The sequence below is a fragment of the Rheinheimera soli genome (assembly GCF_031457405.1).
Classification (GTDB): Bacteria; Pseudomonadota; Gammaproteobacteria; order Enterobacterales; family Alteromonadaceae; genus Pararheinheimera; species Pararheinheimera soli_A.
The window spans coordinates 1-57,671 of sequence record NZ_JAVDWR010000018.1 but is presented as its reverse complement, the minus strand read 5'-3'; the positions used below and the strand labels follow the sequence as shown (position 1 = coordinate 57,671).

Annotated in this window: 50 protein-coding genes and 2 pseudogenes (1 of these 52 running past the window's edge); 19 read left to right on the top strand and 33 right to left on the bottom strand. The window is 46.1% G+C overall.

Features of this window, described 5'->3' with window-relative positions:
• The 4 genes from J2W69_RS17650 to J2W69_RS17635 all read right to left on the bottom strand — a co-directional run.
• On the bottom strand, positions 1 to 175 hold the beginning of the coding sequence (locus J2W69_RS17650) for a 3-keto-disaccharide hydrolase (protein ID WP_310280949.1). 698 nt of this gene lie to the left of the window's left edge; 175 of the gene's 873 nt are visible here — the first part of the coding sequence; it begins with the start codon at positions 173 to 175; its stop codon lies off the left edge, out of view.
• Between the two features lie 161 nt (positions 176 to 336).
• Positions 337 to 3,576, bottom strand: a complete 3,240-nt coding sequence (locus tag J2W69_RS17645; protein ID WP_310280947.1) for a S41 family peptidase — start codon at positions 3,574 to 3,576, stop codon at positions 337 to 339.
• 113 nt (positions 3,577 to 3,689) lie between these two features.
• Positions 3,690 to 4,766 (bottom strand): low-specificity L-threonine aldolase, encoded by a 1,077-nt coding sequence (gene ltaE, locus J2W69_RS17640; RefSeq protein ID WP_310280945.1) that lies wholly within the window; start codon positions 4,764 to 4,766, stop codon positions 3,690 to 3,692.
• Positions 4,767 to 4,877: 111 nt separating this feature from the next.
• Positions 4,878 to 7,043, bottom strand: a complete 2,166-nt coding sequence (locus J2W69_RS17635) for a prolyl oligopeptidase family serine peptidase (RefSeq protein ID WP_310280943.1) — start codon at positions 7,041 to 7,043, stop codon at positions 4,878 to 4,880.
• Positions 7,044 to 7,293: 250 nt separating this feature from the next.
• Between J2W69_RS17635 and J2W69_RS17630 the strand changes: the two genes are divergently transcribed.
• Together J2W69_RS17630 and J2W69_RS17625 are read left to right on the top strand one after the other, a co-directional pair.
• A complete protein-coding gene (locus J2W69_RS17630) occupies positions 7,294 to 8,391 on the top strand; it encodes a dienelactone hydrolase family protein (protein WP_310280941.1) in 1,098 nt (365 codons plus the stop codon).
• Positions 8,392 to 8,653: 262 nt separating this feature from the next.
• A complete protein-coding gene (locus J2W69_RS17625; RefSeq protein ID WP_310280939.1) occupies positions 8,654 to 10,051 on the top strand; it encodes an alpha-amylase family protein in 1,398 nt (465 codons plus the stop codon).
• Between the two features lie 61 nt (positions 10,052 to 10,112).
• Here the strand turns inward: J2W69_RS17625 and J2W69_RS17620 are convergent, their stop codons facing one another.
• A complete protein-coding gene (locus tag J2W69_RS17620; RefSeq protein ID WP_310280937.1) occupies positions 10,113 to 11,015 on the bottom strand; it encodes an AraC family transcriptional regulator in 903 nt (300 codons plus the stop codon).
• A gap of 224 nt (positions 11,016 to 11,239) precedes the next feature.
• Here J2W69_RS17620 and J2W69_RS17615 point away from each other — a divergent pair, with 224 nt between their 5' ends.
• Positions 11,240 to 12,778: a S10 family peptidase gene (locus J2W69_RS17615; protein ID WP_310280935.1), complete on the top strand. Its 1,539-nt coding sequence runs from the start codon at positions 11,240 to 11,242 to the stop codon at positions 12,776 to 12,778.
• A gap of 69 nt (positions 12,779 to 12,847) precedes the next feature.
• Here the strand turns inward: J2W69_RS17615 and J2W69_RS17610 are convergent, their stop codons facing one another.
• The 5 genes from J2W69_RS17610 to J2W69_RS17590 form a co-directional block, all read right to left on the bottom strand.
• A complete protein-coding gene (locus J2W69_RS17610) occupies positions 12,848 to 13,264 on the bottom strand; it encodes a DUF4174 domain-containing protein (RefSeq protein WP_310280933.1) in 417 nt (138 codons plus the stop codon).
• A 43-nt stretch (positions 13,265 to 13,307) separates the two neighbouring features.
• Entirely contained in the window at positions 13,308 to 13,628 is a 321-nt protein-coding gene (locus tag J2W69_RS17605) for a DUF1801 domain-containing protein (protein ID WP_310280931.1), read from the bottom strand.
• A gap of 125 nt (positions 13,629 to 13,753) precedes the next feature.
• Entirely contained in the window at positions 13,754 to 14,359 is a 606-nt protein-coding gene (locus J2W69_RS17600) for an HNH endonuclease (protein ID WP_310280929.1), read from the bottom strand.
• Between the two features lie 10 nt (positions 14,360 to 14,369).
• Complete coding sequence (locus J2W69_RS17595) at positions 14,370 to 15,695, bottom strand: AAA family ATPase (RefSeq protein WP_310280927.1); 1,326 nt, start codon at positions 15,693 to 15,695, stop codon at positions 14,370 to 14,372.
• A 69-nt stretch (positions 15,696 to 15,764) separates the two neighbouring features.
• A complete protein-coding gene (locus J2W69_RS17590) occupies positions 15,765 to 16,493 on the bottom strand; it encodes a substrate-binding periplasmic protein (protein WP_310280925.1) in 729 nt (242 codons plus the stop codon).
• 214 nt (positions 16,494 to 16,707) lie between these two features.
• Here J2W69_RS17590 and J2W69_RS17585 point away from each other — a divergent pair, with 214 nt between their 5' ends.
• From J2W69_RS17585 to J2W69_RS17565, 5 genes are all read left to right on the top strand, one after another.
• On the top strand, positions 16,708 to 19,047 hold the full coding sequence (locus J2W69_RS17585) for a TonB-dependent receptor (protein ID WP_310280923.1): 2,340 nt from the start codon (positions 16,708 to 16,710) through the stop codon (positions 19,045 to 19,047).
• Positions 19,048 to 19,182: 135 nt separating this feature from the next.
• Positions 19,183 to 19,971, top strand: a complete 789-nt coding sequence (locus J2W69_RS17580) for an alpha/beta fold hydrolase (protein ID WP_310280921.1) — start codon at positions 19,183 to 19,185, stop codon at positions 19,969 to 19,971.
• A 222-nt stretch (positions 19,972 to 20,193) separates the two neighbouring features.
• The gene (locus J2W69_RS17575; RefSeq protein ID WP_310280919.1) at positions 20,194 to 20,517 is read left to right on the top strand and encodes a DUF883 domain-containing protein; all 324 of its coding nucleotides are present in this window, start codon (positions 20,194 to 20,196) and stop codon (positions 20,515 to 20,517) included.
• Positions 20,518 to 20,553: 36 nt separating this feature from the next.
• Positions 20,554 to 21,051, top strand: coding sequence for a hypothetical protein (locus J2W69_RS17570; RefSeq protein WP_310280917.1), 498 nt, complete (start codon positions 20,554 to 20,556; stop codon positions 21,049 to 21,051).
• A complete protein-coding gene (locus J2W69_RS17565; RefSeq protein WP_310280915.1) occupies positions 21,026 to 21,280 on the top strand; it encodes a hypothetical protein in 255 nt (84 codons plus the stop codon). Before J2W69_RS17570 ends, J2W69_RS17565 begins: the two co-directional genes overlap by 26 nt.
• A gap of 69 nt (positions 21,281 to 21,349) precedes the next feature.
• Here J2W69_RS17565 and J2W69_RS17560 read toward each other — a convergent pair whose 3' ends face one another.
• Both J2W69_RS17560 and J2W69_RS17555 read right to left on the bottom strand, forming a co-directional pair.
• On the bottom strand, positions 21,350 to 22,567 hold the full coding sequence (locus tag J2W69_RS17560) for a glycerophosphodiester phosphodiesterase family protein (RefSeq protein WP_310280913.1): 1,218 nt from the start codon (positions 22,565 to 22,567) through the stop codon (positions 21,350 to 21,352).
• 123 nt (positions 22,568 to 22,690) lie between these two features.
• Positions 22,691 to 23,566: a DMT family transporter gene (locus J2W69_RS17555; protein WP_310280911.1), complete on the bottom strand. Its 876-nt coding sequence runs from the start codon at positions 23,564 to 23,566 to the stop codon at positions 22,691 to 22,693.
• Positions 23,567 to 23,836: 270 nt separating this feature from the next.
• On the opposite strand from J2W69_RS17555, the gene J2W69_RS17550 reads away from it, so the two are divergent.
• Positions 23,837 to 24,802, top strand: coding sequence for a glycosyltransferase family 2 protein (locus tag J2W69_RS17550; protein ID WP_310280909.1), 966 nt, complete (start codon positions 23,837 to 23,839; stop codon positions 24,800 to 24,802).
• 167 nt (positions 24,803 to 24,969) lie between these two features.
• On the opposite strand, the gene J2W69_RS17545 is transcribed toward J2W69_RS17550, so the two are convergent.
• The 12 genes and pseudogenes from J2W69_RS17545 to J2W69_RS17495 form a co-directional block, all read right to left on the bottom strand.
• Positions 24,970 to 25,461 (bottom strand): glutathione peroxidase, encoded by a 492-nt coding sequence (locus J2W69_RS17545; protein ID WP_310280906.1) that lies wholly within the window; start codon positions 25,459 to 25,461, stop codon positions 24,970 to 24,972.
• A 147-nt stretch (positions 25,462 to 25,608) separates the two neighbouring features.
• The gene (locus J2W69_RS17540; protein WP_310280904.1) at positions 25,609 to 26,022 is read right to left on the bottom strand and encodes an ExbD/TolR family protein; all 414 of its coding nucleotides are present in this window, start codon (positions 26,020 to 26,022) and stop codon (positions 25,609 to 25,611) included.
• Entirely contained in the window at positions 26,023 to 26,751 is a 729-nt protein-coding gene (locus J2W69_RS17535) for a MotA/TolQ/ExbB proton channel family protein (protein ID WP_310280902.1), read from the bottom strand.
• 10 nt (positions 26,752 to 26,761) lie between these two features.
• Entirely contained in the window at positions 26,762 to 27,436 is a 675-nt protein-coding gene (locus J2W69_RS17530; RefSeq protein WP_310280901.1) for an energy transducer TonB, read from the bottom strand.
• A complete protein-coding gene (locus J2W69_RS17525; protein ID WP_310280899.1) occupies positions 27,433 to 28,113 on the bottom strand; it encodes a Fe2+-dependent dioxygenase in 681 nt (226 codons plus the stop codon). The genes J2W69_RS17530 and J2W69_RS17525 overlap by 4 nt, the downstream gene beginning before the upstream one ends.
• 45 nt (positions 28,114 to 28,158) lie before the next feature.
• Complete coding sequence (locus J2W69_RS17520) at positions 28,159 to 30,513, bottom strand: catecholate siderophore receptor Fiu (protein ID WP_310280897.1); 2,355 nt, start codon at positions 30,511 to 30,513, stop codon at positions 28,159 to 28,161.
• A gap of 163 nt (positions 30,514 to 30,676) precedes the next feature.
• Positions 30,677 to 31,276 (bottom strand): PepSY domain-containing protein, encoded by a 600-nt coding sequence (locus tag J2W69_RS17515; RefSeq protein WP_310280896.1) that lies wholly within the window; start codon positions 31,274 to 31,276, stop codon positions 30,677 to 30,679.
• A gap of 58 nt (positions 31,277 to 31,334) precedes the next feature.
• Entirely contained in the window at positions 31,335 to 32,240 is a 906-nt protein-coding gene (locus J2W69_RS17510; protein ID WP_310280894.1) for a sensor domain-containing protein, read from the bottom strand.
• Positions 32,241 to 32,387: 147 nt separating this feature from the next.
• The gene (locus J2W69_RS20675) at positions 32,388 to 32,804 is read right to left on the bottom strand and encodes a methyl-accepting chemotaxis protein (protein WP_405047901.1); all 417 of its coding nucleotides are present in this window, start codon (positions 32,802 to 32,804) and stop codon (positions 32,388 to 32,390) included.
• A gap of 117 nt (positions 32,805 to 32,921) precedes the next feature.
• Positions 32,922 to 33,695: pseudogene (locus J2W69_RS20670) on the bottom strand (PAS domain-containing protein); the annotation flags it as partial.
• Positions 33,696 to 33,797: 102 nt separating this feature from the next.
• A complete protein-coding gene (locus J2W69_RS17500) occupies positions 33,798 to 33,947 on the bottom strand; it encodes a hypothetical protein (RefSeq protein ID WP_310280891.1) in 150 nt (49 codons plus the stop codon).
• A 376-nt stretch (positions 33,948 to 34,323) separates the two neighbouring features.
• A complete protein-coding gene (locus tag J2W69_RS17495; protein WP_310280889.1) occupies positions 34,324 to 34,722 on the bottom strand; it encodes an aldo/keto reductase in 399 nt (132 codons plus the stop codon).
• A 108-nt stretch (positions 34,723 to 34,830) separates the two neighbouring features.
• Here J2W69_RS17495 and cobB point away from each other — a divergent pair.
• The 3 genes and pseudogenes from cobB (at position 34,831) to J2W69_RS17475 (ending at position 40,060) form a co-directional block, all read left to right on the top strand.
• Positions 34,831 to 35,525, top strand: a pseudogene (gene cobB, locus J2W69_RS20665) (Sir2 family NAD+-dependent deacetylase).
• 400 nt (positions 35,526 to 35,925) lie between these two features.
• Positions 35,926 to 37,884, top strand: a complete 1,959-nt coding sequence (locus J2W69_RS17480) for a multicopper oxidase family protein (protein WP_310280883.1) — start codon at positions 35,926 to 35,928, stop codon at positions 37,882 to 37,884.
• Positions 37,885 to 38,056: 172 nt separating this feature from the next.
• A complete protein-coding gene (locus J2W69_RS17475; RefSeq protein ID WP_310280881.1) occupies positions 38,057 to 40,060 on the top strand; it encodes a PhoX family protein in 2,004 nt (667 codons plus the stop codon).
• Between the two features lie 68 nt (positions 40,061 to 40,128).
• Here the strand turns inward: J2W69_RS17475 and J2W69_RS17470 are convergent, their stop codons facing one another.
• Positions 40,129 to 40,422: a DUF2798 domain-containing protein gene (locus J2W69_RS17470; protein WP_310280879.1), complete on the bottom strand. Its 294-nt coding sequence runs from the start codon at positions 40,420 to 40,422 to the stop codon at positions 40,129 to 40,131.
• A gap of 256 nt (positions 40,423 to 40,678) precedes the next feature.
• Between J2W69_RS17470 and J2W69_RS17465 the strand changes: the two genes are divergently transcribed.
• Positions 40,679 to 41,791 carry a serine hydrolase domain-containing protein gene (locus J2W69_RS17465; RefSeq protein ID WP_310280877.1) on the top strand — a complete coding sequence of 371 codons (1,113 nt, stop codon included), beginning with the start codon at positions 40,679 to 40,681 and terminating at the stop codon, positions 41,789 to 41,791.
• Here J2W69_RS17465 and J2W69_RS17460 read toward each other — a convergent pair.
• The 3 genes from J2W69_RS17460 to J2W69_RS17450 form a co-directional block, all read right to left on the bottom strand.
• On the bottom strand, positions 41,786 to 42,145 hold the full coding sequence (locus tag J2W69_RS17460) for a putative quinol monooxygenase (protein ID WP_310280875.1): 360 nt from the start codon (positions 42,143 to 42,145) through the stop codon (positions 41,786 to 41,788). The genes J2W69_RS17465 and J2W69_RS17460 overlap by 6 nt on opposite strands.
• Positions 42,145 to 43,068, bottom strand: a complete 924-nt coding sequence (locus tag J2W69_RS17455; RefSeq protein WP_310280873.1) for a pseudouridine synthase — start codon at positions 43,066 to 43,068, stop codon at positions 42,145 to 42,147. The genes J2W69_RS17460 and J2W69_RS17455 overlap by 1 nt, the downstream gene beginning before the upstream one ends.
• A 198-nt stretch (positions 43,069 to 43,266) precedes the next feature.
• Positions 43,267 to 44,547, bottom strand: coding sequence for an MgtC/SapB family protein (locus J2W69_RS17450; protein ID WP_310280871.1), 1,281 nt, complete (start codon positions 44,545 to 44,547; stop codon positions 43,267 to 43,269).
• Positions 44,548 to 44,779: 232 nt separating this feature from the next.
• Between J2W69_RS17450 and J2W69_RS17445 the strand changes: the two genes are divergently transcribed.
• Positions 44,780 to 45,766 (top strand): LLM class flavin-dependent oxidoreductase, encoded by a 987-nt coding sequence (locus J2W69_RS17445; RefSeq protein ID WP_310280869.1) that lies wholly within the window; start codon positions 44,780 to 44,782, stop codon positions 45,764 to 45,766.
• 287 nt (positions 45,767 to 46,053) lie between these two features.
• Positions 46,054 to 47,862 (top strand): S8 family serine peptidase, encoded by a 1,809-nt coding sequence (locus J2W69_RS17440; RefSeq protein WP_310280867.1) that lies wholly within the window; start codon positions 46,054 to 46,056, stop codon positions 47,860 to 47,862.
• Between the two features lie 39 nt (positions 47,863 to 47,901).
• Here J2W69_RS17440 and J2W69_RS17435 read toward each other — a convergent pair whose 3' ends face one another.
• The 3 genes from J2W69_RS17435 to J2W69_RS17425 all read right to left on the bottom strand — a co-directional run bounded on the left by J2W69_RS17435 (position 47,902) and on the right by J2W69_RS17425 (position 50,152).
• A complete protein-coding gene (locus J2W69_RS17435) occupies positions 47,902 to 48,891 on the bottom strand; it encodes a DUF481 domain-containing protein (protein ID WP_310280864.1) in 990 nt (329 codons plus the stop codon).
• 143 nt (positions 48,892 to 49,034) lie between these two features.
• On the bottom strand, positions 49,035 to 49,517 hold the full coding sequence (locus tag J2W69_RS17430; protein ID WP_310280862.1) for a fasciclin domain-containing protein: 483 nt from the start codon (positions 49,515 to 49,517) through the stop codon (positions 49,035 to 49,037).
• Between the two features lie 161 nt (positions 49,518 to 49,678).
• Complete coding sequence (locus J2W69_RS17425; protein ID WP_310280860.1) at positions 49,679 to 50,152, bottom strand: hypothetical protein; 474 nt, start codon at positions 50,150 to 50,152, stop codon at positions 49,679 to 49,681.
• 136 nt (positions 50,153 to 50,288) lie between these two features.
• Between J2W69_RS17425 and J2W69_RS17420 the strand changes: the two genes are divergently transcribed.
• Positions 50,289 to 50,594, top strand: coding sequence for an ArsR/SmtB family transcription factor (locus J2W69_RS17420; protein WP_310280858.1), 306 nt, complete (start codon positions 50,289 to 50,291; stop codon positions 50,592 to 50,594).
• Positions 50,595 to 50,604: 10 nt separating this feature from the next.
• The gene (locus J2W69_RS17415; RefSeq protein WP_310280856.1) at positions 50,605 to 51,657 is read left to right on the top strand and encodes an alkene reductase; all 1,053 of its coding nucleotides are present in this window, start codon (positions 50,605 to 50,607) and stop codon (positions 51,655 to 51,657) included.
• Between the two features lie 83 nt (positions 51,658 to 51,740).
• Here the strand turns inward: J2W69_RS17415 and J2W69_RS17410 are convergent, their stop codons facing one another.
• Positions 51,741 to 52,769 carry a hypothetical protein gene (locus tag J2W69_RS17410; RefSeq protein ID WP_310280854.1) on the bottom strand — a complete coding sequence of 343 codons (1,029 nt, stop codon included), beginning with the start codon at positions 52,767 to 52,769 and terminating at the stop codon, positions 51,741 to 51,743.
• A gap of 327 nt (positions 52,770 to 53,096) precedes the next feature.
• Here J2W69_RS17410 and J2W69_RS17405 point away from each other — a divergent pair, with 327 nt between their 5' ends.
• Both J2W69_RS17405 and fusA read left to right on the top strand, forming a co-directional pair.
• Positions 53,097 to 53,282, top strand: a complete 186-nt coding sequence (locus J2W69_RS17405; protein WP_310280851.1) for a hypothetical protein — start codon at positions 53,097 to 53,099, stop codon at positions 53,280 to 53,282.
• Between the two features lie 389 nt (positions 53,283 to 53,671).
• Positions 53,672 to 55,771 (top strand): elongation factor G, encoded by a 2,100-nt coding sequence (fusA, locus tag J2W69_RS17400; RefSeq protein ID WP_310280849.1) that lies wholly within the window; start codon positions 53,672 to 53,674, stop codon positions 55,769 to 55,771.
• A gap of 85 nt (positions 55,772 to 55,856) precedes the next feature.
• Here the strand turns inward: fusA and J2W69_RS17395 are convergent, their stop codons facing one another.
• A complete protein-coding gene (locus J2W69_RS17395; RefSeq protein WP_310280847.1) occupies positions 55,857 to 57,194 on the bottom strand; it encodes a hypothetical protein in 1,338 nt (445 codons plus the stop codon).
• Positions 57,195 to 57,671: the final 477 nt, after the last annotated feature.

The window sequence follows — 57,671 nt, the reverse complement described above, 5'->3', positions numbered from 1 at the left end:
CTATAGGATTTCCCTGCTCATCTTTAGGCACAGAACCATCATAAGACTCTTTATGCTTATAGCTTAAGTAGGTATCCCACTGGCTCAAATCTTTATCCAGTAAGGGTTGCCAGTCAGCAGCGACAGCTGAATAACTACACAAGACGATAGACAAACACAGGAATTTAAGTTTCATAGCTTTTATCCAATAGTGAACGATTTCAATTGGATACCAGTTTAAGCGCGAAATGTAAAGGCTTACATTTTACAATTAGAGCAAAGCCTGTTACGTTTTTTCGTAATTGGGGTCAGAACACATTGTTAACAGTTAACATTGTGTTCTGACCCCAATTTCAGTTACCAGTTCAGCTTTTGTGCGTCTTTGGCCATACCTGGTTTTAACGGTTCTGCTTTTAGTTCAGGCACAGCCTTTTCCTGCAGTTGCTTTTGCAGCAAGCTGATGGCATAGGACAACTGCGCGTCCTGACCACTGAAGCTGGCATAAGGTAAGTTGTCGACCAGCACGTCAGGGCTAACACCTCGGCCTTCGATAATCCAGCGGCCATCTTTATCAAACTGTGCTGTTTCAGCCACACGGGCCACGCCCATATCTGCTAATAAATTACGGCCCGACAACCACACCCCAGCTCCTGCGGTTTGTTGTCCAACCACAGGGCCTAAACCTAAACTTTTAATACCGGCGGCAAAAGTTTCACCATCTGAGTAAGTCAGTGGATCGGTCAGCACCACCAACTGACCACGAAAGCTTTGCTGCATATTGGTGTAAGCTTTGCCCTGAGTTGGTTGCCAGAAGGCCCAAACCCGGCGTAATAACTTTTCTATCACCCAACTGTCGATATTGCCGCCTCTGTTGCGGCGCACATCGATAATCAGGCCGGGTTTATCCACATTGGCATAAAAGTCACGGGCAAAATTACTGATGTCGTTGGCTGTCATAGCGTACAGATGCAGATAACCCAGTTGCTGTTTGCCTTGCTGATCCACCTGCTGCTTTTTCTGCTGCACCCAATGCTGATAACGCAACATCTGCTCTTGTTGCGGACTGACAGGCACTACAACTTTTTTCAGGGTTTTCCCATTTCGCTCCAGCTGCAACAGCACTTGCTGACCTTGTTGTTGCTGTAAAACCTGATGTAAATCCAATACTGAAGCTACAGCTTTCCCATTCACTGCAAGCAGTTGATCGCCAGTTTTCAATTCAACTCCGGCTTTGTTCAGCGGACTGGCAATAGAAGGTAAATCAGGATCGGTCTGATAAATAGTCTGCAGTATTAATTTGCCATCGCGGCTGACAAATTCGCCCCCCAGACTGGCAGCTTTGCTGCTTTCGCTGGCTTTGGCATAATCACCGCCCCGTACCTGAGAGTGCAATACAGACAACTCGCCAATCAGCTGTGCCAGTAAATCATCCAGTTCAAATCTGTCGGTTACCCGTTCCAGTAAAGGCTGATAGCGTCTTTTGGTGGTGCCCCAGTCGACACCACGCATTGCCGGATCAAATAAAAACTCCCTGTGCATCAGCCAGGCATCATGGAACATTTGTTGCCATTCGGCTTTTGGGGTGACGTTCAGGCTGATTTTATCAATAGCCCAGGGTTCTGCTTCTTCGCCTTCTGGCGCTTTAGCTGCGGCTGAACCTAAAAAAAATCTGTATTTACCAGGTTCAGTTTCATACTGCAAAAACAACGATTTACCATCTGCACTACTTTGTATGGCTCTAACCTTAGCGGCAAAACTTAAAAGTTTTTTGTTTTCAGGCTCTATTTTTAAGGCCCGCACAGCACCTGCATCTCCACTGTGCTCAAATTCATGCAGGTATAAATAGTCAGAACTGACCTGCAGTTTCTGGTAATTCCCCGCTGCTGCCGGTACTTGCCATAACTGCTCTGGTAAGTCTTTCACTGAAACCGCTTTACCCTGGCCTTCAAGCCCGGCGGTTAATTCAGTTTCCGCATCAAAGGGAAACTGCGCTGAGCTGGTTAAGGCATAAGCAAATACCTGGGCTCTTTTATCAAAAGCAGGCCCCATATTTCTGTCCCCCCAAGGTGAACCCGGGGTAGCTTTTAACTCGCGTTCGGATAAAAAGTACAACCAGTCACCATCAGGGTGAAAAGCCGGGCTGTAGGAATTGTATTTATCTGTAGTCAGTAGTTTTGCCTGTTGCTCTTTGATGGAATACAGGCCAATTTGCTGACGGCCTGTGCCATCTTGCTCTGCAGTAAAGGCCAATATACTGCTGGATGTGTTCCAGACCATATCGCTGTACGGGCCTAACCCAAAACCAGTGTTGTGGACCAGTTGATTACTTTGGGTTTTCAAATCGAAAACCCAAAGCTGGCCTTGTTTATCATCATGGGCCAGATAACGGCCATCCGGCGACAAGGCTAAATTCCAGCGAAAACCTCGGCCGTCTTTGGTCAGTTGTTTGCCTTTGTCCGAACCATCGGCAGCATATTGCCAAATTTCCGGTTCACCGGACTGATCAGAAATCAGATACACCCGGTTGCCATCCTGACTGATCACAGCACTTCGGGCCCTGGCCGTTTCAGGCACAGCCAGCTCCACAATACGTTGTGGGGAGCGTGACAAGACCTGCACTTTGCTGCGAAGCGTCAGTACCAGTTTTTCTTTGGCAAAACCAACAGAGCTGGAGGTTAAATACTTCAGAGGTTCAGTTAATAAACGCTGGCGTTGCTGCGGTGAGTCTGTCACCAAAGCAGGAGCTACAGTGCGGCTTTGGCCTGAAGCTAAATCCAGTAGCTTCAGATCCGCTCCCAACTGATAAGCCACTTTGCCCTGATCCAGACGGGCAGAACGTACTGCAAAATCCTGATGTGTGGTCAGCTCTTTCAGTTGGGCAGAGACGGGATCGTAGGACCATAAATTAGCATTGCCGCCCGCGTCACTAACCAGTACCAATTGGCCTTGCCAAAGCATAGGGTTACGTAACGAGCCCTGATGATCTGTTAATAGCCGTTCAGCTTCGAGCACTGAACCCAGTTTCCAGCGCCACAGCTGGCCTTTGGCTCCGCCCTGATACTGACGGGCGTTGTCGCCTGTCAGCTGCAAACCATAACGGATAAAATACACATAACCATTTTGTTGATCCAACACAGCTTCTAACGCATCGAGCAGCGGCAAAGTTTCTGTTTGCTGGGTGTCTATATCCATCAGTTTCAGCACCCAGCTGTTTACAGGGCCCGTCATCGCATCAGTGCTGTAAAGCAATTTGCCATCCAGGCTCCAGCCTTGCAGTTTTACTTTGGCATTGTGGGCTGTTAAACGTTTAGGCGAACCACCTGTTAAAGATAAATAATAAATATCCGGGGTATCGTCATAAGCGGCCACATAAACCACAGCTTTGCCGTCTGGGGTAAATAGCGCCTGTGTTTCTTCGGCTGGATGTGTGGTTAAACGTTTGGCATCGCCACCGCTAAGTTGGCTTAGCCATAAATCGCCTTCTGCAGTAAATACCAGTTGATCATTTTGCAAAGCAGGTGAGCGGTAATACGCAGCATCGGCATAACTGCTGGCAAAAAGAGCGGCGGTCAGACAAGCGACTAAACTGAGTTTCATAGATGGCCCCGGAGTTTTTGTTTTTACTGTACTTTTAATTTGGCTTTACCTTATCAGCTTCAACCAAAAAAAAGCAGAGGGGGCCGCCTCAGAAATCAGTCAGTTAATCCCAGTCAGCCGCTGAATTTTTTTACCGCAGCCAAGGTCTGTTCAATATCGATTGTTTTGATATCCAGATGAGTCACCCAACGTACTCTTTTGTAGTGTTGATCTGCTTTGTTGTAATTACTGCTGGTTAGTTTTATGTTTTGTGCCGACAGATAAGCCAATAAAGGCTCTGCCACTTCGACAGCTATATCGGTAAATAAAATATTGGTATGAACAGACACCAGCTCCAGTTTTCCTTTCAGTAACGGATTCTCAGCGGCAATATGCTGTAAACCTTCTGCCAGTTGTTGTGCATGCAGATGATCCTCTGCCAGACGCTGAATATTATGCTGTAATGCATACAAACCGGCTGCCGCCAGCACACCAGCCTGACGCATGCCGCCGCCCAGCATTTTCCGCAGCCGTCTTGCCTGCTGAATAAATGCATGATTGCCCAGCAGCAAAGAGCCAACAGGTGCGCCTAAACCTTTGGATAAACATAGAGAGACGGAATCAAAACCAGCACAAAGTTGCCGCGCTTTTTGGATTGGATCCGAATCATCTTCCGTCGCTAAAGCCACTGCAGCGTTCATCAGCCGGGCGCCATCTATATGGCAGTTTAATCCCAGCTCTTTGGCCAAAGCCGCGACTGAATTCATATAGGCCAGTGACAACACCTTACCGCCTGTAGTGTTTTCCATCACAATCAATTTGGTGCGGGCAAAATGTGGGTCGTCTGGTTTTACCGCTACTCGTATATGCTCCAGCGCTAAAGTGCCATCGGGTTGATGCTCGATAGGTTGTGGCTGAATAGAACCTAACACCGCCATACCACCCCCTTCCCAGCGATAGGTATGCCACTGCTGCCCTACTATGGCCTCATCACCACGTTGGCAATGCGCCATTAAGGCTATTAAATTGGTTTGAGTGCCACTTGGCGCAAATAAAGCAGCTTCAAAACCCAGCAGGTCGGCCGCATAACGCTGCAGCTCATTGACTGTCGGGTCGTCCTGAAATACATCATCGCCCAAAGGCGCGACCAGCATAGCGGCTTTCATTGCTTCGCCGGGTTGGGTGACTGTGTCGCTACGAAAGTCTGTCATGCATTTCCTCTGCTCATTCAGGTTTTAAATATTAAAAAAACCAGAGTTTTAAAAGCTCTGGTTTTTTTATCAGTGTTAAGGTGCTACCTAAAGTAAAAGTACTAAAGGTAATTACTGCTTAGGCAGCTCTTTCACACCCATATTAAACAAAGTAAAACCAAAGATATCCGCAGCTAACTCGATTTGCTTGGATACCGGCACACCAGCGCCGTGACCTGCATTGGTTTCAATGCGGATCATCTGTGGGTTCGGGCCTGTCGCTTTAGCTTGTAACTCAGCGGCAAACTTAAAGGAGTGTGCTGGTACTACACGGTCATCGTGATCGCCAGTTGTCACCAGCGTTGCCGGATAGGACACGCCCTCTTTAACGTTATGCACTGGTGAGTAGCCTTTGATGTAGTCGTACATCTCTTTGCTTTGCTCAGAAGTACCGTAATCGTAAGCCCAACCAGCACCAGCAGTGAAAGTGTGGTAACGCAGCATATCCAGAACACCTACCTGAGGAATAGCAACTTTCACCAAATCAGGGCGTTGTGTCATCACAGCACCAACTAACAAACCGCCGTTAGAACCACCACGAATAGCCAGTTTGTTGCTGGAGGTGTATTTTTCTGCGATCAGGTATTCACCTGCAGCAATAAAGTCATCAAACACATTTTGTTTTTTCAGTTGAATACCGGCGTTATGCCAGGCTTTGCCGTATTCACCACCACCACGCAGGTTAGGCACAGCGTACACGCCGCCCATTTCCATCCACACCAGGTTGGCCACACTAAAAGCCGGAGTCAGGCTGACGTTAAAACCGCCATAACCGTACAACATAGTTGGGTTAGACCCATCCAGTTTGATGCCTTTTTTGTGGGTAATCATCATCGGCACTTTAGTACCGTCTTTGCTGGTATAAAACACCTGCTTCGATTCATAATCGTCACTGTTAAACTTCACAGCAGCTTTGTAATAAGTACTGGTTTCGCCAGATTTTGGCTCAAACGCAAAAGTACTGGGCGCTGTATTGTAGTTGGTAAAGCTGTAATACATGGTGCTGTCTTTGGTTTTGCCAGCAAAGCCAGACACAGTGCCTAAGCCCGGCAGCGCAACATCACGCACCAGTTTGCCGTCGTAGTCGTATTGTTTAACTTGAGAAATCGCATCCACCATGTAATTGGCGAATAAGAAACCTGCACCTTTACTGACATCCAGCACGTTCGCCGTTTCTGGGATCACATCTGTCCATTGGTCAGCAGCAGGTGCTGTGGCGTCAATTTTGATCAGTTTTTTGTTAGGCGCATTTAAGTTGGTAACAAAATACAGCGCATCACCACGGCTATCGACAAACTCAAAGTCGGCATTGCCTTCGGCATATAAAGTGACAAAAGCGCTGTCGGCTTTGGTTAAATCTTTCAGGAATACTTTATTACCAGAGGTAGCATCAGCGGCAGAAACAATCAGGTATTTACCATCTTCTGTAACGCCACCACCGACATAACGGTGTTTCTCTGCATCAACACCACCAAAGACTACAGGGTCGTCTTTTTGTGCTGTGCCTAACTTGTGGTAATACAACTTATGCTGATCGGTTTTTGCAGACAGCTCACTGCCTTCTGGTTTGTCGTAACTGGAGTAGTAAAAACCTTCGTTACCTTTCCAGGACACACCACTGAACTTGACGTCCACCAAGGTTTCTTCAATTGGTTTTTTCGTTTCAGTATCGATAATAATAATTTTGCGCCAGTCACTGCCCCCTTCAGAAATGGAGTACGCCAGAGTTTTACCGTCGTCAGAAAAAGACACATCAGCCAAAGAGGTTGTTGCATCAGTGCTGAAGGTATTTGGGTCTAAAAAGACTTCAGCTTCGCTATCGCCTTTTTTCCGATACAACACTGACTGGTTTTGTAAGCCGTCGTTTTTAAAGAAGTAAGTGTATTCACCTTCAATAAAAGGTGCGCCTACTTTTTCGTAGTTCCACAGCGCTTCTAAACGTTGTTTAATCTGGTCGCGGTAACTAATCTGGTCCAGGTAAGCAAAAGTCACTTTGTTTTGTTCTTTTACCCAGTTGCCTGTCTCGCTGCTACGGTCATCTTCCAGCCAGCGGTAAGGGTCTGCCACTTTTTCTTCAAAATAACTGTCTACCACGTCACCTTTGTTGGTGACAGGGTAAGTAAAAGGATGAGCGGCCTGAGTTTCTGTCATAAGGGTATCTTGTGTTTTTGTGGTGTCACTTGGTTGGCCACAGGCTGTTAACAAAGCCAATGCCACTGCGCTTAATGCGTATCTCATCTATCCTGTTCCCCGGATGTTATACCCTTCGCAGTCGAAGCCGTTGCTTCACTGACGAATGGGTGAGTGTTAATAAAATTCGATGTCGAGCATAACAAAACTGCCAGATCAAAGCACCCCTTTGAACCAAGGCTTTTAAAAGACGCGACTAATCACCAGAGCTATGCGGTTTATGGAATTTCCTGCCAGAAATTCCACCTGAAGCTTTACCTTCTTTTATGCTGAATAAAAGACTGGTAAGGTAATATTGATGTTCAGAATGAGTGCTTTGTTGTGGCTGGGTTTAGCTGTATTTTTTGCGTATGCCGATATCACAGTGCCAGTCAGTGCTGTCGCCACTTATCCGGGCAGCTGGCAAGCCTCAATACCAGTGCAACACTGGCAACAGCAGCAACGGCAGTTTTATCTGGATGCACTGCTTGCTCCGGCTGCAACCACTCTGGCTGCACCTCAACGACTGCAACAGGAAGACAGAGGCAGTTACCAGGCAGAACTATGGCAAATCCCGTTAAGCAGTATCAGTCATAGCAAAGCCTTGCTGCTCACACCTAAAAGCCAGCCTATTAAAGCTGCTGTTTTATTGCTGCATGACCACGGTGCTTATTTTGTCATTGGTAAAGAGAAAATGATCCTGCCTTTTGCAGGCTCCGCTTTTAAAACAGAAGCACAACACTGGGTAAACAAACACTACAGCGGCCGTTTTATTGGCGATGAACTGGCGGAACAAGGCTATCTGGTGCTGGCCGCTGATACCTTAGGTTTCGGTGAACGTGGGCCAGTGCTGTACGAACAACAACAGCAGTTAGCTGCTAATTTGCTGGCAACAGGGCATTCGCTTTCTGGCTTGTCGGCCTATGAAGATATGCAGTTAGCTCAATTTTTAGCACAAAGACCCCATGTGCCCAAAGGCAAAGTTGCCGCGATCGGCTTTTCGATGGGCGCTTACCGGGCCTGGCAGGTGGCGGCGTTGTCAGAGCATATTCAGGCCGCAGCGGCTATTTGCTGGTTTAACACTTATCAGCACTTAGTGCAGCCAGGACAAAACCTGACCAAAGGCCAGTCGTCTTTTTATCTGCTGCATCCGGGTTTAGCCCGTCAGCTGGATATAGCAGATCAGGTGAGTTTAATGGCGCCCAAAGCCTTGTATTTAATTAATGGCGGGCAAGATCCGCTGATGCCAGTGCAAGGAGTGATAGAAGGTCACAGCCAATTGAAAAAAGTCTGGCAAGCACATCAGGCTGAACAAACATTACGCACAGAGATCTGGACTGAAGCACGCCACGAATTTAACCAGCAACAGCAACAGCAAGTCTGGTTATGGCTGGAACAATGGCAAAAACAGCACTAAAACAGTGCGGTTTAGCACCAAAAAAGTGCCGTTTTGCACTGAATACGTATGCATTTATTAAACAATCATGTCATTTTGTTTACAAAACCACCAACTACTCATAACTTTTATCTGTCACCTGTGCATAGCGATGATGACCCGCAGGGAGAGCTCCGGGGACAAAAGCGAATAGCATTATAAAAGCAGCCATACACCCAAAAGCCATTCAGGCCAGGGTTGATGAGCATGACTATAAAAAGAAGACAATGACAGGGTAAAACGAATGAAATTATCACTACAAGCACTGTTGGTGGGCTCTGGCCTACTGGCAGCAAGCTCAGCTCATGCCGACGTAATTTTGCATGCATTTAACTGGAACTACAGCGAAATTACGGCTAAAGCCACTGAAATTCAGCAAGCGGGTTATAAAAAGGTGTTGATAGCGCCGCCGATGAAATCCAGCGGTAATGAGTGGTGGGCCAGGTATCAGCCACAGGATTTGCGCTTAATTGACCATCCACGCGGCAATAAACAACAGTTGCAAACTCTGATCCAAACTCTGACCAGCAAAGGTATTCAGGTGTACGCCGATGTGGTGCTGAATCATATGGCCAATGAAAGCTGGAAACGCAGCGATTTAAACTACCCTGGCACCGAGGTGCTGGGTAATTACCAAAGCAACTGGACTTATTCCAACAATCAGAAGCTGTTTGGCGACTTAACGCAAAACTTCCTGTCCGGCTCTGACTTTCACGCTCCGGCTTGTATCAGTAATTACCTGGACGTCTGGCAAGTGCAGAATTACCGCTTGTGTGGCGGCGCTGGTGATGCAGGTTTACCCGATCTGGACAATAACAACTGGGTGATCAGCCAGCAACAAGCTTACTTACAAGCCCTGAAAAATATGGGAATTAAAGGTTTTCGGGTGGATGCAGTCAAACATATGAGCAATGCTCATATCAACTCTGTGCTTACGCCATCCATCATCAGCGGTATGCATGTCTTTGGGGAAGTTATTACCTCTGGCGGTTCAGGCAATCAGGAATATGAGCTGTTTTTAAAACCTTATCTGGACAATACCAGCCACAGTGCTTACGACTTCCCACTCTTTGCCTCTATGCGTAATGCCTTTAGTTTTGGCGGTTCTATGGATCTGCTGGTCGACCCTGGTGCTTATGGACAGGCACTGGCCTGGAATAAAGCCATCACTTTTGCTATTACCCACGACATTCCCACCAATGATGGCTTTCGTTATCAGATCATGAACAGCACAGATGAAACCCTGGCGCATGCTTATATTCTGGGCCGCAACGGTGGCACGCCAATGATTTATTCGGATCACGGTGAAACCGCCAATTTAGATGGTTATCGCTGGCAGGATTTTTATAAAAGAGCCGACATTAAAAATATGATCCGTTTTCACAATAGTACCCAGGGCAGCGGTATGCAGGTACTCGGCAGTGGCCAGTGTTTCCTGCTGTTTAAACGGGATAAAAAAGGTGTGGTGGGCATTAATAAATGCAATACGCCACAAGAGTACTGGGTTGATACCTACGCCAATGAACTGAACTGGTATGTGAATTACACTGATGTAATTAGCGGCAACAGTTTTCAGGTTAATACGCAGTGGTTAAAAGTCACAATACCGGCCCGCAGCGCCCGGATGTGGTTACAGCAATAAAGTAATTCGGGTCAGAGTAAAATTAAGCGCCCAAGCTTAATTTTACTCTGACCCGAATTAATCAGCCGCCTTGCAAACGCACTCTTTCTATATCGGTTTTAGGTGGTGCCCCAAATAACCTGCTGTATTCGCGGCTAAATTGCGAAGGGCTTTCGTAACCCACTTTGTAACTTGCCGTGGCGGCTTCGACGCCTTCATGCAACATAATGCGGCGCGCTTCATTGAGCCTTAGTTTTTTCTGATACTGCAAAGGTGACATGGCAGTGACCGCTTTAAACGCCTGAAATAACGCCGATTCACTTAGATGCACTTCGTCGGCTAAATCTTTGATCCGCAAAGGCTCATTGTATTTTTTCCGCAGTATTTCTATGACTTTACTGATGCGATGGCCCTGACTGTCCAGCAGCATAAAGTCACGTAACTGACTGCCTGAATCACCCAGCAATAAGCGATATAAAATCTCCCGTTTCAAGAGTGGATACAAGACTGGTATATCAGCTGGTTTATCCAGTAATTGCACCAGACGGCTAAAGGCTGACAATAAGCTTTCGTCCACCCGCCCTACACTCATCGCCTTTACTTGCGCCTTGCTGCGCTCTACCCTGCCACCTAAATCTATCACCAGATCGGCCAGCTCTTTTAAGTCGATGGTCATACGAATGGCAAGATAAGGTTTGTCGGTGCTGGCTTTTGTAACTTTGCCACTAACAGGCACTGTCACAGGCACCAATAAATAACTTAAAGGGTCATACACAATACGCTCATTGTTCAGATACACCTCTTTTTCACCCTGCAGCATCAGGCATAAAGAGGGTTCATATACCACAGGAGTGACTTCTGTGGTCCCGTCGGTACGGTATAAAAATAGCTCAGGAATTGGAGTTTCTATGCCGCCATAGCCTGGCATATGAGGTAAAACCTGCGCTTTTAGCTGCTCAAGTTGCTGCTCAATTAAATTACTCACACTAAAACTCCTCTGAACCTCTGTAAACCCAGTATAAAAGCAAAGTAATACAGCTGCATCAGTCAAAGCAGTCCGCTGGACTTTCAGGCAAGAAGTGTGGAGCAACAGACAAAGCACTGCATCCCAGGTTCAAGTGAATTAGTCTCAAGGCGGGTGGTTATTTTACTTGCTCTGAGTTAAACAGTAGGCTGAACTAAAATAACAACAGTAAAATCAGGAAATGTATGAAAATTAGTCCACTTCTAGTGCTCGGCCTGTGCCTGAGCAGCATCAGTTTAAGCGCAACTGTTCAGGCAGACGAAGCTAAAACCGCAAAAAATGCATCAATACAAATAGATGCCGACTCAGTGGTGGTGACAGAGCATAAAACCACTGTATTGGATCAAAGCTTTAACTACAAAGCTTACACTGGCACTCAGCCGGTATGGAATGAACAAGGCGAGCCTACTGCTGCCATTTTTTATACCTATTATGAACGTCAGAATGTAAAAGACAGAAAAAGCCGTCCTTTACTGATTTCTTTTAACGGTGGCCCTGGCTCTGCTTCGGTCTGGATGCAAATTGCCTACAGTGGCCCTAAAGCCCTGAATGTAGATAGCGAAGGCTACCCACTGCAACCTTATGGTGTAAAACAAAACCCGTATTCAGTGCTCGATACGGCCGACATTGTGTTTGTAAACCCGGTGAATACAGCCTACTCCCGCGTATTGCCGGGCAAAGATGGAAAAATGCCAGGCCGTGATGAGCAGCAAAAAATGTTTTTTGGCGTAAACGCCGATATCAAATATCTGGCCGAGTGGGTCAATACCTTTGTCAGCCGCTACAACAGATGGGAATCGCCTAAGTATCTGATTGGTGAAAGCTATGGTACTACACGGGTTTCAGGTTTAGCTCTGGCGCTACAAAACCAGCAGTGGATGTATTTAAACGGCGTAGTGCTGGTGTCTCCCACTGATATAGGTATTAAACGTGACGGCCCTGTAGACGCAGCCAACCGCCTGCCGTATTTCGCCGCAACTGCCTGGTATCACAAAGCATTAAGCAACGATTTACAACAAAAAGATTTATTAGACTATCTGCCGGAAGTAGAGGCTTTTACTTTAAATACCTATCTGCCTGCTTTAGCTAAAGGTAACTCTTTGCCGGATGCTGAAAAACAACAGATTGCTGAACAGGTAGCGAAGTATTCAGGTTTATCAGTCAAAGCTGTGCTGCAAAACAATTTAGATATTGATAACAACTTTTTCTGGAAAGAATTATTGCGTGAGCGTGGCCAGACAATAGGCCGTTTAGATTCGCGTTATTTAGGCATAGATAAAAAAGAAGCAGGCTCGGCACCGGATTACAACGCCGAGCTCACCTCATGGCTGCACTCTTTTACTCCGGCTATTAATCATTATCTGAAAAACGAGCTGAACTACAAAACTGACATTAAATACAATATGTTTGGCAACGTGCACCCCTGGGACAGAAGCAATGACAATACAGGTGAAAACCTGCGTCAGGCTATGGCACAAAACCCCTACCTGCATGTAATGACTCAGTCGGGTTACTACGACGGCGCCACCAACTATTTTGATGCCAAATACAATATGTGGCAGTTGGACCCTAGCGGCAAAATGAAAGACAGATTAAGCTTCAAAGGCTATCGCAGTGGTCATATGATGTATCTACGTTATGACGACTTACGCCAGTCGAATCAGGATTTACGTGACTTTATCAAAGCCACTTTACCTAAGCCGGATCAAGCAGCTAAGTATTAATCGGCTGTAGTGTGCAATCGCCGCGAAGCGGCATTGCACTATCAAGCACTCAACCATAACCAACCAACCTCAATGCAGCATTTCATTTTTCCGCATAGGCATAACGTCAATTTCTAAGAAAATCGCTTCTAAATCCACACGGTCGAGCAAAAACTTTACCCCGCCATCTTTGCCAATCAGCATTATTTTCCCTGGCTTGATCGGGTAACGCTCTCTGGTTTTAGCTACAAAAGCCGCTGACAAAGTCCCCTGGTAGTTCGTCTGAGCCTGATTGCCTGTAAGCACAAACCAGACCATATCCCGCTCGTCGATTTTATTTTTGTTGCTCTCAAACAGAGCCAACAGAGTTTCCCGACTTTGAACTTCATTTACCACCACAATCCGCTTGTCCCATTTCAAACTGCCAAGGTCAGAAAGCACAGCAGGCTGATGGCCGAAAGCTGAACTACTGAGTAAAAGCAGCACAAGTTTAGTGAAGTTGTTCATCGTGACTCCATGGCAATAAGAGCACCTTTGGGATCTCGGCTCATTAGCCGCAGCGCTGCCTTAACTCAGTGATTGAACCCCGAATCAGTTGTTCCAGTATCGACAGGTCCAAATCAACCAACTGCTTAAAGTACAAACAAGACTTACCCATCTTGTATTTGCCCAGGCCAGACAACAAAGTTTTCTGCGGCTCACTATCCACCGACAGGTAAAACACCAGTTCCCGGCCGCGAATGACGAACCCGCTCAAAGGAACTTCTCCAGTCTTGCCGCTTTCGTCGGTATAACAATAAGAGTCATAACCTACTATGCTCGGTCCCCACATATTTGCCGATTGCTCTGTCACTTTTTCAAGCAGAGCCATCAAGTCCCTGCAATCAACGCTTTGCTGCGCTTAGGCTCTTGAAGCTATGTCATCATCGACATTGGCGTCTGTAGCTTTAGTTTTGTTTTCAGTCATAAAGATGCTCCGTATTGGCTGAGCTGTTTTCAAAAGTACTGAACAGCAGTACCCGGAAAATATTGAGGATCAATTAGAGCTGCAACTACAGCAGGTTCTCCGACGAAAACAGTCATCCAAACCGACCAATATCCTTGTTGTACTTGCACCATGACATTATCAAGGCTGGCATGTCCATTGCGATAGCTTTGAAGCATATATTGGGCGATTTTAAACGCATTTCTCCTCCCAAGATTCAACACCGATTGATGTTTACTATCTTCAAGCTTGACCAAATCGGCGATAGCCTTAGCCTCCACCTGAGCAGGACCTATAACGGCTTTCACCCGACCATCAACTAAATATTCAAATGAATGATAAGTATCGTGAGTATCCGGCCAAATATAACCAAGACGGCTGAGATTATTTGACCTCTTGAAATCTCTGTTACATCTCGCACAACCAAGCAATAAATTATTCCATTCTAATTCAAGCGCTGGTTGTCTACTTTTAGGAATAACATGTTCCACATCAAGCTTGTCGGGGCGTTCACAATAACTGCAATATACTCCAAATACCAAGCGGAGTGACTCTAAGTAAGCATGATAGTCTCGAGGCTGAGGTATAGGACAGACTGGTCTTGCAACAGGTCTCATTGTGACATCCTTATCTTTTCAGCGAAGCTTTTCTCTCAGTACTCAACAACGCCAACCACGCTGGATTGTCTGCAAATCGTGCTTCGATAGCATCGAGCTGCGTGGCAATAGATTGAACCGCCGGGTCCGATTCAAATTTACCGCTATCCAGTAATTGGTAATACTTTTTAGCTAGTTCAACGCGCTGCCGAAACCAAACACTGTGACTGGTGTGCTCCACACCCATTACCTCTTCACTGATCTCTTCGATTCCTTGCTCTTTAGTCAAAGTAACAGCATCTGCTTCAGCAGGAAACTCATCTAAATTGATGATGCAACCTTTTGCTAAGGACTGAATAATAAAAGGGGAATGTGTTGTCACGATAAACTGTACTTTGGGAAAACAATCCTGAAGTGCGGGTAACATGGTCTGTTGCCATGACGGATGAACATTCAAATCTATTTCATCTATCAATACAATACCTGAAGTTAATTGACCCGCGTCTAAACCCAGACCTTGATTAAGATGAGCACAACGAACCGCCATGTCTCCCGCAAGCGACACAATACTGCGTTGACCATCGCTCAACAAGGAAAAAGGGAACGCTTCACCTGAATCAAACTCAATAAAAAGCTCTCCGTGAGGGGGCGAAAAATATGCAGCTGTTGCACCTGGAATGACTTTGCATATAGTCGCATAAACGCCACGTAAGGCTGGAGAATGAATGCCTTTGACAAACTCAATTTCAGCAAAATGTCTGATCCATTCATGTAGAATTTTATTTTGCTGGTCGGGAGCCAAGCAATAGTAATATCCCAATGCAGTGTTCGCTTCAGCCAGCTTCGCTGAATTTTTCATACCAGACCACAATCTGCCTGTGCCGTAATATGCTATTAATGGTAACAATCCTTTCCCATCAACCGCATTTCTATACAACTCAGCAGCATAATCACGAATCTTAGATGCTCTGCTATTGTTAGTTCGACCATTTGCCCCTTTTATAAATCGTCGCCACTCGGTTACGAAAGATGGCCCATGAGAATCCATTGACGCGAAGGCTTCTACAATACAATCTGACTCAAGTTCAGGCGTCGAAATTTCCCGATTCTTTGCGAACACTCTGCGAATATCATCTTTTGCTATGGCACGGGTATGAGATTGCAGCGCGACCGATTTATTTTTCATCGGTGCGGGAATACCCAACATAAACCCGCCTAGTGCAACAGCAACAGCATCAAGCAGTGAACTCTTACCTGCAGTATTGTTGCCTATAATCAAGGTCATTTTGGCATCAAATTCGAATTCAACTTCTTTAAAACAACGAAAGTTAGTCATTCGGATTCTGTCAATTCTCATATTGTAAGCCTGCATAACATATTTTGTGAGGAACTATACCACAGCAAATGACAAATCTAGCCTCCTCCCCTACTGATTCAACTCCGCAAAATAGCTTAGCTGTAATTGGCTAAATAACTCGGATTGTTTGATTTCAGCCAGGGCCTTATTAAAACGCTCTGCCACTTCAGGGGTGCGGGCCAGTACATGGTAGTGATTCGGTTGGAAAAAACTCAGAATTTTCAGGCTGCTGTCATCAGGTGCGGTTTGGTGGTAATAATGCCAGAAGATATTTCTGTCCATCACCAGTACATCCACCCGGTTTTTTAACAACAATGCAGGCATTTTATTTTGCTCTACCACTTCCAGATAACTACTGGCTTTGGCTATGGCTTCTGTATAGTCAGGTGATAAAAACTGGCGGGCATTTTGAAAGGCCATCACTCTAAGACCTACAAGGTCCTGCAGGCTTAAGATTTCTTTATATAAGTCTTTACGCACAATCAAAATATTCTGATAACTGATATAAGGCTCTGTGGCATAAAATCCAGCCGGAGTGCTGCGTTGCAACGAGACTAAATCGGCCTGGCCATCGCTGAACAAGGGCAATAAACGGCCATTTGGCACATGAATAAACTGGCTGTCAAAGCCCATACGCTTTACCACAGCTTTCAGCAAATCCAGCTCGTAGCCGGTTTGAGTTGCCACTTTAATATAAGGAGGTTTTTCTACACCCACCAATAGCTGCAATTGCTGCGCCTGCGCCAGACCAATACAACTATTAATGCAAAATAAACCAAACCACAGCAGTGTTCTCATCAACCAGGTTCCATCTGAAGCAGAACTCAGCATAGGCCAGTCTTCACAAAAAATACCACTATTATCTTTTGAAGCCTCAATTTCTTAAAAATAGTTTTCATAAAAATCACATTTTAATTACTTCATTTTGTCACTTTCCTTTCATTTATCTGTCATCAGACCAGTCCAGAATGGCCGCGTTTTCTTCAATTCAAACAACAATATGGAGTTTCACGTGGCATTACATCACAAACATCTGCTCGCTTTGGCAGTGAGTTCAGCCTTGGGTTTATCGGTACCAGCAATTGCAGAAGAAGCGGCAGTTGCCGCAGCCGATGAGCAGGAAGTAGAAGTGCTGGCCATTACTGGCAAACGCATTAGTTATGCGAATAACAGTACAGATGAAGCGATTAAAAACACCAAAGCTCCTATAGGCAACGTACTGGATTTAGTCAGCCAGTTGCCGGGGATCAGTGTAGGTCAGGGTGACGCTTTTGGTGGTGATGACTGGTCCACTACCATTTCAATGCGTGGTTTTAACGTGAACCTGAATGAACAACAACTGGGTATTACCGTCGATGGTTTACCTAATGGCGGTTCAGCTTACGGTGGTGGCAGTAAAGCCAACCGTTACCTGGACACAGAAAATACAGCTTATGTTGAAGTGGGCCAGGGTACCTCAGACATAGCCTCGGCTTCATTGGACGCTTTAGGCGGCACTTTAAACTTTGTATCAAATAACCCTTTAGCTGAGCAAAACTTAGCTGTCGCTGTGACAGGTGGTGATCACAATGCCCGCCGTTACTACACTCGTTTTGATACGGGTGACATAGGGGCAAATACCACAGCTTATGTCAGTTTATCGGACAGCTTTAGCAACAGATGGATAGGTTCAGGCAGCAATGGCCGTACCGATCGTCTGCACGGTGAAGTGAAAACAGTGACTGAACTGGACAATACCACCATCACAGCACGTTTTTCTTATGATGATACTGAAGAAGATAACTACAACACTGTGTCTTTACAGCAGTTTTTTGATAACCCGGATTGGGATCGCCTGACCAACGTCTGGACGGGCAACCCGGATATCGATCAGAACTTCGCTGAAGCCTGGTCTACTTTGCGGGAAAACAGCTTCACTTACGTCAAAATTGATACCGATTTAACCGACAGCCTGAACCTGACGGTCACGCCTTATGTGCATATGCAATCAGGCCGTGGTGACTGGTTACCGCCTTATCAGGTGTATGCGGAAGATGCTGCTGGTAACAGAGTCAGCCGCGGCACAGGCAATGGCACTTTGATCCGTTACAAGTACGTGAATGCTGCAGGTCAGCCTATTCTGGATCCAAATGCTGATGTAACAGGTGCAACACGGGTGGCCTCTTACCGTCACACCCATTATGAAAAAGACCGTTATGGCCTGACCTCAGAACTAAAATGGGCAATGGACAATCATGAGTTGCGTTTAGGTGCCTGGATTGAGCAGCAAGACCGTAACGAAACCCGCGACTGGCACAACGTGATTGACCCGAAACAGTATCACTACTTCAATAACCAGCCGTACTGGGTACATTACGATCGCAACTATGAAACTGATACGCAGAAGATTTATTTGCAGGATCAAATGAACTGGAACGACTTAACAGTTACTTTGGGTGTGAAAAAGTTTTTTGTTGATGTCAGCCGCAAAGACAATATTGTGACAGCCAATACAGGTAATCTCGACAGCGATTCAGACTTATTACCAAGCCTGGGCTTAGTTTATCGCTTAAACGACAGCTACGAAGTCTTTGGTGGTTACGCGGAAAACTTTAAAGCCATCAGCGATGCCATTTTAGAAACTGATCAGGATTTTGATAGCCTTGAAGCTGAAACAGCGAAAAATATCGACTTAGGTTTGCGTTATTTTGGCGACAACCTGAACCTGTCTTTCACTTATTACGATGTGCAATTTGATAACCGAATTACCTTTTTACAGCCAGGCGCTAACGGCGGTGGCCCTGACTATCTGAATGAGCTAGATGGCACTTATGTCAACGTAGGTGGTATTAAATCTAATGGTCTGGAAGCCAGCTTAAACTGGAAATTTTCAGATGGCTGGAGTATTTACAGCGCCCTGACCAGTAATAAAGCTGAATATAATCAGACCATTAATTCAGTGTTACGGGATGAAGACGGCAATATAGTGCTGGGACCGGACGGACAACCTGTAGTCAACCCTGCGGCTATTTTCAAAGGCGATAAAGTAGCAGGTTCACCAGAAACTATGCTCAGCTTGTCGTTGCGTTATCAGGGCGATGCTTACCGTGCAGGTTTAACCGCCAAACGAACCGACAGCTACTTTGGTGCTGCTTTGGGTGGCAATAAAGATGAAATTCCCGCATCCACCCTGATGGACTTTTATCTGGGCTACAGTAAAGACTTGTCATCAAAAGATATGTTCAAAAGCATGGACTTATCTCTGGTGCTGAACAACCTGACGGACCAGGACTACTTAGCCGGTGGCCAGGAAGGTGCTTATTACTTAGGTGCAGAACGCACAGCTACTGTGACCTTAAAGCTGGATTTCTGATGTAATCCAGAGTGACATAAGCCGGAGCTTACACAGCTCCGGCTTTTTCATTGTGATCTGGCACCAGTGTGGGTATTCCTGGGCGCAGCTGTCTTTTAAGAAACCAATAGTTTGGTATTTGGCCGGACTTCTTTTATGCTGGTCGACCATGGTCGTAGTCAAAAGCCTGACCCTATGAAAACCAAACTGTATTTAATACCCGGTACTCTATGTAACGCCAGGCTCTGGTCTGAGCTTGCCCCTTACCTTAGCAACTACGAACTGGAGCATTTGCCTATTCCTTCAGGGGCAGATCCGGAACATCTGGTGGAACAGTTAGCCCCGGCTTTGCCCGCCCACAAATCAGTCTTACTCGGATTTTCTTTAGGTGCTTATTTAGCTGCATTATTAACGCTGCGTTATCCGGAAAAAGTGGCAGCTTTGATTTTGATATCGAATAGCCCTTGCCCGTTGAGCTCAGAAGAACAAGAGTCCCGCCAGCAAAACATACAACTGATACAAAAATTTGGTTACAAAGGCATCAGCCAGAAAAAAGCAGAAGCCTTAGTGGACAGCGCTAAGCTAAGCCCTGATGCACTGCAACATATAGTGAACATCATCCGCCAGATGGATGCAGAACTTGGCGAGCATGCGTTAAAAGCCCAGTTGGGTGTGACCTCAGAGCGCAGGGATCTGAAAGATGAACTACTCAAGCTGACGCAGCCGCTTTGTTTTGTGTACAGTGAACAGGACCCGCTGATCAATACCCACTGGATGCAGGATTTTATGCAGAGCAGTCAGAAACTTCATCAGCAAGACAGCCAGGTTGTTTTTCATGCCATTGCAGGTTCTGGCCATATGTTGCCCTTAGAGCAACCTGCTTTACTTAGCCGCTACATAAAACAATGGCTGAGTGAGAATATAAACGCTTCTACAGGGCCTTGAACCTATGGGGAACTGTTGTGTAAAAATTACCAGCAACGGGTAACTTCTACAGCCAGGCTGGAGGCTCGCTGAACAAAAAAACAGATAAAACACTGTTTTTATTGATATATATCAATTTGGCACAACCCATGCTCTAATTTAAACGTAAAAGTAAAACGCAAAGAGTAAGATGCAAAGTGCAGTCATTGCTGTATTTCACAGTGTTCACCAAGGAGATTTATTATGGCCACTTCACAAAGTGCAACAGAGCAAGCAACAAGTAAAAGCAACAGTGCGTTAAATTCACCTATTACAGAAAAAGCTATTGAAGCTGCACATCATGCAGTAGACGCAGTGGCAGAAAAAGCTGCAGTAGCTGAAGACACATTACGTAAAACAGCGGCCAGCTCTCAGGAAACGCTGGCTCATAAACAAGAAGAAATTACGCAGCAACTACAGCTGTCCTACAGTAAAACCCGTGAGTTTGCAGTGCAAAACCCACTGGCCGCTGCAGGTATCGCCTTTGCTGCTGGTGTATTGTTAACCGCTTTGCTACGCGGCAAATAAAGCCGTTACTGACGCAGTACCAACCAAGGCGGATTTATGCAACCTAGTGAAAGCTCTGAAGCAGCTGCAGAACAACCAGGGCAGCCTGTATCCACTCAGGCTGCCCTGACTAAATCGGCAGAGCAGGCTTTGGATCAACTGGCTGAAATAGCTGCGCTTGGCCATTCAGTCAAACAAGCTTATACCAGCCAACTAAAACTGACCGGGCAAATAGCAGCGGCGGAATGGCAGCTCACAGGCCGCAGTCTGACCATTGCCGCGGCTTTAGTCGTGTGTTTTGGTGCAGGCATGATTTTACTCTGGGGCAGTATTTTGGCTGTGCTGGGTTATGTGCTGTTTCAACTAAGCAGTTCAGTCGCAATGACAGCCACGGCTTTGCTGCTGTTGCAGTTTGCCCTATTGTTCTGGTGTTGGCGCAGTTTAGCTTATGTGCTGTCACAAGCAGGCTTTTCAAATACCTGGCGGCAATTGCAATTGCTATTGTTCAGGCCACAGAAGGAAAACACAGATGCTGATCCAACGGCTACTGACTAAGCAGCAACAGAAGCTGACTGAGCTGACAGCACAAAGCCAGCTAGAGCAGCAATTACTGCTGATAAGAAAACAGCAATTATCAGAAGTAAGCCTTAGTTTTATTGGTTCAACACCGGGTTTAATGCTGAGTTTTTGCGCTGGTTGCCTGTTTCAGCTTCGACACAACAGCGCGGTGAAAATGATGCGTAGCCTGGTGGGCTTTCGCTGGATCACCAGGCTGATTGGTTAGTTCAGAGCTGGTCTGTACCTGCTCTGAACTAAAGGAAAGCCAGCCACAACACTCCTTTGCCAGCACCGGCTAAAGCTTACAGCTTTGCTGGAACAAGGCGCGTTGTTCCAAAGCTAAATCCGGATAATCGGTAAAAAGCCCATCTATACCTTGCTTAAACAGGGCCTGCAGTTCTTCGTTATAACTGAATCTGGTTTTGTCATCTTTGGGCATTAAATAATTCGCTTCAGCTCTGAAGGTATAAGGGTGTACCTTTAAGCCCTGCTGCCGGGCCGCTTTGACAAAAGGCTTTAAATCCAGGCTGTGTTTCTGATACATACTGCTGCGCCATGGGCCAATACCAGCGGCATAGCTATGCATAAAGTTCAAACCTTTGTCGTTCAGTAAAACCGAATAATCCAGAGGTTTAGGCAATGCGGCTAAAAAGCTGCTGTTGTCTTTATAAATGGCAGCTAAATCAGCGTTTTGTTGCTGATGATAAAACACGTCATAAGGCACAGAAAAACTGTCTTTTGGTGGTAAATACGCTTTGTCTGTATCACCAATCAGCTGGATCAGCGGCAGTTGAAGCTTTAGATCCGGCATCCACTGCGTTTTAAGCTCCAGCAAGTTCTGCACTTCAAAGGATTGAATAAATACCCGGCCTGGATCAGTAAATCGCAGCTGTTTTAATTGCTGTACCAGCATTTTGCTGATATCCAGCGCTATAGGTGTTCCTGTTGCAGTTTTTCCTTCATACCGAAAATAAGTCGGGTGTTTGGTTTCAATATAAAGCCCCACTTTACGGCCTGTATCTGCTTCAAACTGCGTCACAAGACTGACAATCTCTGCCAGAGTAGCAATAGCTAACTTATCGTTCTGTTCCACTCCCTGAGGCCGTAGTGCAGGTAAAGGTTCGCGGGCTTTCAACTGCTTTATTTCAGCCAGAGTAAAATCTTCACTAAACCAGCCTGTGATCGGAATGCCATCAATACGTTTGGTGGTTTTTCGATCGGCAAATTGCGGCAATACAGCAACATTAGTGGTATGAGTTAAATCATTTTCATGGCGACTGATCAGTACGCCGTCTTTGGTCGGTACTAAATCGGGTTCAATAAAATCAGCCCCCATCCGCATAGCAAGTTGGTAGGCCTCCAGCGTATGTTCAGGTAAGTGACCACTGGCACCTCTGTGGGCGATGACCAAAGGAGCAGTAGCACAAGCATCAGCGGCTATAGCAACACCAGATAGCATAGTGACAGACAACAAGCTCAGAGGCAGCAGAGAAAAACCTTTTTTAATCAGCATATTATTCACACCTTTTGCAAAAACTTCATACTAAAACCACAGAATGACAATAGCATGACACAAAATGCAAAGGCTGGGCTGCCCTGCCCGTCTGGTGTTCAAAGCTGTACCACAAAGGTTAGATCAACGACGTTCCTGTACCCATAAATACAGTCCACAAGCCATAATCACTCCAGCACCAATCAACATAGATAAACCCGGAAATAACTGCCAAAGCAGGATATCAAAGCCTAAACCCCACACCAGTGCTGTGTATTCAAAAGGCGCGATCACTGAAGCTGGCGCTAAACGAAAAGCCTCAGTAATAAACACCTGACCTATAGCACCACTTAACCCCATCAGCGCTAATAACCACAGGTGATCCAAAGAGATCGACACCCACTGTGGATAAGCTAAAGCACCTGCCCCGAGGCCAATCATAGTCATCAGCCAAAATACCATATTGCCGCTATTGTCGGTGCGGGATAATACCCGAACTGTAATAGCGGAAATGGCGTAACAAAGCGCAGAAACCAAAGCAGCCAGCGCGCCTAAACTCAGTAGTTGGTCACCTTCAGGTTTAAGCATAAAAAGCACAGCCAGCATACCAATGCTTATAGCAACCCATTGACGCAGCTGCACATGTTCACCTAAAAACCAAACTGACATAGCGGTGATTAACAGTGGGGCTGCAAAAAAGATGGCATAAGCATCGGCCAGCGACAAAGTCTGAATGGCATAAACAAAAGCGGACAACATCACTATGCCAAGCACAGCTCTGAACAGATGCAAAGACCAGCGCGAATTCAGTAAATGCTGCACTCTGTTGGTTGTGACCAACCAGATGACTATTAAGGGCCAGGCAAACAATGCACGCAAACTGGTGATCTGCATAGGAGCATAATACTGCGTCAGCTGTTTCATACAGGCATCCATAGCGCAAAACATGCCCACGGCCAGCAACATACACAAAATCCCTTTAGTCGGCTGATCGACCGCAGGATGAAGCAGACTTTTCATAACTACCTGATTAAGGAAGAAAACAGCGGGCTAGTGTTCAAAAATCTTCAGACTAAAGCAAGTGCAAAAACGGCAAATATTAGGCCTGCTGCGGAAACACTGTGATTCCAGAAATTGCACTACTGAAACCGCTTCTGGTTTTGTCACAAAAAGCATCAGAATGTAAGAGGACTTAACAGCTTAGTAACTAACTGTTACCCCATATTCTGAGCCCCCCAGCCTGCTGATAGACTCGCATTTCCTCCATTTTCAGCCTATGGGTAGCCTAGTATGCAATCAGGTCCTTTGTTATCTCTTATCGTGCCTTTTTACAATGCCGCCAACTATTTTGCTCAGCTACTTCACTCTATTGAAGTACAGCTGACAGAGGCAATACAGGTAGTCCTGATCTGTGATGGTGCCACTGACGGTAGCCTTGAGTTGGCACAACGGCATATAGGAACTTCAGCGATACCACAAAGTTACCTATTGTTGAGTCAACAAAACAGTGGTGTCAGTGTCGCCAGAAATCAGGGGATAAAACATGCGACTGGAGAATACATTGGTTTTATTGATGCGGACGACTTACTGCTGCCCGGTTACATCAGTCAGCTACTGAGCGTGATCCAGCAGCACAAGCCTGATTTAATCGAATTGGGTTATAAAGGTTTTAAGGAAACATTTGATTTGACCCATGCCAAACCACGTTATTTGCATCGTAACGCAGGTTGGCTATTAAAAAATAAAGCTATTACCGAAGTGTACAAAGCCAGTCGCTGGTTTCCTTGGCTGAGGGTATATCGCAGGAAAATGGCACCTGACTTTCAGTTTCCAGCGGGCATTGCCTTTTGTGAGGATTTAATGTCTATGCCTTCTTTATATGAGGCAGCACAACATATTTATCATTTGCGTTTGCCGCTGTATGGTTACCGCGTGCATAGCGCCAGTGCTTCTTTTAACGTAAAAGTACAACATCAGCAGCAGTTACAGAGTTTTTTTAACGAGGTTCAGTTAAAAAACTCTTACCCTGCACTGCCAGAACTTCTGCGCCATATACTGCTGCTTCATCTGGCTCATTTATTGTACAAATTGCAGCTAAACAACAAAAATCAACAAAGCTTTCCTGACCAACTTGCTCAACAGCTGAAAACACTGATCTATCAGTTTTGGTGGTCACCACATTTCTCAGTACGAAAAAAATTAAATCTGGCTTTTGCACCATTTTTCTTCCGCTGGGAAAGAATTAAAAGCGGATAGGGGCAGAGAGCAGCAAAGTTGGGCTTTTATTATTTTATATCAAGGTACATAAAGCAAAACAAGTCCACAGTCTGTCTGCTGCGTTCTTGTCGTAAGACTGAACAGCTTGGAAAACTGGACGGGCGACCATAAAGGTCGCCCCTTGATTTCGCATAGGTTCCCACTGCTTATTTCGCTGCTAACGCCTGCTGAATTTCGGCTTCCAGATCCTGAGGTTTGGTCAGTGGTGCAGCCCGTAAAATCGCTTTCCCATCACGGCCAATCAGAAATTTAGTGAAGTTCCACTTGATAGATTCAGAACCTAACAACCCAGGTTTTTGTTGTTTCAGGTTTTTAAATAAAGGCGAAGCGTCCGGGCCGTTGACATCCACTTTAGCGAACATTGGAAAAGACACACCATAGTTCAGTTCACAAAACTCACTGATTTCAGTTTCATTGCCCTGCTCTTGCTTGCCAAACTGGTTGCATGGAAAACCTAAAATTTCCAGTCCCTGATCTTTGTACTTTTGATACAACTCTTCCAGACCTTTGTATTGCGGCGTAAAACCACATTTGCTGGCGGTATTCACAACCAACAGCACTTTGCCCTGGTAGTCTTTTAACTGCACTGGCTGGCCTTTGATGTTGGTCATAGCTAAATCAAAAATTGGGTTTGGCATCATATGCTCCTCTGGGGTTGCCGTTTTTTCAGGGTTTCAGTGCTCTGTGTGCTGAAAGTAAAAACATAATGCCTAACAATTAAATTGCATGCAATTTAATTTTATCGATGCAACTGATGCAAAAAACCGAACAGCGAAACAGCCCGGTTAGCTGGCCGGTTCGCTGATGAAGCCTAACTTCAACAAACCCGATTGCTGCACAGTAGCCATAGTTTTCAGCACATGCTCATAAGGGGCAGCTTTGTCCCCCCGAATATGAACTTCAGGTTGTGGCTGCTGTTGTGCCTGTTGCGCCAGCTTTAGCTGCAGCTGAGCAGCATCAATGGGCTGATCGTCCCAAAATACAGCGCCATCGGCTTTGACTGTTAAAATGACAGTTTGAGGTTTAATTTCCTGTTTTTCATTGCTGACACGTGGTAAATCGACCTTCACGCTGTGAGTGATCACTGGCACTGTGATAATAAAAATAATCAGCAACACCAGCATCACGTCCACCAGTGGCGTCATATTAATTTCGCTCATCACTTCGTTGTCTGAGTCTAAACCACCACCAAAAGCCATCTACTTAGCCTCCTTTAATGGCACCACCACTCTGCTGCTTTTGGGGGCTGCCCCAGTCAGAAAGTAAGCGTGTAACTGATGGGCAAAACGCTGCATTTTATTCAGCACTTCTTTATTACCACGTTGCAAAGCGTTGTAACCCAGCACAGCCGGAATGGCCACAGCCAGACCAAAAGCCGTCATGATCAGCGCTTCACCTACAGGGCCTGCTACTTTATCTATGCTGGCCTGACCGGATACACCTATACCTACCAGCGCATGATAAATGCCCCAGACAGTGCCAAATAAACCAACAAAAGGTGCAGTAGAGCCTACAGAAGCCAAAATGGCCAAGCCTTTTTGCATCTGCTCAGCACTTTCATCTATAGCCCCCCTTAAACAGGAAACCAGCCACTCCGTCAAAGGTAAGTTACCATGTAAATCTTGTTGATGACTTTGATGATGCTCCAAAGCGGCCTGACCTTCGTCGGCCATGTAGCGGAACGGATTCATAGGCCCTGTTGCGGAGTCGGCCGAACTTAAAATCCGCAGCCCTTCAGCAAAACTATGGGCATGCCAGAAATCATTGCTGGCTCTGCTGATACGTTTTAAGCGCCATAAACTGATGGCCCGGATCACAATCACAGTCCAACTGGCGACGGACATCAACAACAGCATCACGGCCACGGCTTTAATAACAAAGTCACCCTGGGCCCAGAGTGCGGCAATACCATAGGGATTTTCTTGCATAATGAACTCTCTAATGAATTGAATTTAAGTTAAAAACCACAGGCTGCACAAACCAGAAATCTATCGGCTGTCCCAGTTTCAAAGCGGGTTGGTAAGTCCAGCTGCGTACCGTATTTAAGGCCGACTGATCCAGTCTGGAAAAGCCCGAACTTTGTTTCAGCTTTAACTGCCCTACTTTGCCGTTTTTCAGTACCAGTACCTGTAAATACACAGTGCCCTGTTCTTTCAGACGGCGCGACAACATCGGATAAAGTGGTGCTTTATTCACAGCTTTGTTGGCGGAAGCCACAGGTGGACTGGCTTGGGGTTCAGGTGCCGGAGTTTCAGGCACTGCTTTGGTTTGTGCTACTTGTGCCACAGGTTCTGGCGCACTGACGGCAGTGGGAGAAGCCTCTGCCACTGGTGCAGCTTTGACCGGCGCAGTTTTGGGTTTCGCCACTGCTTTTTTAGCTTCAGCTTTTTTATGTTTCGCTGGTATTGGCTTCGGATTTTTCACCTTTTCAGGTACAACAGGCCTGGATTTTGGCTTGTCAGGCACTGGTACTACAGGAGCAGAAATAATCACGCCTTCAATGGCTTTTTCCACCGTTTTAGCTTGTGGTTCAGTTGCCAGAGTCACGGCTGCAGTCACTAAAGTCAGATGCACCATCAGCACCAGCAAAAACAACAGGGAAGATCCTTTCACAGCTCGGCCCATAAACGCACTAAGTTATGATAATGCCCGGTCAGTGCCAGGAGCTGACTGCTGTCCCCGTGCTGAGCCCGCAACTGTTGAATGGTCTGATCCAGTTCAAACAACATAGAACGCTGTTGATCGTTACGCACCATGCTTTGAGTCCAGAAAAAACTGCAGACCCGCTCACCACTGGTGACGGGTAATACCTGATGCAAACTGCTGGACGGATATAAAATCAAATCTCCCGCTGGTAGTTTGATCTCATGCACACCAAAAGTGTCCGTGATCTGTAACTCCCCGCCCTGATAGTCTTCAGGTTCAGATAAAAACAAAGTTGAAGACAAATCAGTTCTTAAACTCAGGCCTGATCCTGGTAAACCACGAATAGCGCCATCTACATGCAAGCCATAATGCTCACCGCCCTGATAGCTGTTAAATAACGGCGGCACTGTGCGAAGCGGAATAGCCGCAGCCATAAAAAGAGGATGCTGATACAAAGCTTGCAGTATCACAGCCCCCAGTTGTTTGGCCAGTGGTGATTCGACAGCTAACTGTTTATTTTGCTTCACCAAAGCACCTTGTGGCCCAACAGTAACACGGCCGTCTGTCCAGTCTGCGGCATCAAGTAGCTGCCTGAACTCAGTCACCTGAGCTTTGCTTAGTAAATCCGGAATATGAATTAACATACAAAGATCCTGTAAAGGGCCTCAATCAAGAGGCCCCTTTTTATTTTAGAACTGTACATTTACGCCTAAACGGAACGAACGAGGAGTGCCGGCAAAATAACGCGATCCGCCGTTATTCAACTTGGCTATGTACTTTTCGTCCAGCAGGTTGTAGACGTTCAGCTGCAAATCCACATAAGGGGTCAAGGGGTACGAAGCCATTGCATCCACCACCCAATAATCCGGCATTTCAACCACAGCTGTTTTTGCCAGATTTAAGGTGGTGCTGCTGGAACGAACCACAGTATCGACATAACGCACACCACCCCCTAAGGTAAGGCCCATTGGCAGTTCATAGGTGTTCCATAAGGTAAAGGTAATTTCAGGAGTCCACTGGATCACACCACCATCTGTCGGGCTGTTACCGGCCCGATTACCGCGGGTAATCTCAGTGTCCATGTAAGCTGCGCCGGCACTGATATGCCAGGCTGATGTAATAGCCCCCACCATTCCCAACTCGATACCCCGGACCTGACGCTCACCCACTTGCGAGGCAGTGCCATCCGGGTCTGTCGCTATTTCGTTTTTGTTGGTGCTTTCAAACACTGCGGCAGTCACGGCCAGTTTGTTATCCAGCAGATCCCACTTAGTGCCAAACTCCAGATTGGTGCCTTTTTGTGGGTCCAGATTGGGGTTGTTGATGTTGTTGGCTGCAGCACTTAAGGTGAAATTAGCGCCCCCCGGTGGTAACTGACTGGTAGCGTAAGATAAATACAGACTGCCATTAGCTGCAGGTTTGTACAAAGCGCCCAGTTTGTAACTGGCCAGATTGTCAGAAGCGTCAACAGATGCCCCCAGCCTGGTTCCTACAGGGATAGTTTGTGGTGTTGAAGTGCCCTGAATAGTGACAGTGTCGGTTTTTGTTTTGTAATGATCTAAACGGGCACTGGCGTTTAACTGCCATTGCTCGTTTAAATGAATGGTATCTAAAAGGTACAAACCCGAAGTCAGGGTGCTGCCATCAGTGCTGGCACCGGTATGAACCGGATTTACAAAAGCATCCTCTGTGCTTGGATTGTATAAGTTAGCCACCACCTGAGTGGTTCCAGCTGGTAAAGCCAGAGTTTTGTTACGCTGACTTTCGTAAATAAACTCAACCCCTGAGCTGATATCATGTGTCAGCCCTGCCAGTTCCAACGAGGTATTTAACTGGGTTTGGTTCGTTAAGATCTGGTTTTGCTGATCTTTCCCCTGACGGCTGCGGGCTATAACCCAGTTGGCAGGATCAGGGATAGCAACAGCGGCAACACCAGTACCTGTTGTGGTGGTAATAGCATTCACACCTGTCAGCAGATAGTCCTGAGTTGACTGACCAAAACGTGAGGTATTTCGGATAGTGGTTGTATCACTTAGATCATGCTCAAATTTAGCCGTCACCATAGTGGCTTTGACATCGTCAAAGTCATTTGTAGAGCCATAAAAATTGCTGGTGTCCACAGGAGGCAAAGCTTTACCTGCATTTGGGCCTCCGTTTGGGAAGTTTGTGCTTGGATCCGCATCAAAAGCCGCATTGTAATAGCCTTCCAGCCCAGCAGTTGTCAGGCCACCGTCTGGCAGGTTGTTCTGTTCCAGATGAAACAGGTTTAAATAAGTGCGGGTTGCAGTGCCCAGACCTAAAGCCAAAGAGGTTGCTATACCCACTCTGTTGTCTTCCACTTCGTCACGGTCAGCCACACCTGAATCCTGTGCCAGCAGATTCACCCGCAAGGCAGAACTGTCTGACAATTGACGATTCATATCCAATGTGGCTCTTTTGTGGGAACCCGATCCTAACACCAGATTACCTGTGGTGAACTCATCCAGACTGGCTTGTTTACTCGCCAGGTTGATATAACCAGAAGATGTACCACGGCCGTTATCTGCACCGGCAGGGCCTTTGGCAATTTCCACTTGTTCGGTATTAAAAGTATCGCGGCTGATGGTGCCTAAATCGCGGATACTATCGACAAAGATACTGCCCTGCGTATCAAAACCACGCATAAAAATGGAATCGCCAGTGGCGGTATTGCCATTTTCCCCCATTAACATGGTGATGCCTGGTGTATTGCGTAAAGTGTCGGACAAAGTAGTAGCAGCCTGTTGCTGGAACAGCTCCTTTTTCACCACCACCAGAGTTTGTGGTGTATTCACCAAAGCCTGTGTCTGCTTGGTAGAACTTACTTTTTCTACTTTGTATTTTGCGTCTATTGTATCTGCAGTAACAACCACAGCATCCAGTTGAGTGTCTTGTTGCGATACAGCACCGGAGTTTTGTTGTTCAGCAACTGAGGTGGCAGGTAAGGCCAACGCAAAAGCTGAAGCTAACAAAGTGGTATTAAAACGAGCCACCTGCTGATGTTTTTTAGCGGTGATAAAAGCCATCGAATAAAGTCCTTCTATGAAAATACAGTGTTAACAAAAAGAAATGAAGGCATCGGCGCTGATCCTGCTGCGCATGCTATCGAGAATCATTCTTATTTGCAAACTGTTTTCATTCAGATGGAACCTTTTTATCACCCACTGCTATAAAAGCATAAAAAAGCCTTTAACGACGGCGGATCAACAACCTGATACCCAGCACTGTGGTGAGTAGCAGCAGGAACAATCCAAGCACACCCAATACCTGATCCAGACTTTTATTCCCTATCCATTGCAGGTAATGAGCTTTGTATAAATTGTTAATTAACTCAGTATCTTTACCTTGTTGCGACAGACTTAGGCTGGCCCAGTTCAGTTGAATTTGTACCCCTGTATCTGTCACATACCCTTGATCTGTTTTTAGCAGTTGTTCGCCATAACGCTGAGGATCGACGCTGATTGCATCCTGAAGCAGTAATTGCATTTCATCATCTGCAGGCTGGGGACGGACTGTGAAGTCTTGCGGGTTCAACTGCTGCCAACCATCCGATTGTTTGACCAACAGATGCATACCCAACACGCTTTGCAGCAGTTTAATTTCCTGCCAATCGGGTTGTGGGTGGATCTGAACTTTAGCGCTGATGGGGTAAGTTTTAACGGTCAGATAAGAAAAAGCAGCCTGATAACCTGGTTTAATAAAAAACACCAGGCCAGTGAAAGCCCAGATACAAAATGGCAAAATTAAACACCAGCCTAAAAAACGGTGAAGACGACGCGGTAATGACATAAAACACAACACTCAAACTCGTTGGAAAAACAAAAGTTTAACAGCAATAAGAGTAAAATTATCCGAAATTCTTGCCCGCTGGATCCAGCAGCTCTGTGGCACAACAGAGCTGATTGCCGCCTGCATGTTTGGCTCTGTACATAGCCCTGTCGGCCGCCGCCAACAAGCTGGCTTGATCCTGACCATGCTGCGGAAAAAATGCGATACCAATACTGGCGGATAATTGCAGAGGCTGATGTTCAAATAAAAACGGTTGCTGAAGTTTAGTCTGCAGGCTTTGTAAAGCGCTTAACACTGCCGCCTGATCCGTCACCGCATCCATCACAATAACAAACTCATCCCCACCCAGCCGGGCCACAGTGTCTGCTTCACGCACTGAAAACAATAAAAGTTCTGCTACTTTTTTTAAACACAAATCACCAGCAGCATGACCAAGCTGGTCATTGACCTCTTTAAATTTATCCAGGTCAACAAAACATAAAGCCAGCATGCCCTGCTCACGCCTGGCACGGGCTAATGACTGCTGCAGCCTGTCGTCGAATAAAGCTCTGTTGGGTAATTGAGTCAGCGGATCGTAAAAGGCAATATGCTGCAACTGCTCTAACAGTTGTTTATGTTTGGTAATATCGCGGGCCACGGCCACCCGCACTTTTTGATCTTCAGACCAGCGGGCCGACCACTGAATATAAGCAATCTGACCATCTTTGCGGATATAACGGTTTTCAAAATCGATTTTCTGATCGCCCGCCATAATTTCGCTGGCGGCTAATAAAGTACGTTCTCTGTCATCCGGATGTACTAATTCAATCATAGGCCGGCCAATCATTTCAGCACTTTTATAACCAAAAATCCGCTCACAGCCTGAACTCAGATACAAAAAATGGCCATTGGCATCCACCACACAAATAGCTTCAAGCAATTGATCAATATAGTCACTTAACGAACCTAACGAGGGGCTTGACATATCCTACCTGTAAATAGAAGCTCGGATAATCGCGAGGAGCTCACCATGAGCTCCAGCTTTCAAACTTATCACTTTTACATCCTGCCACTCTTTACTGTGTCGCTGCAACACATTACCCGAAGTCATCCCAATTTCAGGCAACACTGTCTACGAAGTTAAAATAACATTAGAGATCTGACACACCACATTATCTGCACCGGCTTTAATATCTGACATCACATCTTCAACCTCGCTGATACGATCATTCACCTGCTGAGCAGATTGATTTACATCTGTGATTACCGTCATCATGGCTTCAACAGTTTGCTGTGTAGAAGAAATCACAGTCGCTATTTCACTGGTTGAATTGGCTGTTCTGGAAGCGAGATTCCGAACCTCATCGGCTACAACAGCAAAACCCCGCCCCATATCACCAGCCCGGGCAGCTTCTATGGCTGCATTTAAGGCCAGCAGGTTTGTTTGTTCTGCGATAGCCCTTATGGTGCTGACAATGACGCCAATATTTTTTGCATGGGACGTCAGAGTTTCAGCTTGCTGATGGGCTCTGCTTATTTTTTTTACCATAGCGTTGGTGACACTGACTGTTTCTTGTAATTTTTCGGCCCCGGTTGCCACAATGACTGAAGTTTCTTCGGATGTGTTACCCGCCATATCGGCAGCATGACGGACTGCCTGCTCTTTATTCACAGAGAGGGTTACATCTGAGGCAAATTTAATAACCCGCACTACATTGCCGTTGTTGTCAAAAATAGGGTTATAGGTTGCTTCAATCCAAATCACCTGACCTTCTTTGGTAAAACGCTTGAAACGGCCAGATTTATGCTGACCCGCAGCCAATTCAAGCCAAAATTTTGGATTGGCCTGATAAAACTCATCATCACAAAATATACGATGATGGCGTCCTGTGATTTCCGCTGCTTTGTAACGCATGGCTTGCAGGAAATTTGCATTTGCTTCAAGCACGTTGCCTTGTGGATCAAAATGGATCACAGCCATAGAGCGATTAATAGCATCATAAACCGCATTTTTTGTATCCAGTTCAGTTTTAGATGCCGTGACGTCAGATGCAATTTTAATAACTTTTTCTACGACGCCGTTGCTATTCCTGACTGGGAAATAAGTCGCTTCCAACCAAGCAATCTGGCCATCACCGCGGATCCGTTGAAACTGGCCGTCAAAACAATCACCATTCTTTAAACTCTGCCAGAACTGACTGTATTCACGGGAATTTACATAATCTTTGCTACAAAACTTACTGTGATGCTGACCTATGATGGCATCTGCCTGCACTCGCATCATGGTGTTAAACAAGGCATTACTTTTCAGCACATTACCATCGGGGCTAAACTCGATCACTGCTAAATACTGTTCAATAGCCCCCAGATCGGCGTCGGCTATAGTCACGCGAGTTGTTAAGTTTTCTATCAGTTGTTTCGTTTTACGGCTAAAAATCATAGGTCACCCCGTTGTATTGACATCACACTTTGATACATAAGTCAGAGCCTGCTTCTGCATCTGTAAACTCACTTACGCTTTCTGTCCTGATTCCCCTGAACCTTAAAAACAGGCAATAGCGATACAACAAATGAGTAAATAGCCTGTAACAACATCCTTAGCGGCACAATAACAAGGCAAAAGCGAAAAATCAATAAAAACGATAAAAGTGATAAACCCATTCACCACAACTATCTGATGAAGAATCGTCATGGCCCGAACCTATGCTGCTCAGCAACAGAATTCAATCCGTTCCTATCTCCAAGCCAGTTCCGATACCAACAAAATAATCCGATTAAGCATGGAGCTCAAAAAGAATCAACGCAGAGAAATAGCATTTGCCTGAAGTGTCTGCGGCAAGAAAGTGGCCAGGGATCGGCCAGTGATGGGTATCCAACACTCAGCAAAGTATGTTGTTGCGTGCAGGAGAGCGGTTTTACAGGAAAATAGTTCGGTGTCAGGTCTGGGTGCAACTCAGTAGAGTCACGCTTACGGATCCACTAATCTCATGCAGTTGAAAAATCCGGATTTGCCAGACGCTCATCCCTGTCCAGACTGGCCAGTTGAGTCATCTTCTCTGAGGTAAGGTTCACGGCCAAAGCCGGGTTAGTTTTTGCTTATTTGCTTCGGCCAAAGCTTCAACATATGACTGCACTGGTACTTCATCCGGCAAAGGCCAGTGCACTAAAGTTAAATCCACTTTATCCAGCTGTAATTTTTCCAGGCTTTGTTCCAGAATGGCTGTGAGTTTGTTTTTGCTTAAAAACTCAGTCCATATCTTGGCCGTAACAAAAAGCTCACGGGCTTTTATACCACTGTCGCGGATAGCGCGGCCGACATCCTGCTCATTGCCGTAAATCTGAGCTGTGCCGATATGGCGGTAGTCCAGCTCTACGGCAGTGTTTACCGATTGATAGGCATCTTTCCCTTTTAAGCGAAAAGTACCAGCGCCTAATACAGGAATAATGTTTTTAGGAGTAGTGTTCATGTCTGGTTCTCCGTTAAAGTTGGCAGTAGCATATACCTGACTAATCTTCAAAATAAGCAAAGCCACAGACAAACATTTTTGCACTGACAGCAACAAAGGCTTTTATTTATGCGATTTAACAACATAGTAGTGCTGACCGGAGCTGGCATATCGGCGGAGTCCGGTATTAGAACCTTTCGTGATCACAACGGTTTATGGGAAAACCATCAGATAGAGGATGTGGCTACACCTGAAGGTTATGCCCGAAATCCGGCCCTGGTGCAGCAGTTTTATAATCAACGCCGTGCTCAACTGTTAGACCCCAAATTAAAACCCAATGCCGCTCATCTGGCGTTGGCGCAATTTGAACAGCAGCATAAAGCCAAAGGCGGCAATTTTTTATTGATCACACAAAATGTGGATAACCTGCATCAAAGAGCGGGGTCATTGCAATGCACGGCCAGTTGCAAAAAGTAAAATGCCCTCTGTCAGGCAAAAATCAAAGCTGGTTAAAAGATGTAGCAGCCACAGATTTATGCCACTGCTGCAAAACTCCACAGCCACTCAGGCCCGACATTGTCTGGTTTGGTGAAATGCCTTATCAGATGGAGCAATGCACAGATGCACTGATGCAAGCCGATTTATTTATGTCCATTGGCACTTCAGGACAGGTGTATCCTGCAGCAGGTTTTGTGCAAATAGCAGCGCATGCGGGTGCTCATACAGTTGAGCTGAATATGGAAGCCAGCCGTGGTGATTTTGCCGAAGGTTATTATGGCCCTGCCGCTAAAATAGTACCAGTTTATCTGGACACTCTTAGCTGACAAATAGCTGACTATTCACTGCCAAATAGCCGCTTTAAAAACATTTTTTCACTGCCGGACCAGGCTCAGCAGCCCTATCGCAACTCTGTTTTTCTCATTCTGCCTTCAGCCCATCTGTACTGAAATAACTTTATTCGCAGTTGATTTATCGAAAAAAGGGACTATTGTTCTGTATCTGATCCAGAAAAATCACATCCTCAGTAGGTTTTGCTCAGGATCAGGGATCATCTGTCACAAAAAGGATTTTGTATGCTCTGCGCTTTGCACAACACCAACAGACCGGGTGGTATCACTACAGGTCTAATCCGGCTGGAAACAGCACCAGCCAGTCCCCCTGAACATCAGACAACAGCCGGAACTCTCTGGCCATTATGGTATTAAATTTTACACAGGAGATTTTATGTCAGACCCTATTCTTCGCCATGCCGTCCGTTTTGCCCTGACAGGGGCCACAGTCTGCAGCTTTATGCTGCTGGCTGAACAACCCCGCCCTTTGCAGGACCCGCCTTTATTAGAAATAAAAAGAGCAATCCTGCCGCTGTTGACCAAAGCTCAACAACAAGCCGGAGCACCACAACCAGATGAAGCAAGCCTGGACTGGAACGTTATGCTCACTCGCAGTCAGTTGTGGAACCCCACTACCAGTAGTTGGGATCAAGTGAATTTACGCAGCTATCAAGGCAGTAAGGTTGATCCCAAAGCACCTTTTGTGGCTCCTACTCTTCGGGTTTTTCCGGGAGAAACCATCAGAGCCACTTTACACAACAAACTGGATCCGGATCCCAGTTGCATCAGTCACAGTCAGGGCGTGAATGATCCCCACTGCTTTAATGGCACCAATATGCATACCCATGGCTTGTGGATTAATCCGGCGGGTAACAGCGATAACGTGCTGATTTCTATCAATCCCGGAGTGTCTTTTCAATACGAATACAATATTCCGGCAGACCATCCGGCTGGCACTTTCTGGTATCACCCGCATCGTCATGGATCTACTGCTATTCAGGTGGCAAGTGGTATGGCTGGCGCATTAATTATTCAGGGCACTCGTCAGCCCACCAAAAGCCGCACTGGCGACATCGATCTGCTGTTAACCAGTTCCGCCAACCAAAGCTTTAAAGAACGCACTATGGTGTTTCAGCAAATTCAATATGGCTGTTACACCAAAACACCAGGGCAAAAACCAGTGCTGAAAACAGATGCCAATGGCGCTTATATTTGCGATCCGGGTGATGTAGGTGAAATACTGAATTACGATGGTTTTGGCCCGGGCGGCTGGAGTAAATCAGGCCGTTACACCAGTATTAATGGTGCAGTTCAGCCCTTTTTTGCGGATGCCAAAGCGGGCCAGATTGAACGCTGGCGTATGGTGCATGCCGGTGTACGCGACAGTATCAATTTAAAAGTAGTGAAATTAACAGGCTCACCATTACAAGGCCAGGTGTCTGCTGCTGATGAGCAAAAATTACTGCAAAAATCCTGTACTGGTGCCCTGGTACCCCAACATCAAATCGCTGCAGATGGTTTAACACTGGCCGAAATTGACTCCACTGAAGTGACTGTGCTTCAACCTGGTTATCGCTGGGACACTTTGATGATGTTTCCTGAAGGCGGCCAATACTGCGTGATTGACGATGCAGCAGCAGCTTCAGCCAATGTGGATCAAACGCCTTCACAGCCGCAATTGTTGGGCATAGTGCAGGTAGAAGCAGTTTCAGGACCAGTCACTTCAACTATTGGTCAGCAACTCATTCAAAGCGCAAAAATTAATATCAGCCCGGATATGCAAAGTGCTGTGATTACCGACTTGCAGGCGGGCCTGAAGCTGAGTAATTTTGTGCCACATCAGGATCTGCCTGAAACAGAAAATAAGCAGTTGCTGGAGTTTAATATCGATACCAACACAGATCCTATCCGCTTCGAAATCAATGGCGAGCCTTATCAGCCTGGCCGTATTGACCGGGAGTTGATTTTAGGCAACATCGACGAGTGGATCTTAACGTCCAAACTGGCCAGCCATCCGTTTCATATTCACGTCAACCCGTTTCAGGTGGTCGCAGTGCTGGATCCGAATGGCAAAGATGTCAGCGCAGAGGATGCAGTGGATGATTTTGACACCAGCAAAAAATTCCCCGATCCACAATACAGAGGCATGAAAGGAAAATGGAAAGACACACTATGGATTAAAAATGCCATGGGGAAATCTTATAAAGTGATAGTCCGGACTAAGTATCAGCGTTATATAGGTGACTTTGTGTTGCATTGTCATATTCTGGATCATGAAGATCAGGGCATGATGCAAAATGTGCGGATCAGTTTGCCGGACGGCAGTGGTGGCGCCAGTAAGGGCCATCATTAAAAACCGGAACGCGGTGTAATCAGCTTACACCGCGTTTTTCCTGCGTTCAGTCGCTTTTACCTTTAAAGTTAAATACCAGCCTTCATTTCATTAACAAAAAGTAATCTTACTGAAACAAACAACAGCTCTAATGTCGCGGCAGATTTCTAATTCAACCGACATCGGAGTCAAAATGCAGAACAAAAACTTCCAGATTGATAATTCGGGTATAGATCCACAAACTAACTTTTCCGATAACCCTGATTTTCAGTCCGTACTGGCCTCACGCCGCAGTTTCTTAAAAGGCTCTTTAGGTGCAGCCATAGCCACCATTATGGGCACAGCTTTAGTCGGCTGCAGCAGTGATACCGCTGAACCAGTCACAGGCCCTGTTGGCATAAAACCAGAACCTGCGCCTGTGTTATTAGGTTTCGCTGCTATCGCAGCGAATCGCCTGGATGATATTACAGTGCCAACAGGCTACACAGCCCGCGCTTTTTTACCTATGGGCACACCAGTCTCGGGGAGTTACCCAGCTTATCTGGCTGACGGCAGCAACACAGGTGCCGATATGGAACAGCAAGTGGGCGCTCACCACGATGGTATGCATTTTTTCCCTTTAGATGCGCGCAGTAGCAACCAAAACAGCAACGAAGGTGTACTGGTATTTAACCATGAATATTTAGATGCCAATGTATTACACCCTATAGGTCCAACAGGTTTGCCCCGCCCTGCTGATGAAGTTCGTAAAGAAGTAGCAGCCCATGGTGTGACTGTGGCTCATATCAAAAAAGATGCACAAGGCCAGTTCCAACTGGTGCAAGGCAGCCCGCTAAACCGCCGTATCACAGGCGCAACGCCTATGGATATCACAGGACCTGTGCGTGGCGATGCCAAAGTGGTGACTAAATACAGCCAGGACGGCACCCGCACTCGCGGTACTTTAAATAACTGTGGTAATGGTTTTACCCCCTGGGGCACTTATTTAACCTGCGAAGAAAACTGGGCTGGTTATTTTATGAATGCCGATGCGACCCAACCTCGTGAACACAGACGTTATGGCGTAGGCAGCAGAAATGGTCGTTATTACTGGGAAACTGCTGACTCAGATGCCGATCAGTACCAGCGCTTTAATGCAACCAGTCTGCGAGCCGACGCCACTGAAGATTACCGTAACGAGCCCAATACTTTTGGCTGGATAGTAGAAATTGACCCATTTAATCCGGACAGCGTGCCACAAAAACGCACAGCTTTAGGTCGTTTTGGCCACGAAGGCGTCATTTTTGGCCCTGTGGTGGAAGGTCAGCCTATCACAGTCTATTCAGGTGACGACTCTACTTTTGAATACATCTACAAATATGTCTCCAAAGCGTCGTACTTTAAAGCCACGGCTGGCGGTCATTTATTGAATGACGGTACTTTGTATGTGGCTAAATTTAACGCCGACGGCTCAGGCGAATGGCTGGCTTTGGATATCAATAACGAAACTCTGATGAGCAAAGCCGCTGCTGCTGGTGTCAGCTTCGACAGTCAGGCCGACATTTTGTTAAACACTCGTCTGGCTGCTGATATTGCCGGTGCAACGAAAATGGACAGACCTGAATGGGGGGCAGTGCATCCAACGACGGGTGAAGTCTATTTTACCCTGACCAACAACACAGCCCGTAAGCCAGAGCAGGTCGATGCCGTGAACCCACGCGCCAATAACGCCACTGGCCATATTGTGCGCTGGAAAGAAAATGCAGCAACTTCAGGCTTAAGTTTTAACTGGGATATTTTTCTGCTGGCAGGCGATGTTGGCACAACCACTCCAGGTACTGAGCTAACACTGACAGCTGATAATCATATGGCAAGCCCGGATGGCTTATGTTTCAGCGCCAATGGTTTGCTGTGGATCCAAACTGATATGAGCGGTTCTCAGCAAGGTACAGGCCCTTTTGGTAACAACCAGATGCTGGTGGCTGACCCTGTCACTCGTAGCATCAAACGTTTTCTGGTCGGCCCTGTTGATTGTGAAGTCACAGGTTTAGCCTTTACACCAGATTTAAAAACCATGTTTGTGAATATTCAACATCCTGGCGATCGCTCCACGCCAAACCAGTTTACCAGCAACTGGCCGGCGAACGACGGCAGCAGCAGACCACGTTCAGCGACTGTGATTGTCACCAAAGATGATGGTGGCGTAATAGGTTCTTAATCCGCTTTAAACACACAAAGCCGGTGTAAAAACCGGCTTTTTTATGCGCTTCAGGGGGACTTGCGGACTTAAGGTGTTTCAACAATAAAACTGGTTAGTTTTCGCACCAGCGGTAAAATCAGCAACAACACCGGATAAGCCACCACCCAGGATAAAGCCCAGGCTGCTAACCAGATGTTCGGCTCAAAGCCGCCCAAGCCGGTACTTTTTAAGGTGCTGATCAAAGACACAATGCAGCTCATAATAATGGATAAAATCAGCGGCATTACATAAGCCATAGAGCGGGCAGGTAGTTTCTTAAATACAGGTTTTGACATCATCAGGGCCAGACAACTAAAGAAGCCGTTATGATAAAGACTCACTTTATCTTTCCCCAACCCTAAACTATGAATTTGCGACTAAAACATAAAAACACAAGGCAGTTTCGGTCGTTTTAATTTTATCGCGGCTCTATTCGCAATAGGCTTCAGCGCATCCGGCAAAGCAAGCTGCATAAAACTGTTATGACGACTGCAATTCTGCCTGCTACAGTTTTTCTGTGTCTGTGAACTTTGTCATACTGATCCTGTTCACGCCTCTGATGAACCAGCCCTCACCAACCACAACTGGAGTATCTTTATGTTTAAAGCTGTATTGAACATCTTCGCTCTGGTGCTGCTATCAGGTTGTGGCGGTGGCTCATCAGACAATACAACCCCCACTATCTCTCCTCCAACAGGTAACAGAGTCGTATGGGAAGTAACAGCAGGCAATAGCTGGCAAAGCAGTACAGCCGAAGCAGAACACTTTAACAGAACCACTTTGAACCAGGCGTTTCAGGACGGGCAAAACTTAGCCTCTCTGTATGCCATGGTTGTAGTACGTAATGGTTTATTAGTCGGAGAAGCCTACTACCATGGCAAAACTGGCTCCGATTTATTACAAACCCGTTCTGTCACCAAAACTGTGATGATGTTGTTGATTGGTAAAGCCATCTCACAAGGCCATATTCAAAGTGTCGAACAACCTATCACTGATTTTCTGAGTGACGACTATGCGACTTTATTGACTGACAAAGCGGATATCCGGATCCGGCATTTATTAACTATGACGTCAGGCATTAGCTGGGATGAAAGCACCACTGCTGGTTATAACAACTGGGTACTGTCGGCAGATCCGACTCGTTATGTACTGCAACGAACGATGAGTAGCGTGGCTGGCACCAGTTTTAACTACAACTCAGCAGCAGTACATTTATTGTCAGTGATCTTGCAAAAAGCGACAGCGATGTCGACTTCTGATTATGCACAACAGGAGTTATTCGACCCATTGGGGATCTCCAACGTGGGCTGGGAATTACTTGAGGACGGATACATAAACGGCGGAGCAGGTTTAACCATCAGAGCGCGGGACCTGGCTAAAATTGGTTTATTGTTGCAGCAACAAGGACGCTGGCAACAGCAGCAGCTTATTCCTGCTAACTGGTTACAACTGGCAGCCAGCCCACACAGCACAGCGAGGAACCAACTCAGCAACCTGAACCTGACAAACTACGGTTATTTATGGTGGTTGGGCAACATCTCAGGACAACAGGCACAACTGGCCTGGGGTTTTGGTGGGCAGTTTATTTTGACTCTGCCGGAGAAAAACCTGACGCTGGTGCTATTACAAAACCATAGTTCAGGCACCAGCACTCAACAGCAGCAACAAGGTATGCAGTTGCTGCAACAAGTTCTGACATCAGCCTTATAGAGCGTAACTTAACTTTGGCGCGTCAAAATTTTCCGGCTCGTCGCTGTAGATACAGACATTCCAGTCCTGAGCTAAGCCTGTTTCCGCAAGACACCAGGTCTGGAAAAAGTCTTTAATTTCATTCCGCTGACAATGGGCTTCAAAACTTTGGATATCAGTCCAGATTTCATTAAAGACAATTGGAAAACTTTTTCCTTCGGCAAAAGGGCTTGAAATATGACGGGTCACTCTGTATTGCAGACAACCATCTTCACGCAAGGTATTGGCCTCTAAACCTTGCAGCACTTTAAAAAGTTCAGCTTCTTTGCCTGGTTTTGGTAAAAATTGAGCGATGCAATACACTTTTTTAGACATTAGTTTTCCTTCGATTCGGTACTAACAGGCCAGCTTTGCAACTGGCGGGTTGATTCAAACTGATGATCCAGACCTGTTGCCGGATCAACAAAACTTAAGCGTTTTGCCAATAATTGCAGTGGTTCGGCAAAATCCGTCTGCTGCTTTGGCAGCAACTCCGGGTAATATTTATCAAATAAAATAGGGCAACCCACAGACAGCATATGCAACCTTAGCTGGTGGGTTTTTCCTGTATGGGGGCACAGTTCAAATAATCCAAGTTCAGCGTGTTTCTCCACCAGAGTCAGGCTGGAAAACGCATTCACGTCTCCTTCCACTGGTTGCATTAAAAAAGCCGGAGTTGATTTTTCCAGCCGGTTTTTCACCTGCCAACTTTGTGGTAATTCGAGTGGCTGAAGCTCTTCAGATAACCGGGCCACCGCCTGATAACTTTTACGGATATGCCCTTGTGCAAACAGCTGATAATACAAAGGCCTGCTTTGGCTATTGACAGAAAACAGCACCAAACCAGCAGTTTCTTTATCCAGCCTGTGTACTGCCACCACATCGTGCAACCCCGTATCGCGCTTCACTCTCTCCAGCAGGCATTCATTGACGAATTCACCACCAGGCGTCACAGGTAAAAAATGCGGTTTGCAGGCGACAATAATATGCTCATCCTGATACAAAATCTGATGGGCAAAAGGAATCACAGGCTCAGCCACAACCTCACGGTAATAACAGACTCTGCGGCTGGGTAAAAAGGCAGTGTTTGCACTGATGACTTCGCCACCAAACCAACAAACTTTGCCATCAGCCACCCGTTGTTGCCAGATAGCAGCGTCAATACGATGGAATTTTTCAATCAGAAAATTCAGCACTGTACCCCAGCCCAAATCTTTGGGTGGCAAGGTAATTTCAGATGGCTTTGTTGCTTTGCTCATATACCCTCACGTCAGAGGGCCAGAGTTAAGACAATTCGGCGCTTTGAGTCAACCTGTTTTAGCTTTTTGTGCCGAATAAACCAGGCAACATAAGCTTTAACCTATTGTCTTTTGCAATCGAATGATGTGCCAAAGCACTCAAAACATCTATAGCAATAAAAATCTAGCCAGCTTTACCGACAACTTCATGCAGCGCACTCAAACAACACTAAACAACACAAGCCCTGCCAACCCCAGCACCAGCATGGCTGCGGAGATACGCAGCGCCAGATGTTGAGCGCCAGCCACCCACACCATGGCTGTTTTCACCAAAGAATTACTTAAGATGGCGATGCCAATAGCAGTAGCGGCCAGTTGAACAGACTCACTACGACTGGCATAATCGGCAAGAGATAAACTAATAGCATCCACATCGGTTAAACCCGCCAGAGCGGCCAGCCAATACAAGCCCTGACCTGGCGCATAATGCTCCGCCAGTTTGACCAGCAACAATACCAACGCAAATAACAAAGCAAACTGGATAGCCGACCATAAACTAAAAGGGTTTTTCACAGGCACAACAGTAGCAACAGAGGCTGATTGCAGTCTGTGACTGGCCAGAAAAAAAGCCATTGCCAATACTGCGGTGACTAAAACCAATCCCACTAAAGGCCATAACAGTTGCTGCATTAAAGGCACAGATATAGCAGTCACAATCAGTATCACCCGACCAAACATCACCAGCCAGGACACTAAAATGCCAGCTGCCAGCCGGTTAGCTGCTCCACTGTCATTTTCGGTTTGACTGCTCCGGGCAAAACTTAAGGTCATAGCTGTGGATGACACCAGCCCACCAGTCAGAGCTGTGATCATGGTGCCTTTGACTGAACCTAAAGAACGTACTGCTATGTAACCCACTAAAGACAAAGCAGAGATTAAAATCACCAGTAACCAGAGTTTATAAGGGTTGAGCACCTGCCAGGGGTCTATTGCTTCATTCGGCAACAAGGGCAATACAATAAAGCTGGCAATCAGCAATTTCAGGCCTGCATACAGATCATCAGCACCAATTTTGCTGATCAAGCCATGCAAAGGCTCCCGAAATGCCAGAATAGCGGAAGTGAAAATAGCCAGAGATACAGCTATTTCAGCAAAACCAAAAATGACAGCGCCACCCAATAAACAGACGGTAATAGCGGACAACTCGCTGGTTAATCCCAAAGCCGCAGCTTTGGCTTTATTCTCCAGATAATAAGCACAGAGTACTGTCACAGAGACAGCCGACAAAGCCGCGATAAACAACCAAGGTGTTTGTAAAAACACAGACAACCAGGCACTGACAGCCCCCAACTGAGCAAATAAAATGTAAGTACGGACTCCGGCAAAAGAACCGGGGTGATTGTTGTTTTTATGCTTTTCCCGTTCAATGCCAACCAAGGCACCAATAAGCAGCGCAATCAAAAAGTTCTGCGCCAGCGTGAGGTCAAATCCAGCCATCATTCATATTCTTAGGTATTTGATCCCAGCATAGCTGAATTTTTGTGTTGTTCGTTGATCTGTCACAACCCTAAGCCTGTTTGCAGCACTTCACCGCAAAAAATAAAGCCTTGGGCGGTAAAACCTGACCAAATACAGCACACCACTTGAATCCGCAACCCAAAGCACCCATTGCTGCATTAGTTCCATACCAAACGGTATTGAATGCAGATAATTAAAGCCTTGCGGAGTACTGATGATCCCTTTTTCTATTTTAGATTTAGCCCCTGTTTCTTCGGGCAGCACTATTAGCGACAGCTTTGCCAATAGCAAAGCCTTAGCGCAACTGGCAGACACTTTGGGTTACAAGCGGTATTGGCTGGCTGAACATCACAATATGCCGGGCATCGCCAGTGCTGCGACGTCTTTGTTGATCAGCCACTTAGCTGCCGCGACTTCACGCATTCGCTTAGGGGCTGGTGGCATTATGCTGCCCAATCATTCACCTTTAGTCATTGCAGAACAGTTTGGCACTTTGGCTACTTTGTATCCGGACCGCATCGATTTAGGTGTAGGCCGGGCACCAGGCAGCGATCAGCAAACCGCCCGGGCATTGCGGCGTAACCGCATGGAAACAGAAGATCAATTCCCAACTGATATCCTCGAACTGCAGCAGTATTTTGGCCCGGTAAAAGCAGATCAACTGGTGCAGGCGGTGCCAGGGCAAAACCTGCAAGTGCCTTTATGGATTTTAGGTTCGAGTTTATACGGAGCTCAACTGGCCGCTCATTTGGGTTTACCTTTTGCTTTTGCCTCCCATTTTGCTCCGGCCATGATGTTTCAGGCTGCCGCTTTATACCGCAAAGAATTTAAAGCTTCGGCTCAACTGGATAAACCTTATCTGATGCTGGCGCTGAATCTATTTGCCGCAGAAACTACAGCAGAAGCCCGGTATCTGTTTACCTCACCACAACAGCAGTTTGTGAACTTAGTAAGAGGTGTGCCGGGTTTATTACCAGCGCCAGTCGACGATATGAACCAGATCTGGCAAGCGCATGAAAAAGCTTATGTTGAAAAAGCTCTGGCCTGTTCAGTGATAGGCAATCCGGCTGAAGTGAAAAAAGGTTTGCTGGATTTTATTGAACAAACCCGTCCCGACGAGCTGATGCTCACCAGCATGATGCACGACCCCAAAGCACGGCAAACCAGTTTTCGGATTGCGGCTGAGCTTATTGCTGATTAATCCTTTTTATAACCTTTTTCTACATTTTTCAGATCGCTTAGTCTTTTACCTATTTAAGGGGCTGCAGCTGTTTTTCGTACAAAAAACTATACGTGCTACCGCTTACATTTAATTACAATTGAAAACAAAATTTAATAATCCAGTTGATTTTATCTACAAAAAAATGGCATTTAGGAGATGCTGATATACAGCACGAATGCGACAAGACTCCATATAACTGCGACCAAAGCACAATAGATGCTCAACCGCAGTGGAGAACATAATAAAAAAACAACGGGAACAACTAAATGAAAATCAATAAGTTAAATCCACTTGCAGTAGCAACTTTATTAGCCTTAGGTTGTGGAAGTGCAGCTGCAGCAGATCGAGTGATCATTCAGGTCGACAATGCTAACAAAGGTATTATCACTGCGTTAACAAAGCAGCTGGGTGGTGAAGTAAAAGTAGATGCGGATGGATTTATCGCAGCTCAATTTCATGGCAGATCAGTGGACGATATCAAAGGTATTTTAAAGAATCCTCATATCAAACTGATTGAAGAAGACTTAGTTCGTAAACCTATGGCGCTGTTTAACGACGACGCTGGTAATCCAATGCAGCAACAAATCACGCCTTATGCTGTGTACCAGTCTCAGGCCAACCAGGTGCAATTTAACCCTGGTGCAGGCATGAAAGTTTGTGTGATTGACTCAGGTTTAGATCAGTCTAACCCGGACTTTAACTGGGGTAGTATCACAGGTGACAACGACTCAGGCACTGGCAACTGGAATGTCAACGGTGGCCCACACGGCACTCACGTTGCAGGAACTATAGGTGCAGCTGACAACGGCATTGGTGTAATAGGTATGGCACCTGGTGTAGCCATGCATATCATCAAAGTATTTAACGCGTCAGGCTGGGGTTACTCTTCTGATCTGGCTTTTGCAGCACAAAAATGTAAAAACGCTGGTTCAAATATTATCAGCATGAGCTTAGGTGGTGGTGGTTCGAACACCACTGAATCCAACGCCTTTAAAACCTTTACTGATGGCGGTGGTTTGGTTTTAGCTGCAGCTGGTAACGACGGCAATAACGTACGGTCGTACCCAGCAGGTTATCCGTCAGTGATGATGATCGGCGCTAACGACAATAACAACAACATTGCTGACTTCTCTCAATTCCCAAGCTGTACCCTGAATGGTCAAACTAATGAAACTTTCTGTGTGGAAGCCACAGCTGGTGGTGTTGATACTTTATCAACTTACCCTGCCGATATGGCAACCAGCGCTACCTTAAGCGCCAACGGTACAGCCTATGCAACTTCTGCAATGGAAAACCCGGGCTCTGCCAGCGCAGCCACTTTTTTCATGGGAACAGCTCAGAGTGTGAATTCAGGTGCAGCCGGTAAAATCTGTATGATTGACCGTGGTGTGATCTCTTTCCACGATAAAGTAAAAAACTGTCAAAACTCAGGTGGTGTAGGTGCTGTACTGATCAACAACACAGCGGGCATGTTGTACGGTACTTTAGGTGAAGGTTCGGCCAACACCACATCTATCCCAGCAGTAGGTGCCGCTTTTGAAGACAGAACGGCACTACTGGCAGCTACTACCGCTTCTATCCACATTGGCACCAGCGATTACGGCCTGATGAGCGGTACTTCAATGGCAACTCCGGCTGTAGCTGGTGTCGCAGCTCTGGTGTGGTCAAATCACCCAAGCTGTACCGGTACTCAGATCCGTAATGCGTTAAAAGCGACTGCAAAAGACGCTGGCGCTACAGGTAAAGACGTATACTTTGGTTACGGTATTGTTCAGGCTGCTGCAGCGCATCAGTATCTGACAACCAATGGTTGTGCTGGTGGTGGTACTCCAACTCCGGGTATCAGCCTGAGTTTAAACTCAGTAAAAGTCAAAGGTAAGAGCTATGTTGATCTGACCTGGGCAAGCGCTACTACCAGTTCAGTAGACCTGTACCGCAACAATGTTAAAGTATTGACCACAGCGAACGACGGCGCACACCGCGACGGCCCGTTAAACCGTGGTAGCTACAGCTATAAAGTTTGTGAAGCTGCAAGCACAACGAAGTGCAGTGCCAGCACTTCTATTAATCTTTAAATCACTGGATTGGGGCTGAGTCAAAACTCAGCCCCTTTTTCAGAACTTAGCTCCTATGCTGAGTTTTTGATGTAAATCGCGACTGTCGGCAGAAATCACCAAATCTTGCAGCAAAACCACGTCAATTTTTGACCAGTCAAAATCCACAGAAAATGACAAACGAATACGTTCCGTCAGGTAATAACTCAGGCCAGCACTCAAATTCACATCCTGTTTAAATTGGATAAAACTCACGGGTTGATTCACTGGCTTTAAATAACTGCCTTCGTTAAAAAGCTCAAAACTGCTGCCAGGCCATAAATAACGCAGGTCCCATTCCAGCTGAATATGACGAAAATCCAGACTTTGCCTGTCCCCAATAAAAAGCTCGAGGCCAGCGGTTTCTTTAAAATAAGTACGCTTAACACCAGCCAGAGCTATCAGCTCTACCCTAAGCTCAGCCGTGTCGTAAAAGCTGTAACCCAAGCCTGAGCTTAAATCGATATTTTTGTATTCTGAGGTAATAAAATTCTGAGCATAATCCAGTTTATTACGCCAAAACAGCTGAGGTTGAAAAAAATAGTCGGCGCCGGGATTCAACAGGTATTTGTGGGTTTTCTTCAGCGAATTGCTGGTTTCGTAATCGTACTTTCCATCAAAGGTCAGTCGCAAATTATCATCTCGTTGCTCAAATGCGGTTTTAAACCCCAAGTTATCCGTGCTGTTGCTACTGCGCTTTTTGCCCGCAGTTAAATCTACACTGGACTGCCTGACTGGCTGGTTTTTTACCACTGGAGTTTCTGAGGGGACAGCAACAGGCTTCACGTCAACGGCAGTCAGTGTTGGCTGTTCGATACGGTCAATCTGAGTTGTGAGCAATTGTACTTGTCCTGAATAAGGCAAGTTCAGAAATACAATCTTTTTGTCCTGCTGGGTGATAGTGCCAGTTAATCTGTCACCATTTTTCATCCAGATCACAGCAGCCTGCCCTGTGGACGCTTCACTGCATACACACCACAACAAAACCACAAAAAGCAGCGTTTTCACCACAGCTATCTTCCTTGTGAAGACCAAAGCAAACTTGAATGCTGTGAGTTTAACAGCAGTGGATTTGTCTATGCAGCTGCCTCCAGCAAAAAGAGACAAAGAAAAAGGAACACAAGGCTCCTTTTCAATCAGTTTGCGAACACTGGTTATTGCGGTAAGACAACAGCATCAATCACATGAATAACACCATTACTGGTTTCAATGTCAGTGCTAATAACTTTAGCGCCGTTCACATAAACCACAGCCTCTTTGACTGCAATTTTCAAATCCTGGCCTTGTACTGTGGTTGCTGAGGTTAACTTCACCACATCAGCAGCCAGCACTTTGCCTGCCACCACATGATAGGTCAGCACATTAGCCAATGCGGCTTTGTCTTTAAGCAAGGCCTCTAAATCTGCTGCCGGCACTTTGGCAAAAGCGGCGTCGTTTGGCGCAAACACAGTAAAAGGGCCAGTACCTTTTAAGGTATCAACCAAATCCGCAGCTTTGACTGCAGTCACCAGTGTATTGAAACTGCCTGCAGCAACTGCAGTATCGACAATATCAGCCCTGGCTGAAGCATAAGTTGCAGCAGAAACGACTAAAGCTGCTGAAAGAACGGTTACATTCAATAATGAGCGAAATTTCATTCTGATTTCCTTTTAGTTGAACATAAAACCCGCAGTAACAAACGACACAGATGTTCAAAAGGATCAGAAGTATATTTCTCTATTTTTTAAAAACTTAAGCTGACAAACGCCGTAATACGTTTTAAAAACCAGACAGTTTATTTAAGCCCCTGCTTTTTGGTTCAGCTTTTGTCTTTTTGTGTTTGCGTAAGTTGCCAGCAGCGTGACTCATGCCGTGTTACAGCACCGAAGTCAATTGAAAATCCATTCGTTTCCAGCGCAGCTAAAGCTTCATCCTCATCATCTGTTGGATGAAAAACTTCAAAGGTATTTTCAGCATTTAAACTTTTTAAGGTTTGCTCAATTTGCCAGCGACCTATGACATCAGCAGGCCAAAGCACATATTCCAGAGTCAAACCTCGTTTTAAATCCTGTTGCAGCAAATGCACCATCAACTGCTGACTCTGGGCTGCAGTAACAGACCAATGGCGTAAATCCACAATACGGGCCCACGGCTTGCCTTGCATAGTTTGGCAAAACTGCTCCAAAGCTTCGGCATAGCGGGCCGTCAGATAGTCTTCGTGAATACCTTTAAAACACACATAAAGCGCATTTTTGCTGCACCTGAGTTCCAGTGATGACAAAAAACCATTCATAAAAAGTCCTGATTAATCCGCTCTCTCTGAGCATAGCAGCAGACAAATGTACCGACTGGAACAAAATAAAGATTGCATATCGAAAGCTCACGATATACAGTTCGCAACATCGCGATATAAGCATATGGATTAAACGATGAGCTCTGCAGAACTCGACGAGATGATCAAAGCCCTGTCCCACCCTGTGCGGCGGGACATTTTAAACTGGCTGAAACAACCTGAAGTCTATTTTGCTGATCAAGAGCACCCGCTGAGTTTTGGGGTCTGCGCCGGTAAAATTGACCAGAAAACAGGCTTGTCTCAATCCACAGTCTCAGCCCATCTGGCTACTTTGCAACGAGCTGGTTTTATCAGCAGCAAAAAAGTAGGCCAATGGAATTTTTTCTCGCGTAATGAAGAGGTTATTCAACAATTTCTGACGCGGTTAACTGATCAACTTTAAGGAATTACAGATGCCAACTTTATTTGATGCAATCACTGTAGGTGATTTAACTTTGAAAAACCGTATTGTGATGGCGCCTTTAACCCGCTGTCGCGCCGACGAAGGCCGGGTGCCCAATGCCATGATGGCTGAGTATTACGCTCAGCGCAGCGGCGCAGGTTTAATTTTATCCGAAGCCACATCAGTCACACCTATGGGTGTGGGTTACCCTGATACACCAGGCATTTGGTCTGATGCCCAAGTGCAAGGCTGGAAACTGATCACTGACGCGGTACACAAAGCGGGTAGCCGTATTTTCCTGCAGCTGTGGCATGTAGGCCGTATATCCGATCCATCGTATTTAAATGGTGCACAACCTGTAGCGCCAAGTGCTGTGCGACCGGCCGGCCATGTCAGTCTGGTACGTCCGCTGAAAGATTATGACGAACCACGGGCTTTAACTCTGGCTGAAATTAAAGATGTAGTACAAGCCTATCGTCAGGGCGCTATCAACGCCAAAGCTGCTGGTTTTGATGGTGTACATATACATGGTGCTAATGGTTATTTACTCGACCAGTTTTTACAGGACAGCACCAACCTGCGTAACGATGAGTATGGTGGTTCGTTAGAAAACCGTGCCCGCTTGATGCTGGAAGTAACAGATGCTTGTATTGACGTCTGGGGCAAAGACAGAGTCGCCATGCATTTAGCCCCCCGGATGGATGCTCACGATATGGGTGATTCCAATCGCACCGCCACTTTTGGTTATGTCGCCACTGAACTGGGTAAAAGAGGTATAGCTTTTATCTCTACCCGCGAACATGCAGCTGACGACAGCATCACGCCGCTGATCAAACAACTCTTTGGTGGAGCTGTGATTGCCAATGAAAAATTCAGCAAAGCAGAAGCGAATCAGTGGCTGGCCGAAGGTAAAGCCGACGCAGTAGCCTTTGGTATTCCTTTTATTGCCAACCCGGATTTACCACAACGCTTAGAGCTGGATGCCCCGTTAAACGAGCCACGCAAAGAGCTGTTTTACGGTAAAGGCCCTGCAGGCTATACCGATTATCCAACCTTGGCCTAATTTGATACGCCCAGATCACGACAATATCCAACATTAAGCGGGAGATAAGCCTGCCTGACAGGCTGAGCAGGCTTATCCTTTTCTTAATTAAAACTGAGTTTTACCGACTGAATATCAACCCATTTCGACTGACCTTTGGTCAAATCTCCAGAGGCGTCTGTCATTAAATGCTGTGGGTAGTTATTTGGTATAGCCATGCCCTGCTCGGGAAAAATATCCTGATGCTCAGCGCTGGACCAATTCCATGGCCCATCAGCGAATCCTTCCAGAATTTCAGGTTCAGGCGAAGGATAATTCAGGTAAGTGCTGACAAATATTGGAGTATCCGCTGCTATATGCATCAAAGATGCATGCTGCCTCGTGTCAGCAGTAAATCTCAGCATAGAACCTTGAAGCTCCACACCTAAGGTTAAAGATTCCAATGAGCTGCTTGTAACAAGAACACGGGTACTGCCATTTTCCGGGACATAATTCCAGACACTGGCTTTTATATCACTTAAAGGGAGTTGTATGTTTTCTGCACCACCAGATTTAAAGTGATGCAACATCAGTTGCACATCCCCTGCATCCAGCTTTGAGTTCTTATTGGTATCAAAGCTAATGCCATAAGAGTATTCGACATAGCCACTGGATTGCGCACTGCGGTTTATCGTGACATAAGGAGGCAGAGTATCCAGAGTAATATCAGCTGTGATTGTCTGGATCCCGTGAACGTTGGGGCAGCCTGGTGATGGCAAAAAATAGTCAATTGCTGGTAAGTCCAGGCTCTCTTTGCCTTCTTTAACCCGCAGCACCCCATTAATGAGTTCAAAAGAAGAGGTAGAAACCTCACCTGTTGCCACATCTTTTGCGGTCAATGATGAGCTGCTACTGGCCGTTACATTGAAAAAATCTGCTTCATAACAACTGCGGGTTTCGTCATATATATAGGTTGTCACACTGGTTGAGGAAATCATAACAACAGCCAGTCCATCAATACCCCAACTGCCGTGGTATTCAGCCAGCAGCGGTTTGCTTTGTCCCTGCCCTTGACCTGGCGCAGGATCTGCGTCGGAGCCTCCGCCGCATCCGCTTAAAGATAAAACAGCTAAACCTAATACTAAGCGCTTCATTTACAACTCCTTTTGCATTTAATTATGCTTCTTTTAGCATGTCTTATTCTGTTACACCAGAGCCGGAAACTTTCTTTTTTCTGCTCGTTTTCACAAAGCCCCAATAACAAGACAAGTAGCAATCAGCACATGAGAAAAAAGCTATCAGCAAGGTGTGGCACTACCTTGCCCATCGTGGCATAGATCAGTATGCTACCGCGATTTTTTAACTGTGCAGTTTTACTGCTTAGCTGGCAAAAGCTGAAAACCGCAAGGCTAATGCCGCCGTATACTAAGCCGTGAACTAAGGCCTGTCCTGAGATACCTCAAATAGTAGTGGAGTGATAAGTGCTGACTGATATGTTGTTATTTACAGCCCGACTGGGTTTGTTGCTGCTGTTGTTGATCAATCTGATTTACGTGTTTTTCCCCGGTGCAGAGATCACAAAAGAGAAAAGAACAGAACAATTGATTGAGCATTGCATTTTGGCCATTAGTGGCCTTGTTGGCCTGGCCGTATTGCAATTTGTCTGAACTTTTAGCTGGCACAGCAAAATAGTAAAACCAATGCCTGCTATGCAGGCTTTGTTGTTATGACTGTTTATTAGTCAGCTAGTTAACCAGCCTTTACCGGGTTCACATGCTGTATAGGCGGCTGTACTGCTAAATCGCCAGAGTTCCCCACAGCACCCCCATCAGTCTCCTGATCAAAATCAGTGCAGAAATACAGCTGTAACCTGCGTCATTTAAGCTTCTGAGTCGTAAAGTCAGAGTGTAAGACACAAGGCTGAAACCAAGTCCGGCTAAGTTTGCTAAACGCGGACATAAAATTCATAGATACAGCTGATTTTTTTTCGGGCAAATCGGAATAATTTCCTGTATATTACCGCACTATTTTCAAACCCTAGTTTATAGAGATTACTATGTCAGCAGATTTATCCTTATACAGAAACATTGGTATCTTCGCCCACGTTGATGCCGGCAAAACCACTACTACCGAGCGTATCCTGAAACTGACCGGTAAAATCCATAAGATAGGTGAAGTTCACGAAGGTGAATCAACCACAGACTTCATGGTACAAGAAGCTGAGCGTGGTATTACTATCCAGTCAGCAGCTGTAACCTGTTTCTGGAAAGGTCACCGCTTCAACGTAATAGATACACCAGGCCACGTTGACTTCACAGTTGAAGTATACCGTTCTCTGAAAGTATTAGATGGTGGTATCGGTGTATTCTGTGGTTCTGGTGGTGTTGAACCTCAGTCAGAAACCAACTGGCGTTATGCCAACGACGCGAAAGTATCTCGTCTGATTTTCGTAAACAAGTTAGACCGTATCGGTGCTGACTTCATCCGCGTGACAGAACAAGTTAAAAACGTACTGGGCGCTCAGCCACTGATCATGACTTTACCAATAGGCCGCGAAGACACTTTCACCGGTGTGGTTGACCTGCTGACTGAAAAAGCTTACGTATGGGATGATTCTGGCAAGCCAGAAAACTACGAAGTATTGGATATCCCAGCGGATATGGCAGATGATGTTGCTATGTACCGTGAGCAGTTAGTTGAATCTGCTGTTGAGCAAGATGACGACCTGTTAATGGCTTACATGGAAGGCGAACAGCCGACTATCGAACAGCTCAAAGCTTGTATCCGTAAAGGTACCCGTGAATTGGCATTCTTCCCAACTTACTGTGGTTCAGCCTTTAAAAACAAAGGTATGCAATTACTGTTAGATGCTGTTGTTGATTACTTACCATCTCCAACTGAAGTAAACCCACAGCCACTGACTGACGAAGAAGGTGCTCCAAATGGCCAATACGCTATCGTATCTGCTGACGAGCCATTCCGCGCCTTAGCATTCAAAATCATGGACGACCGTTTCGGCGCCCTGACCTTTATCCGGATTTACTCTGGTGTTCTGAACAAGGGTGATACCTTACTGAACTCTTTCACAGGTAAAACCGAGCGTATCGGCCGTATGGTTGAGATGAACGCGAACGACCGTACTGACCTGACCACTGCTCAGGCCGGTGACATCATCGCTTTAGTGGGTCTGAAGAACAACACGCAAACTGGTCACACCCTGTGTGATCCAAAACACGAATGTACTTTAGAACCTATGATTTTCCCAGAGCCGGTAATCTCTATCTCTGTAACACCAAAAGACAAAGGTTCTGTTGAGAAAATGAGTATCGCCATCGGTAAGATGGTGTCAGAAGATCCAACTTTCCGCGTAGAGACTGATGTTGATTCAGGCGAAACCATTCTGAAAGGTATGGGTGAACTGCACTTAGATATCAAAGTAGACATCTTAAAACGTACTTACGGTGTTGAATTAGTTGTAGGTCAGCCACAGGTTGCTTACCGCGAAACTATCACTCGTGAAATTGAAGATAGCTACACGCACAAGAAACAATCTGGTGGTTCAGGTCAATACGGTAAAATCGATTACCGCATTCGTCCGGGCGCACAGGCTTCAGGCTTCAAGTTCATCTCTTCTACTGTTGGTGGTAGCGTTCCAAAAGAATTCATGCCAGCCATCGAGAAAGGTTTTGCTTCAATGATGAGCACTGGTACTTTAGCAGGCTTCCCGGTATTAGACGTTGAAGTTGAAGTATTCGACGGTGCTTTCCACGCAGTTGACTCTTCAGCCATCGCGTTCGAAATCGCAGCTAAAGGTGCATTCCGTCAGTCTATTCCTAAAGCTGGCGCGCAACTGCTTGAGCCAATAATGAAAGTTGACGTCTTCACTCCTGAAGATCACGTAGGTGATGTAATAGGTGACTTAAACCGTCGTCGTGGCATGATCTCTGGTCAGGAAGCTGGCGTAACTGGCGTACGTATCAAAGGTGACGTACCACTGTCTGAGATGTTCGGTTACATCTCTACACTGCGTACTATGACTTCTGGTCGTGGTCAGTTCTCTATGGAATTCTCTCACTACGCTCCATGTCCACAAAACGTGGCTGATGCTGTAATTGCAAAAGAGAAAGAAAAGAAAGCTGCCGCTGCTAAGAACTAATTAGCCGCTAAAGCAACAAAAAGCCCCGCTGGTGAAAACCGCGGGGCTTTTTTTACATCTTTGTAAAAAATCCCTCCGGGACCAGCTAAAGCTGTCCTTCCTGGATGCTGGGTTTTACCAATGAAAGCTGATAAGCCACCCGTAGCTGCTGCATCAAGGTTAGTGCATCAAAATCTTCCTGGCTGCTGAATAAGTGAAGCTGCTGCCAGAACTCTGCTGAAACATAAGCTTTGAGCACAGTCAGATAAGTGGCAGCTTGTGCGGTTTGCCCTGCTTGCACCTGGGCATTAAATAACGACCATAATCTGAAGAAGGTCATCTCTGGATCCACCTGCCGCAGCTGCTGATCGATGGCATGGTTTAACAACAAACCACAGCTGTAATGTAGCTGAGTATTGGCTGCCGCCGCTTTGGTATAATGCCGCTGGTTTTCTAGTCCTGCCACACAATGTTGCCCGGCATCCGTCAGTTTTTGCTGCAACATCTGCTTATTCTGCTGCACTTCTGTTGTTGCCAGACCAGAGAGATACTCTGCTGCACCTTCATGTACCCAGGCATCCTGACTAGGTTCAATAGCGCTGGCTTCTCGCTGATACAAATGCGCCACTTCATGGGCAAAAAACCAGAAGACGGCATCTGGTTGCAGTTTTTCTATTGCCTTGTCCCCATACCAATGCATAAAAATTTGGCCTGGTAAAGTGCCGCCCTGATGACCATAACTGCCATCTGCTGTTGTGCTGAAAGAAGCAAAAAGTGCAGGTCTGAAGTTCAGAGCGCCCATCTGTGAGGTGAAATAAGCCATCAATTGCGGTAACTGGCTGTTGATTTGCTGCTGCAATATTAAGGGCAACTCAGAGTCAATCAGGCTGATAAAATCAGGCCCGGCTAAAGGGCTTGCTTTGCCCAGATACAGCTTTGAACCACTGTCCCGCTCCTGCCAGGTTACTTCATTTTGATACAGCTTGCCGCCAACAATAATATTCTCACCAACAGGCGCTTTTAGCGTCAAAGTCCAGCTATTCAATTCTGGCTGGCAGTGCTCTGCACAAGCAAAAAAGCGTCCCGAGTGCAGCAGCATGCCCCCATCTGAAAAAGGAGAAAAAGCAGCATATTCTTTAGGTAAAGGGGTATAAACCGCAGGAAGGTCAAAACTAACTTCGCGAAAAGGCTGACCATCAAGCCTGACCACAGCTTCTACACCGTCCTGGTAACTAATTTTATATAGTTCTGACTGTGCGACCCAGTGTTTTGCCCTTGAGCCATCAGGATTGCGTTTGAACACCATACGCTGCACTGGTGAAGCTGTGCTGTAGGTCACCTGCCATTGCCCTTGCGCTTTCTTTTCAATCAGGCTTGATACCTGACTAGCTGCCAGAGCTGATGTGTAAAGAGCAATAGCTATAAAAACGCTGGGCTTAACCATATGGATCTTACCGCTTTCAGTCAGAATCAATGAGTTTATTGCACCACAATTGGAAAACCATCTGCAAAACAAAAACCTTAAATCAGCGGATTAAACTGTAAGGTTTTGTGACGTTAATTGTTGGCTACAGCAATAAGCAAGCTGTGACTTGTTTGTGCCGGACTTTTAAGTCCGTACTGAAAAGCTGAGTGGGCAGTCAATATGCCTCAGCATCTGGTTCACTATCACTGGCAGGGTAAAACTTGTGGTGTTAGCTAATGTTGCAGTGATTAAAATATCGCAGTGGCTCAGATCCATGCCCTGACGAACATAAAACATGGTAATGGTTTCGATGTTTTCAGGTGTCAGTCTGATCAAAGCACTATAGTTGCGTGGCTTTGTAGAGTATGTAAAATTTTCTGTGTAAGTGGCTGTTTATCATAGTGATACACGATCACCGTACATGATGATGAACTGATTCATCGCCGGTTTCCAGTC

Excerpts from the sequence above, each read along its gene's own strand:
- J2W69_RS17645 (WP_310280947.1), bottom strand. The coding sequence starts at position 3,576 with ATGAAACTCAGTTTAGTCGCTTGTCTGACCGCCGCTCTTTTTGCCAGC.
- ltaE (WP_310280945.1), bottom strand. The coding sequence starts at position 4,766 with ATGACAGACTTTCGTAGCGACACAGTCACCCAACCCGGCGAAGCAATG.
- J2W69_RS17635 (WP_310280943.1), bottom strand. The coding sequence starts at position 7,043 with ATGAGATACGCATTAAGCGCAGTGGCATTGGCTTTGTTAACAGCCTGT.
- J2W69_RS17630 (WP_310280941.1), top strand. The coding sequence starts at position 7,294 with ATGTTCAGAATGAGTGCTTTGTTGTGGCTGGGTTTAGCTGTATTTTTT.
- J2W69_RS17625 (WP_310280939.1), top strand. The coding sequence starts at position 8,654 with ATGAAATTATCACTACAAGCACTGTTGGTGGGCTCTGGCCTACTGGCA.
- J2W69_RS17615 (WP_310280935.1), top strand. The coding sequence starts at position 11,240 with ATGAAAATTAGTCCACTTCTAGTGCTCGGCCTGTGCCTGAGCAGCATC.
- J2W69_RS17610 (WP_310280933.1), bottom strand. The coding sequence starts at position 13,264 with ATGAACAACTTCACTAAACTTGTGCTGCTTTTACTCAGTAGTTCAGCT.
- J2W69_RS17605 (WP_310280931.1), bottom strand. The coding sequence starts at position 13,628 with ATGGCTCTGCTTGAAAAAGTGACAGAGCAATCGGCAAATATGTGGGGA.
- J2W69_RS17600 (WP_310280929.1), bottom strand. The coding sequence starts at position 14,359 with ATGAGACCTGTTGCAAGACCAGTCTGTCCTATACCTCAGCCTCGAGAC.
- J2W69_RS17595 (WP_310280927.1), bottom strand. The coding sequence starts at position 15,695 with ATGAGAATTGACAGAATCCGAATGACTAACTTTCGTTGTTTTAAAGAA.
- J2W69_RS17590 (WP_310280925.1), bottom strand. The coding sequence starts at position 16,493 with ATGAGAACACTGCTGTGGTTTGGTTTATTTTGCATTAATAGTTGTATT.
- J2W69_RS17580 (WP_310280921.1), top strand. The coding sequence starts at position 19,183 with ATGCTGGTCGACCATGGTCGTAGTCAAAAGCCTGACCCTATGAAAACC.
- J2W69_RS17575 (WP_310280919.1), top strand. The coding sequence starts at position 20,194 with ATGGCCACTTCACAAAGTGCAACAGAGCAAGCAACAAGTAAAAGCAAC.
- J2W69_RS17570 (WP_310280917.1), top strand. The coding sequence starts at position 20,554 with ATGCAACCTAGTGAAAGCTCTGAAGCAGCTGCAGAACAACCAGGGCAG.
- J2W69_RS17565 (WP_310280915.1), top strand. The coding sequence starts at position 21,026 with ATGCTGATCCAACGGCTACTGACTAAGCAGCAACAGAAGCTGACTGAG.
- J2W69_RS17560 (WP_310280913.1), bottom strand. The coding sequence starts at position 22,567 with ATGCTGATTAAAAAAGGTTTTTCTCTGCTGCCTCTGAGCTTGTTGTCT.
- J2W69_RS17555 (WP_310280911.1), bottom strand. The coding sequence starts at position 23,566 with ATGAAAAGTCTGCTTCATCCTGCGGTCGATCAGCCGACTAAAGGGATT.
- J2W69_RS17550 (WP_310280909.1), top strand. The coding sequence starts at position 23,837 with ATGCAATCAGGTCCTTTGTTATCTCTTATCGTGCCTTTTTACAATGCC.
- J2W69_RS17545 (WP_310280906.1), bottom strand. The coding sequence starts at position 25,461 with ATGCCAAACCCAATTTTTGATTTAGCTATGACCAACATCAAAGGCCAG.
- J2W69_RS17540 (WP_310280904.1), bottom strand. The coding sequence starts at position 26,022 with ATGGCTTTTGGTGGTGGTTTAGACTCAGACAACGAAGTGATGAGCGAA.
- J2W69_RS17535 (WP_310280902.1), bottom strand. The coding sequence starts at position 26,751 with ATGCAAGAAAATCCCTATGGTATTGCCGCACTCTGGGCCCAGGGTGAC.
- J2W69_RS17525 (WP_310280899.1), bottom strand. The coding sequence starts at position 28,113 with ATGTTAATTCATATTCCGGATTTACTAAGCAAAGCTCAGGTGACTGAG.
- J2W69_RS17520 (WP_310280897.1), bottom strand. The coding sequence starts at position 30,513 with ATGGCTTTTATCACCGCTAAAAAACATCAGCAGGTGGCTCGTTTTAAT.
- J2W69_RS17515 (WP_310280896.1), bottom strand. The coding sequence starts at position 31,276 with ATGTCATTACCGCGTCGTCTTCACCGTTTTTTAGGCTGGTGTTTAATT.
- J2W69_RS17510 (WP_310280894.1), bottom strand. The coding sequence starts at position 32,240 with ATGTCAAGCCCCTCGTTAGGTTCGTTAAGTGACTATATTGATCAATTG.
- J2W69_RS20675 (WP_405047901.1), bottom strand. The coding sequence starts at position 32,804 with ATGGTAAAAAAAATAAGCAGAGCCCATCAGCAAGCTGAAACTCTGACG.
- J2W69_RS17500 (WP_310280891.1), bottom strand. The coding sequence starts at position 33,947 with ATGACGATTCTTCATCAGATAGTTGTGGTGAATGGGTTTATCACTTTT.
- J2W69_RS17495 (WP_310280889.1), bottom strand. The coding sequence starts at position 34,722 with ATGAACACTACTCCTAAAAACATTATTCCTGTATTAGGCGCTGGTACT.
- J2W69_RS17480 (WP_310280883.1), top strand. The coding sequence starts at position 35,926 with ATGTCAGACCCTATTCTTCGCCATGCCGTCCGTTTTGCCCTGACAGGG.
- J2W69_RS17475 (WP_310280881.1), top strand. The coding sequence starts at position 38,057 with ATGCAGAACAAAAACTTCCAGATTGATAATTCGGGTATAGATCCACAA.
- J2W69_RS17465 (WP_310280877.1), top strand. The coding sequence starts at position 40,679 with ATGTTTAAAGCTGTATTGAACATCTTCGCTCTGGTGCTGCTATCAGGT.
- J2W69_RS17460 (WP_310280875.1), bottom strand. The coding sequence starts at position 42,145 with ATGTCTAAAAAAGTGTATTGCATCGCTCAATTTTTACCAAAACCAGGC.
- J2W69_RS17455 (WP_310280873.1), bottom strand. The coding sequence starts at position 43,068 with ATGAGCAAAGCAACAAAGCCATCTGAAATTACCTTGCCACCCAAAGAT.
- J2W69_RS17450 (WP_310280871.1), bottom strand. The coding sequence starts at position 44,547 with ATGATGGCTGGATTTGACCTCACGCTGGCGCAGAACTTTTTGATTGCG.
- J2W69_RS17445 (WP_310280869.1), top strand. The coding sequence starts at position 44,780 with ATGATCCCTTTTTCTATTTTAGATTTAGCCCCTGTTTCTTCGGGCAGC.
- J2W69_RS17440 (WP_310280867.1), top strand. The coding sequence starts at position 46,054 with ATGAAAATCAATAAGTTAAATCCACTTGCAGTAGCAACTTTATTAGCC.
- J2W69_RS17430 (WP_310280862.1), bottom strand. The coding sequence starts at position 49,517 with ATGAAATTTCGCTCATTATTGAATGTAACCGTTCTTTCAGCAGCTTTA.
- J2W69_RS17425 (WP_310280860.1), bottom strand. The coding sequence starts at position 50,152 with ATGAATGGTTTTTTGTCATCACTGGAACTCAGGTGCAGCAAAAATGCG.
- J2W69_RS17420 (WP_310280858.1), top strand. The coding sequence starts at position 50,289 with ATGAGCTCTGCAGAACTCGACGAGATGATCAAAGCCCTGTCCCACCCT.
- J2W69_RS17415 (WP_310280856.1), top strand. The coding sequence starts at position 50,605 with ATGCCAACTTTATTTGATGCAATCACTGTAGGTGATTTAACTTTGAAA.
- J2W69_RS17410 (WP_310280854.1), bottom strand. The coding sequence starts at position 52,769 with ATGAAGCGCTTAGTATTAGGTTTAGCTGTTTTATCTTTAAGCGGATGC.
- fusA (WP_310280849.1), top strand. The coding sequence starts at position 53,672 with ATGTCAGCAGATTTATCCTTATACAGAAACATTGGTATCTTCGCCCAC.
- J2W69_RS17395 (WP_310280847.1), bottom strand. The coding sequence starts at position 57,194 with ATGGTTAAGCCCAGCGTTTTTATAGCTATTGCTCTTTACACATCAGCT.